Source organism: Heyndrickxia sp. NPDC080065, assembly GCF_050281185.1.
GTDB lineage: Bacteria > Bacillota > Bacilli > Bacillales > Bacillaceae_C > Heyndrickxia.
Window position 1 is genome coordinate 1 of record NZ_JBNNWS010000018.1, and the last position, 57,671, is coordinate 57,671.

General features: G+C 34.4%; 58 protein-coding genes and 3 pseudogenes. 18 read left to right on the plus strand and 43 right to left on the minus strand.

Annotation, left to right across the window (positions count from 1 at the left end):
• Positions 1 to 316: 316 nt before the first annotated feature.
• Together ACQKP0_RS19875 and ACQKP0_RS19880 are read right to left on the minus strand one after the other, a co-directional pair.
• On the minus strand, positions 317 to 733 hold the full coding sequence (locus ACQKP0_RS19875) for an NUDIX hydrolase (protein ID WP_427407580.1): 417 nt from the start codon (positions 731 to 733) through the stop codon (positions 317 to 319).
• 198 nt (positions 734 to 931) lie between these two features.
• On the minus strand, positions 932 to 1,816 hold the full coding sequence (locus tag ACQKP0_RS19880) for a TIGR01777 family oxidoreductase (protein ID WP_427407581.1): 885 nt from the start codon (positions 1,814 to 1,816) through the stop codon (positions 932 to 934).
• Between the two features lie 585 nt (positions 1,817 to 2,401).
• Here ACQKP0_RS19880 and ACQKP0_RS19885 point away from each other — a divergent pair.
• The gene (locus ACQKP0_RS19885) at positions 2,402 to 2,533 is read left to right on the plus strand and encodes a tyrosine-type recombinase/integrase (RefSeq protein ID WP_427407582.1); all 132 of its coding nucleotides are present in this window, start codon (positions 2,402 to 2,404) and stop codon (positions 2,531 to 2,533) included.
• Positions 2,534 to 2,835: 302 nt separating this feature from the next.
• Here the strand turns inward: ACQKP0_RS19885 and ACQKP0_RS19890 are convergent, their stop codons facing one another.
• From ACQKP0_RS19890 to ACQKP0_RS19900, 3 genes are all read right to left on the minus strand, one after another.
• Entirely contained in the window at positions 2,836 to 3,429 is a 594-nt protein-coding gene (locus tag ACQKP0_RS19890; RefSeq protein WP_427407583.1) for a YdeI/OmpD-associated family protein, read from the minus strand.
• 274 nt (positions 3,430 to 3,703) lie between these two features.
• Positions 3,704 to 4,117: a GNAT family N-acetyltransferase gene (locus ACQKP0_RS19895; RefSeq protein ID WP_427407584.1), complete on the minus strand. Its 414-nt coding sequence runs from the start codon at positions 4,115 to 4,117 to the stop codon at positions 3,704 to 3,706.
• A gap of 32 nt (positions 4,118 to 4,149) precedes the next feature.
• Positions 4,150 to 5,187 (minus strand): serine hydrolase domain-containing protein, encoded by a 1,038-nt coding sequence (locus tag ACQKP0_RS19900; protein ID WP_427407585.1) that lies wholly within the window; start codon positions 5,185 to 5,187, stop codon positions 4,150 to 4,152.
• Between the two features lie 179 nt (positions 5,188 to 5,366).
• Here ACQKP0_RS19900 and ACQKP0_RS19905 point away from each other — a divergent pair, with 179 nt between their 5' ends.
• Positions 5,367 to 5,543 (plus strand): hypothetical protein, encoded by a 177-nt coding sequence (locus tag ACQKP0_RS19905; protein ID WP_427407687.1) that lies wholly within the window; start codon positions 5,367 to 5,369, stop codon positions 5,541 to 5,543.
• A pseudogene (locus ACQKP0_RS19910) lies at positions 5,488 to 5,724 on the plus strand (tyrosine-type recombinase/integrase); the annotation flags it as partial. The gene ACQKP0_RS19905 and the pseudogene ACQKP0_RS19910, both read left to right, overlap by 56 nt.
• A gap of 91 nt (positions 5,725 to 5,815) precedes the next feature.
• Here the strand turns inward: ACQKP0_RS19910 and ACQKP0_RS19915 are convergent.
• From ACQKP0_RS19915 to ACQKP0_RS19925, 3 genes are all read right to left on the minus strand, one after another.
• The gene (locus ACQKP0_RS19915; RefSeq protein ID WP_427407586.1) at positions 5,816 to 6,085 is read right to left on the minus strand and encodes a hypothetical protein; all 270 of its coding nucleotides are present in this window, start codon (positions 6,083 to 6,085) and stop codon (positions 5,816 to 5,818) included.
• 409 nt (positions 6,086 to 6,494) lie between these two features.
• The gene (locus ACQKP0_RS19920; protein ID WP_427407587.1) at positions 6,495 to 7,202 is read right to left on the minus strand and encodes a copper homeostasis protein CutC; all 708 of its coding nucleotides are present in this window, start codon (positions 7,200 to 7,202) and stop codon (positions 6,495 to 6,497) included.
• On the minus strand, positions 7,199 to 8,227 hold the full coding sequence (locus ACQKP0_RS19925; protein WP_427407588.1) for an asparaginase: 1,029 nt from the start codon (positions 8,225 to 8,227) through the stop codon (positions 7,199 to 7,201). The genes ACQKP0_RS19920 and ACQKP0_RS19925 overlap by 4 nt, the downstream gene beginning before the upstream one ends.
• A gap of 589 nt (positions 8,228 to 8,816) precedes the next feature.
• Here ACQKP0_RS19925 and ACQKP0_RS19930 point away from each other — a divergent pair.
• Complete coding sequence (locus ACQKP0_RS19930) at positions 8,817 to 9,827, plus strand: TAXI family TRAP transporter solute-binding subunit (RefSeq protein ID WP_427407589.1); 1,011 nt, start codon at positions 8,817 to 8,819, stop codon at positions 9,825 to 9,827.
• 81 nt (positions 9,828 to 9,908) lie between these two features.
• Positions 9,909 to 11,858, plus strand: a complete 1,950-nt coding sequence (locus ACQKP0_RS19935; RefSeq protein WP_427407681.1) for a TRAP transporter permease — start codon at positions 9,909 to 9,911, stop codon at positions 11,856 to 11,858.
• 175 nt (positions 11,859 to 12,033) lie between these two features.
• On the opposite strand, the gene ACQKP0_RS19940 is transcribed toward ACQKP0_RS19935, so the two are convergent.
• The 3 genes from ACQKP0_RS19940 to ybaK all read right to left on the minus strand — a co-directional run bounded on the left by ACQKP0_RS19940 (position 12,034) and on the right by ybaK (position 15,577).
• The gene (locus ACQKP0_RS19940) at positions 12,034 to 12,891 is read right to left on the minus strand and encodes a MurR/RpiR family transcriptional regulator (protein ID WP_427407590.1); all 858 of its coding nucleotides are present in this window, start codon (positions 12,889 to 12,891) and stop codon (positions 12,034 to 12,036) included.
• Between the two features lie 196 nt (positions 12,892 to 13,087).
• Positions 13,088 to 14,461 carry an aspartate aminotransferase family protein gene (locus ACQKP0_RS19945; RefSeq protein ID WP_427407591.1) on the minus strand — a complete coding sequence of 458 codons (1,374 nt, stop codon included), beginning with the start codon at positions 14,459 to 14,461 and terminating at the stop codon, positions 13,088 to 13,090.
• Between the two features lie 639 nt (positions 14,462 to 15,100).
• A complete protein-coding gene (ybaK, locus tag ACQKP0_RS19950; protein WP_427407592.1) occupies positions 15,101 to 15,577 on the minus strand; it encodes a Cys-tRNA(Pro) deacylase in 477 nt (158 codons plus the stop codon).
• A 224-nt stretch (positions 15,578 to 15,801) separates the two neighbouring features.
• On the opposite strand from ybaK, the gene ACQKP0_RS19955 reads away from it, so the two are divergent.
• On the plus strand, positions 15,802 to 16,365 hold the full coding sequence (locus ACQKP0_RS19955; RefSeq protein ID WP_427407593.1) for a hypothetical protein: 564 nt from the start codon (positions 15,802 to 15,804) through the stop codon (positions 16,363 to 16,365).
• Between the two features lie 81 nt (positions 16,366 to 16,446).
• On the opposite strand, the gene ACQKP0_RS19960 is transcribed toward ACQKP0_RS19955, so the two are convergent.
• On the minus strand, positions 16,447 to 18,042 hold the full coding sequence (locus ACQKP0_RS19960) for an acetolactate synthase large subunit (RefSeq protein ID WP_427407594.1): 1,596 nt from the start codon (positions 18,040 to 18,042) through the stop codon (positions 16,447 to 16,449).
• Between the two features lie 166 nt (positions 18,043 to 18,208).
• Positions 18,209 to 19,738, minus strand: a complete 1,530-nt coding sequence (locus tag ACQKP0_RS19965) for a hypothetical protein (protein ID WP_427407595.1) — start codon at positions 19,736 to 19,738, stop codon at positions 18,209 to 18,211.
• A gap of 400 nt (positions 19,739 to 20,138) precedes the next feature.
• On the opposite strand from ACQKP0_RS19965, the gene ACQKP0_RS19970 reads away from it, so the two are divergent.
• Positions 20,139 to 20,561, plus strand: coding sequence for a hypothetical protein (locus tag ACQKP0_RS19970; protein WP_427407596.1), 423 nt, complete (start codon positions 20,139 to 20,141; stop codon positions 20,559 to 20,561).
• Positions 20,562 to 20,797: 236 nt separating this feature from the next.
• Here the strand turns inward: ACQKP0_RS19970 and ACQKP0_RS19975 are convergent, their stop codons facing one another.
• From ACQKP0_RS19975 to ACQKP0_RS20000, 6 genes are all read right to left on the minus strand, one after another.
• Complete coding sequence (locus ACQKP0_RS19975) at positions 20,798 to 21,274, minus strand: hypothetical protein (RefSeq protein ID WP_427407597.1); 477 nt, start codon at positions 21,272 to 21,274, stop codon at positions 20,798 to 20,800.
• A gap of 202 nt (positions 21,275 to 21,476) precedes the next feature.
• Positions 21,477 to 21,983 (minus strand): DinB family protein, encoded by a 507-nt coding sequence (locus ACQKP0_RS19980; RefSeq protein WP_427407598.1) that lies wholly within the window; start codon positions 21,981 to 21,983, stop codon positions 21,477 to 21,479.
• Positions 21,984 to 22,007: 24 nt separating this feature from the next.
• A complete protein-coding gene (locus ACQKP0_RS19985) occupies positions 22,008 to 22,532 on the minus strand; it encodes a DinB family protein (RefSeq protein WP_427407599.1) in 525 nt (174 codons plus the stop codon).
• Between the two features lie 95 nt (positions 22,533 to 22,627).
• The gene (locus ACQKP0_RS19990) at positions 22,628 to 23,551 is read right to left on the minus strand and encodes an aminoglycoside phosphotransferase family protein (RefSeq protein ID WP_427407600.1); all 924 of its coding nucleotides are present in this window, start codon (positions 23,549 to 23,551) and stop codon (positions 22,628 to 22,630) included.
• Positions 23,552 to 23,580: 29 nt separating this feature from the next.
• A complete protein-coding gene (locus ACQKP0_RS19995; protein ID WP_427407601.1) occupies positions 23,581 to 24,000 on the minus strand; it encodes a GNAT family N-acetyltransferase in 420 nt (139 codons plus the stop codon).
• Between the two features lie 116 nt (positions 24,001 to 24,116).
• Entirely contained in the window at positions 24,117 to 24,533 is a 417-nt protein-coding gene (locus tag ACQKP0_RS20000) for a VOC family protein (RefSeq protein WP_427407602.1), read from the minus strand.
• Between the two features lie 207 nt (positions 24,534 to 24,740).
• Here ACQKP0_RS20000 and ACQKP0_RS20005 point away from each other — a divergent pair, with 207 nt between their 5' ends.
• Positions 24,741 to 25,298: a sigma-70 family RNA polymerase sigma factor gene (locus ACQKP0_RS20005; protein ID WP_427407603.1), complete on the plus strand. Its 558-nt coding sequence runs from the start codon at positions 24,741 to 24,743 to the stop codon at positions 25,296 to 25,298.
• Positions 25,268 to 26,671, plus strand: coding sequence for a DUF4179 domain-containing protein (locus tag ACQKP0_RS20010; protein ID WP_427407604.1), 1,404 nt, complete (start codon positions 25,268 to 25,270; stop codon positions 26,669 to 26,671). The genes ACQKP0_RS20005 and ACQKP0_RS20010 overlap by 31 nt, the downstream gene beginning before the upstream one ends.
• Positions 26,672 to 26,862: 191 nt before the next feature.
• On the opposite strand, the gene ACQKP0_RS20015 is transcribed toward ACQKP0_RS20010, so the two are convergent.
• A complete protein-coding gene (locus ACQKP0_RS20015; RefSeq protein WP_427407605.1) occupies positions 26,863 to 27,186 on the minus strand; it encodes a MazG nucleotide pyrophosphohydrolase domain-containing protein in 324 nt (107 codons plus the stop codon).
• Positions 27,187 to 27,424: 238 nt separating this feature from the next.
• On the minus strand, positions 27,425 to 28,282 hold the full coding sequence (locus ACQKP0_RS20020; RefSeq protein WP_427407682.1) for an MBL fold metallo-hydrolase: 858 nt from the start codon (positions 28,280 to 28,282) through the stop codon (positions 27,425 to 27,427).
• Between the two features lie 320 nt (positions 28,283 to 28,602).
• Between ACQKP0_RS20020 and ACQKP0_RS20025 the strand changes: the two genes are divergently transcribed.
• Complete coding sequence (locus tag ACQKP0_RS20025) at positions 28,603 to 29,118, plus strand: hypothetical protein (protein ID WP_427407606.1); 516 nt, start codon at positions 28,603 to 28,605, stop codon at positions 29,116 to 29,118.
• 245 nt (positions 29,119 to 29,363) lie between these two features.
• Here ACQKP0_RS20025 and ACQKP0_RS20030 read toward each other — a convergent pair whose 3' ends face one another.
• The 16 genes from ACQKP0_RS20030 to ACQKP0_RS20105 form a co-directional block, all read right to left on the minus strand.
• Positions 29,364 to 29,789: a GNAT family N-acetyltransferase gene (locus ACQKP0_RS20030; RefSeq protein WP_427407607.1), complete on the minus strand. Its 426-nt coding sequence runs from the start codon at positions 29,787 to 29,789 to the stop codon at positions 29,364 to 29,366.
• 43 nt (positions 29,790 to 29,832) lie between these two features.
• A complete protein-coding gene (locus ACQKP0_RS20035) occupies positions 29,833 to 30,747 on the minus strand; it encodes a D-alanine--D-alanine ligase (protein WP_427407608.1) in 915 nt (304 codons plus the stop codon).
• Positions 30,748 to 30,751: 4 nt separating this feature from the next.
• Positions 30,752 to 32,200, minus strand: a complete 1,449-nt coding sequence (locus ACQKP0_RS20040) for a PLP-dependent aminotransferase family protein (RefSeq protein ID WP_427407609.1) — start codon at positions 32,198 to 32,200, stop codon at positions 30,752 to 30,754.
• A gap of 736 nt (positions 32,201 to 32,936) precedes the next feature.
• Positions 32,937 to 33,347, minus strand: coding sequence for a hypothetical protein (locus ACQKP0_RS20045; protein WP_427407610.1), 411 nt, complete (start codon positions 33,345 to 33,347; stop codon positions 32,937 to 32,939).
• On the minus strand, positions 33,344 to 33,562 hold the full coding sequence (locus tag ACQKP0_RS20050; RefSeq protein ID WP_427407611.1) for a helix-turn-helix transcriptional regulator: 219 nt from the start codon (positions 33,560 to 33,562) through the stop codon (positions 33,344 to 33,346). Before ACQKP0_RS20050 ends, ACQKP0_RS20045 begins: the two co-directional genes overlap by 4 nt.
• 379 nt (positions 33,563 to 33,941) lie before the next feature.
• Positions 33,942 to 34,508 carry an NADPH-dependent FMN reductase gene (locus tag ACQKP0_RS20055; RefSeq protein WP_427407612.1) on the minus strand — a complete coding sequence of 189 codons (567 nt, stop codon included), beginning with the start codon at positions 34,506 to 34,508 and terminating at the stop codon, positions 33,942 to 33,944.
• A 12-nt stretch (positions 34,509 to 34,520) separates the two neighbouring features.
• Positions 34,521 to 35,579 (minus strand): LLM class flavin-dependent oxidoreductase, encoded by a 1,059-nt coding sequence (locus ACQKP0_RS20060; protein ID WP_427407613.1) that lies wholly within the window; start codon positions 35,577 to 35,579, stop codon positions 34,521 to 34,523.
• Positions 35,580 to 35,595: 16 nt separating this feature from the next.
• Entirely contained in the window at positions 35,596 to 36,537 is a 942-nt protein-coding gene (locus tag ACQKP0_RS20065) for a ring-cleaving dioxygenase (protein WP_427407614.1), read from the minus strand.
• Positions 36,538 to 36,589: 52 nt separating this feature from the next.
• Positions 36,590 to 37,033: a MarR family winged helix-turn-helix transcriptional regulator gene (locus ACQKP0_RS20070; protein WP_427407615.1), complete on the minus strand. Its 444-nt coding sequence runs from the start codon at positions 37,031 to 37,033 to the stop codon at positions 36,590 to 36,592.
• A gap of 288 nt (positions 37,034 to 37,321) precedes the next feature.
• Positions 37,322 to 38,182, minus strand: a complete 861-nt coding sequence (locus tag ACQKP0_RS20075) for a M15 family metallopeptidase (RefSeq protein WP_427407616.1) — start codon at positions 38,180 to 38,182, stop codon at positions 37,322 to 37,324.
• 82 nt (positions 38,183 to 38,264) lie between these two features.
• Positions 38,265 to 39,371: an ATP-binding protein gene (locus tag ACQKP0_RS20080; protein WP_427407617.1), complete on the minus strand. Its 1,107-nt coding sequence runs from the start codon at positions 39,369 to 39,371 to the stop codon at positions 38,265 to 38,267.
• The gene (locus ACQKP0_RS20085; protein ID WP_427407618.1) at positions 39,364 to 40,062 is read right to left on the minus strand and encodes a response regulator transcription factor; all 699 of its coding nucleotides are present in this window, start codon (positions 40,060 to 40,062) and stop codon (positions 39,364 to 39,366) included. Before ACQKP0_RS20085 ends, ACQKP0_RS20080 begins: the two co-directional genes overlap by 8 nt.
• A gap of 908 nt (positions 40,063 to 40,970) precedes the next feature.
• The gene (locus tag ACQKP0_RS20090) at positions 40,971 to 41,492 is read right to left on the minus strand and encodes a GNAT family N-acetyltransferase (RefSeq protein WP_427407619.1); all 522 of its coding nucleotides are present in this window, start codon (positions 41,490 to 41,492) and stop codon (positions 40,971 to 40,973) included.
• A 1,124-nt stretch (positions 41,493 to 42,616) separates the two neighbouring features.
• Positions 42,617 to 43,189, minus strand: coding sequence for a GNAT family N-acetyltransferase (locus tag ACQKP0_RS20095; protein WP_427407620.1), 573 nt, complete (start codon positions 43,187 to 43,189; stop codon positions 42,617 to 42,619).
• Between the two features lie 157 nt (positions 43,190 to 43,346).
• On the minus strand, positions 43,347 to 44,012 hold the full coding sequence (locus ACQKP0_RS20100) for an HAD family hydrolase (RefSeq protein WP_427407621.1): 666 nt from the start codon (positions 44,010 to 44,012) through the stop codon (positions 43,347 to 43,349).
• Between the two features lie 562 nt (positions 44,013 to 44,574).
• Positions 44,575 to 44,712: a hypothetical protein gene (locus tag ACQKP0_RS20105; protein WP_427407622.1), complete on the minus strand. Its 138-nt coding sequence runs from the start codon at positions 44,710 to 44,712 to the stop codon at positions 44,575 to 44,577.
• Between the two features lie 334 nt (positions 44,713 to 45,046).
• Between ACQKP0_RS20105 and ACQKP0_RS20110 the strand changes: the two genes are divergently transcribed.
• The gene (locus ACQKP0_RS20110; RefSeq protein WP_427407623.1) at positions 45,047 to 46,282 is read left to right on the plus strand and encodes a multidrug effflux MFS transporter; all 1,236 of its coding nucleotides are present in this window, start codon (positions 45,047 to 45,049) and stop codon (positions 46,280 to 46,282) included.
• 325 nt (positions 46,283 to 46,607) lie between these two features.
• A complete protein-coding gene (locus ACQKP0_RS20115; protein ID WP_427407624.1) occupies positions 46,608 to 47,003 on the plus strand; it encodes a (deoxy)nucleoside triphosphate pyrophosphohydrolase in 396 nt (131 codons plus the stop codon).
• A gap of 459 nt (positions 47,004 to 47,462) precedes the next feature.
• On the opposite strand, the gene ACQKP0_RS20120 is transcribed toward ACQKP0_RS20115, so the two are convergent.
• From ACQKP0_RS20120 to ACQKP0_RS20135, 4 genes and pseudogenes are all read right to left on the minus strand, one after another.
• Positions 47,463 to 50,615: a DUF3427 domain-containing protein gene (locus tag ACQKP0_RS20120; RefSeq protein WP_427407625.1), complete on the minus strand. Its 3,153-nt coding sequence runs from the start codon at positions 50,613 to 50,615 to the stop codon at positions 47,463 to 47,465.
• 148 nt (positions 50,616 to 50,763) lie between these two features.
• Positions 50,764 to 50,976, minus strand: coding sequence for a hypothetical protein (locus tag ACQKP0_RS20125; protein ID WP_427407626.1), 213 nt, complete (start codon positions 50,974 to 50,976; stop codon positions 50,764 to 50,766).
• 112 nt (positions 50,977 to 51,088) lie between these two features.
• The gene (locus tag ACQKP0_RS20130; RefSeq protein ID WP_427407627.1) at positions 51,089 to 51,319 is read right to left on the minus strand and encodes a DnaD domain protein; all 231 of its coding nucleotides are present in this window, start codon (positions 51,317 to 51,319) and stop codon (positions 51,089 to 51,091) included.
• 338 nt (positions 51,320 to 51,657) lie between these two features.
• Positions 51,658 to 51,983, minus strand: a pseudogene (locus ACQKP0_RS20135) (DNA replication protein DnaD); the annotation flags it as partial.
• Between the two features lie 189 nt (positions 51,984 to 52,172).
• Here ACQKP0_RS20135 and ACQKP0_RS20140 point away from each other — a divergent pair.
• On the plus strand, positions 52,173 to 52,409 hold the full coding sequence (locus ACQKP0_RS20140; RefSeq protein WP_427407628.1) for a hypothetical protein: 237 nt from the start codon (positions 52,173 to 52,175) through the stop codon (positions 52,407 to 52,409).
• Between the two features lie 423 nt (positions 52,410 to 52,832).
• Here ACQKP0_RS20140 and ACQKP0_RS20145 read toward each other — a convergent pair.
• A pseudogene (locus ACQKP0_RS20145) lies at positions 52,833 to 53,009 on the minus strand (PspC domain-containing protein); the annotation flags it as partial.
• 255 nt (positions 53,010 to 53,264) lie between these two features.
• Between ACQKP0_RS20145 and ACQKP0_RS20150 the strand changes: the two are divergent.
• The 5 genes from ACQKP0_RS20150 (at position 53,265) to ACQKP0_RS20170 (ending at position 56,404) form a co-directional block, all read left to right on the plus strand.
• Complete coding sequence (locus tag ACQKP0_RS20150) at positions 53,265 to 53,978, plus strand: 2OG-Fe(II) oxygenase (protein ID WP_427407629.1); 714 nt, start codon at positions 53,265 to 53,267, stop codon at positions 53,976 to 53,978.
• Between the two features lie 81 nt (positions 53,979 to 54,059).
• Positions 54,060 to 54,659, plus strand: coding sequence for a bifunctional transcriptional activator/DNA repair enzyme AdaA (locus ACQKP0_RS20155; protein ID WP_427407630.1), 600 nt, complete (start codon positions 54,060 to 54,062; stop codon positions 54,657 to 54,659).
• Positions 54,660 to 54,675: 16 nt separating this feature from the next.
• A complete protein-coding gene (gene adaB / locus ACQKP0_RS20160; protein WP_427407631.1) occupies positions 54,676 to 55,209 on the plus strand; it encodes a methylated-DNA--[protein]-cysteine S-methyltransferase in 534 nt (177 codons plus the stop codon).
• Between the two features lie 38 nt (positions 55,210 to 55,247).
• Positions 55,248 to 56,066 carry a radical SAM protein gene (locus tag ACQKP0_RS20165; RefSeq protein WP_427407632.1) on the plus strand — a complete coding sequence of 273 codons (819 nt, stop codon included), beginning with the start codon at positions 55,248 to 55,250 and terminating at the stop codon, positions 56,064 to 56,066.
• Between the two features lie 20 nt (positions 56,067 to 56,086).
• Positions 56,087 to 56,404: an Ada metal-binding domain-containing protein gene (locus tag ACQKP0_RS20170; protein ID WP_427407633.1), complete on the plus strand. Its 318-nt coding sequence runs from the start codon at positions 56,087 to 56,089 to the stop codon at positions 56,402 to 56,404.
• Positions 56,405 to 56,546: 142 nt separating this feature from the next.
• Here ACQKP0_RS20170 and ACQKP0_RS20175 read toward each other — a convergent pair whose 3' ends face one another.
• Positions 56,547 to 57,230 carry a DNA alkylation repair protein gene (locus ACQKP0_RS20175; protein ID WP_427407634.1) on the minus strand — a complete coding sequence of 228 codons (684 nt, stop codon included), beginning with the start codon at positions 57,228 to 57,230 and terminating at the stop codon, positions 56,547 to 56,549.
• Between the last annotated feature and the right edge of the window lie 441 nt (positions 57,231 to 57,671).

The window sequence follows — 57,671 nt, forward strand, 5'->3', positions numbered from 1 at the left end:
TTCTTAATTGAATTATTCCATTTTTATATTTCGGAAATCTAAAAACCAAAGAATTGTTTACAATTAACACGTCATTATTCTGTCCAATTTCATTATGATAAAAGTCTTCAATGGAAAGGTCAGAATAAACCAATTGAATGTTTTCAATAAAGTTATTATTCATTTAGTAATATCCCCTTTTGGTCTCTTTCTATTGTTTTTTTCCAAAACTCTTGTTGAACTAACCCACCCTTGGTTTAGCTCAATAGAAACTTCAACAAAAAAGAGCATAAATCCCTTTTGTGTTAAATCCCCCTATAGAGTTCAATAAGAGGATTTATACAATCACTTCTTTTATTAAATCAGTTAATCCATTAGGATAAAATACTTTTTGCCCTGTAATCAATTCTTCTATTGGCACCCATTTAGCGTACGTTACCTTATCCCCTTCAGAAACAGTAAAAAATTCTTTTTCATATAAATTTTCATTCTTAAAGTTCACAGCATAAATTTGTGTTATTTCGTGTCCCACATTTTCATCTATCTTAAAAATATTTTCTAAACAAGAAATATAGCGATTTATAACAATCTCAACACCCAATTCTTCTTTAAATTCCCTTGCTAAAGTCTCGTCTGATTTCTCTCCAAATTCAATCGTACCTCCGATTGGACGATAGTAATATCCAATTCCTTTTGAGTGTTTCCCTTCCTGTTCTTCTAGAAGAATAAATTTATCCTTAAAAATTAATCCCAAAGTATTTGCTCATGGATACATCAAATCCCCTCCTACAGTCAAATTATTATTACAATTTCTACTAAAACAGTTTTAAACCCTTCTTTAGCTAACCTGATTTATTATTTGAATAGCAAAAAGGCTTTACTCTTTATTGAAGTAAAGCCCCCTTTACTTTAAGTGTAACCTTTCACAATCTTTCTTCATAGAACATTACATTTACTTTAAAATGTCTTGTAAGGTCTTATCAAGTGTTTTATAGGTAAACGTGTAACCTTCACGTTCTAATCGGTCTGGAAGAACCCACCGACTTTTTAATACCAATTCTGTTTCTGTTTTAATTAGTAGTGATCCAATCTCCAACATACATTTGGGCGAAGGTAAACCGAATGGAACATCCATCGTTTTTCTTAGTACTTTCATTAATTCACGATTACTAACAGGTTGTGGTGAAGAGCAATTAAAAACTCCACTTAGCTCTTCTTTATCTTTCAAAAATAGAACGATTTTAAACAAATCTTCGATATGTATCCAACTAAACTTTTGGTTTCCCTTTCCCTGAATACCTCCAAGTCCAAACTTCACTAAATTTCGATAAGGTATTATTACTCCGCCGTTCTTACCTAATACAATAGCTATGCGTAAGGCGATTTGCCTTGTTTTTGGTAAGTCAAAGGAAAAGAAGGTTTTCTCCCAGTTTGTTGCAACATTAACCGAGAATCCTGAACCAATCTCTCCTTTTTCTTCTGTCATCGGACGATCTTCAGCGTGTCGATAAATGGTTGCCGTGCTGGAATTCATCCAAATCTCTGGTGGATTATTACATGCCTGTATAGACTCTCCAAGTAATGTAGTTGTCCATATCCTTGAATTAATAATTTCATTCTTATTTGCTTCATTGTATCGACAATTTACAGATTTCCCCGCAAGATTGATAAGAAGTTCAGTATCTTCTAATGCCTCTATAATGCCCAATTTATCTTCCCAAGAAATATGTTGCTTTTGCCGTGATATGATATTTACCTCATATCCTAATTCCTTAAATTTATTCTTAAAATATTCACCGATAAAGCCTGTTCCTCCTGCTAAAACTACTTTCTTCATATAAAAACTCCAATCTATTTTTAAAATCGGTTTCTTATTTCAGGTGGTAGCAGCATACTAACCTCCTTAATCTTTATTCATTACAGTCTTTATTTCTAGATAGTTTAGAATAGTTCCTTCTTCAACCTGCACAATAGTTGAATAGTCTCCTCCGTTTCAATTTTGAGAATTCAGTCAATAATTCCTTAAAAAAAGAAATTTTAAGGGAGAGATGTATTTTGTTATTATCGCAAGCATGGAAAGCGTATGAATCGGATAGGCGAATAGAAGGATTCTCGTCACAAACATTAAAAGCATATCAGCTTCAAGTTAACTAACTTATGGATCATTTTGGAGATGTAGAAATCGATTCACTACAACTGAACAATTGAAAGATTACTTTTCTAAATCTAGCAAAACATTAAAACCTTCGTCATTAGCTCATCGTATTCGTTCAATGAAATCACTTCTTCTTTGGTCCCATGAAGAAGGACATACTAGTAAAATTCCAGCAGCTAAGATTAAAGAACCAAAGGTAGGAAAACGAATCCTAAATTTTTAACAGAAAGGGAGATTGAACATCTTCGGAAAGCCTGTTATACAACTATGGAAAAGGCATTATTTGAGTTCATGTTTTCTACAGGATGCAGGTTTGGAGAGATAGTAACACTTAATAAGAATAACATCAATTGGTCTAATCATTCTGTAATCGTAAGGGGGAAAAAGAGACAAGCATAGAGAAGTTTATTTTAATTTTATTTTGGAAATCAGAGCTTATTGAAATAAGCCCCATGTAGGTTAAGAAAAGCGTACCTTTCAGCAAAAAGCTAAAGGGTACACTTTTGTGTGCAGTATTATTCTTTTCTTAGCTGGTAATGGGGAAGCCTGTTGTACGGTAGTTGGCTTATACTCTAAAGATCACTTTTTTTCCATTTTAAATTATTTGATTAAGTGTTACCTGTTATCCAAAAGGAGTTCAAATGAACGCAGAGTGATGTTATATCTTAAAGTTTAATTAATATATTTTTCTATCGAATATACTAATCATTTAATCCTTTTCCATTGAGAATTTGCTGCATATATTTTTCAACCCTTGACTCTCGAGTTTTAGATTGTTTGGCCCCCGAAAAATAAAGAATGTATGCTCTTTGTCTTCCCGGTGTCAATGCCTCAAAAGCGGTTTTCAAGGCAGGGATCTCATCTAATTTATTTTGAAATTCTACAGGAATTATGTATTCTTCATTCTTTTTAAAATTCAATTCCAAACCGGCTTTTTCAACTTTAATGGCTTCATAAATATAGGCTTTCAAGATGTCTTCCATTTCAACTATTTCTTGAACATTGGTGAACCGAATCTGGCGCGCCGCCTGGACATTCTCCGTTTGTTGAATTAGAATCCCGTGGGCATCCTTTAACAAGGCACCTTTGTGAAACAGAAGTGCACAATATTCTTTAAATCCATGTATTAAAACTATGTTTTTTTTCTCAAACGTGTAGCAAGGATGCATCCACTTAAATTCTTCGGTCAGCTCACAGTCAAGAACGATATCTCTCAACTTCTCATATTCTTCCTTCCACTTTTTAGATTTACTTAAAAATTCATCAACCTTAGGATTCATTCTACTCTCTGTCATCAAGGTACACCCCACTTCAATTTTTCGATCAGCTGACAGTCAAAAATGATCATTCTCAATTTCTCCAATTTTTTATAGTAGGACATTAATTGGTGTCATGTCAAGCAAACCTAATTTGGAAAGTTAATATGATGCTTATGTCGCTATTCTGCCCCGATAAGGACCCATCAATTAATACGTAAATCCTTTTTGGATTAACTCGCTTCATTGTTGTAGAAAATAAACTTTTCTGAACGCATTATAGGTAATCCCTCATAGGGACCATTTCCAATGTTTAGTCATTAAAAACCCACATATTAAATTCTGGATTATGCTCTTGTAGATGCCAACCCGACTTGTAAAAGTATTCATTGAATTCTGATTCCATCGGACATAATGCATGGATTGGTAAGTCATTTATAGTTTTTAACATCTTTTTTAACACCCCCTGACCACGATAAATCTCACTTATAGCAAACTGGTAAAGCGAAATGGTATTGGTTGTTTTTTTTCTATAAAATCGAAAAGCTCCTACTACTTGACCATTGAATATCGCCACTATCATTTGTTTTCTTTTTATAGCACCTTTAATTCCGAGAGGACATAAAAACTCTTCAGAATAAACTGCACTGTTATTATGTTCTAAATTGTTTTTGAAGAAAGACACGACTTGAGGTGTATGGGTTAAATCGGCAAATGATATCTGCATCTTTTTCATCCCCATAATTAAATTATCGTTTCTTAGTACATAAGAGATTTATATATTTCTCCTATAATTCCTTCCATTTGATGAACACCTAATTCTGTATTCGTCATTATGACAGCGCCTTTCTCTAAATACGGTAACGCCACCATCATACATTGAAACCCTATTCCCCAACCAAGTGATGTAGTTTCATACTCCATTTCTGAACCATTTAAAAATACACCTAGCCCAGTCCAATCCTTTCCTCTTTGTGGGGTTATCATTTCTTTTGCTAAACTTGCAGAAATCCCAATCTTACTTTCTCCTTTTAATGCATTCATCAATTCAATGACCAATTGGGCTAAATTTGAAGAGGTTGTCCAAAGTCCACAAGCTGCTGGATAAGGATATATAGGGTATTTTCCATCTACTATTTCACCATTTTTGTTATGACCACAAGAAAAGTCTTCTTTTCTTATTTCTGATATTTTCGTAACTATTGTACTATTTTCCATTTTTAATGGTTCAAATATTAGTTCACTCACAACTTGTTTAAAAGGTTTTTTAGTTACATCTTCTATTAGTACTTGAATGATACAAAAACCTGCATCAGAATAGTGGAATTCACTCTCAGGTTCATACTTTACTTCAATAGGAACGCTACAATAAGGTGAGCATCCCTCTAATATTTCAACCATTGAAGGAATCCCCTTAATCGAATGAAGTTCAGAGAAACTACCTTCAGGGTCTATAATTCCAGATTGATGACTAAGCAAGTTTCGTAATGTAACCCTTTTATTTTTAGTTAATTCATTGTCGGGTACTTTCCATGATACAAGCCTCTTGTTGACATCCTCTTCTAAATCAAGAAGACCTAGCTCCGTTAATTTCATAACTAGCATTCCTGTTAGAAACTTACTAATTGAACAAGCATTAAAAATAGAATTTCTGTTTACATTTTTATTGCTTACTGCCTCTAGTAATCCATAGTTTTCTGTAATACTGATTTGATCATTATCAATTAAAGTAAGACTTAAACCCGTTACATTATAATGATCCATACGCTCTTTAATGTTAATACTTTTAAGTTTCACATTATTCCTCCTTACTTGTAACTTTAGGAGAATTATACCACAAACGTATGTTCCTTTGTGAATTTTCGGATTATAAATTTACGATTAATTAACCTGCCTCCAAAAGCGTAGTTACAAGGTTTTCCATCCGGTATAGTATTCAATAATTCCTTAAATTAATTAAATAGGAGGGAATTGATTTGCTGTTATCTAAAGCATGGGAATCTTACGAAGCGGACAAAAGTATTATTGGAAAAGTTTTTTCTTTAGATGAAAATTGTATTAACTGGTCAAATAGATCAGCTATTGTACATGGGTCACAGAATGAGCATTGCCAAGATGAGATATATTATGAAGTAAATTTCGAAACGAGCTGACATCTATAAGGAAATCCATCCACATCAACAGAGACACAGCTATGCCAACTACTTATTAAATAATTTGGCCCCAATTGAAGTGATACAGAGTTTGATGGGACATGAGAAGAGTGAAACAACTCGAATATATGCTGAGTTGAGTGGCTGGATAATGAAGGGATTATATCAGAAGTATTTCTAACAGACAAAATAGGAGCAGCGTCTAAGTTAATACCCTTGTACCTTCAACTCTTGAACCCTTTATCTTAATTGGAACTTTCTTTATTTTATCCTTAATTTTTAAATGTTTTATAATACTCGTATGACAAAATGATTAGCCCTAATATCGTAAACAATACTCCTAAGACGAATGGAAAACCTAGAAATAAAGACTGTACAACTTCATCCCCATATTGCATTTCCCCAAAAATCACAAACCACAATTTAGACTTACCCGACCATTCTGTAATACTAGTTGCATAAATAGCACTTGCTATTATTATTGATAAAGTAACTAATAATCCTCCTAGCAAAATAAAGCCACCAATTATTGTTCTTTTCATTTATTTTCCTCCTTAATTCCCTTATTTTTCTATTAGCTATATAATTCTATATTCTATTTGATAACTCCTTTTATTAAAAAATATGAATCGTTCGACAAATAGAGATGATATTGAAGTTGAAAAAAGGGATACAAAAAATTTGAAGATGGTCTTAACCAATTATTTGAACCAGAGAAGTACAAGAAGATATTCTTGCCTTTAATTATGGTCTTTTGAAAAAAAAGACGGTATTCAACTATATATTACAGATTCAACAGAGTGGGGATTTGACGATGAGGATTGGGCGTTATAACCATTAATTAAAGTTGGCTTTGCTTTAACTAACGATTGCAACAATTAATTAACTTTTTTCTTAAAAAAATAAAACACGCATTCACAATTACTTGTTTCTGCGCATTTTATACAAAAATTAATAAGGATATCTTATATTTTTAGTTGATACAAAATCCCTGATTTCTTTTATCTTCAAGGGGTCGATTGATTGAGAAAAACTAGATTGAAAGCGTACAGCTGATCCAAAATGAATTTCCTTTACTTTCACTTTATCTAAAAACATAACGATATTACTTGGAGTAAGTCCAGAACCAGCCAAAATAGAAAGACTACTATCCTCAGTATGTCTTACTAATTCCTGAAATTGTTCTACAGCATCAATGGCTTTATCTTTTCCGCCAGATGTAAGTATCCTTGAAACTTCCGGATGCTTTTGAATCATTTTTAATGCTTCTATTTGATCATTGACCTCGTCAAATGCACGATGAAAAGTAACATCCAATCCTTTTGCAGCATCAATTAGGAAGCTTAAAGCATCTTCATTAATTTGTCTATTCTGTGTGAGAGTACCTAGTACAACACCGGAAGCACCTAAATCCTTACATACCTTAATATCCCTAGCCATGATATTAATTTCCTCATCTGTGTAACAAAAACCTCGGGCGTGTGGACGAATCATTACATTTACTGGAATAGTTACTGAGCTACAAACACTTTCGATTAATCCATAACTTGGAGTAAGACCACCTTCCAATGCGCCGGTTATCAATTCGATACGGTTCGCACCAGCCTCCTCTGCAATTTTTGCATCACTTAATGAATCGGCAATTATTTCGATTATCATATTTTTTTAACTCCTTTTTTATTGAAATAAAGTGAAAATTTTTCGTTTATCGCCCCTACTTCAATACCTGCATCATTTTTAACGATGGCTGGCTTCAAAGCTCTTAATCGTTTAATTGTCTCTTTATTTTTATAATCTATTTGTTCGAGAATGGAGGCAACAATGTTCGGCCAAACTTCTTCTGATCCATTGATGACCTTTAACGCGAAGGCTATTCTCTCATTTTTTAAACCAAAGCAATACACACCTTGTGCTCCACCTTTAGCAACTATGTTATCATCCTGTAAAAGAACAGAGCAAATAAAGTGTTCTGAAGCGATCATTTGATTTTGTCGATTCATTGTTTTTGTTAATTTTTTTACTGCATTCCGCAGACTGGGTTCTTCTATAAGATCAGGACAAGCTAATTTCAAATATGTATATGCCATATGTTTTAAAGGAATCGCAAATACTGGAACACCACATCCATCTATGCCGACCTTAATTTTAGAAATAGGAACTTCTGATAATGTTGATAGAATTTGAATAATTTGTTGTTGGAGCGGATGTTCCACCTTCCAGTATCCCTCAACAGGATACCCTAATTCACGGCAAACAGTAATAAAGCCCATATGTTTCCCTGAACAATTATGATAAAGCTTTCTTTTAGCGATATCTGCTCTTATCATTACTTCTCTTGGGTTAACATTTAAAGGATAGGAAGGTGGACAAAAAAGGTCAGTTTCTTTTACGGGTAATTTCTCTAACATCGATTCAAGTGCCGAAATATGGTAGGATTCCCCGCGGTGTGAAGCAGCAAATAAAGCAGCCTCTTGTTCTGTAAGTCCGAATTTTTCAATAATATTAGTTAAAAAAATTGGTAGAGCTTGGATCGGCTTTGAAGCTGAACGGAAAAAGACGATATGCTCAGAATTACCTACATGATAAATCGTATTCATGTCTTCATCTACACCGCAAATCATCCCACTATGAACGTTCTCAACCAATCCTGACCTAGTTTCTTCTATTAATATATCAAAATCCATTTGATTTCTTCCCTCTCTTCTACACTTTTAATGTGGTAACTAATCTTCCCACAAACATTTCATAAGGATACAACACTGTAAAGATTTCATCAATATCATGTAATTTTTTCATCCAAATAGTCCTCCGTTTATTTTATTATAATTCAATTTAATCTTATTTAGGGACTATTTCGAAGGAAACTCTTCTACACTTTTATTCACGAGTCTTGCAGATATAAAGCTTAATAAATAAAGAAGTTATCTATTAACAGCTATATTAGGTATTAAATAATTTTATAAAGAAGTGATACCCGCATGCTGAGTGTAGTCAATGTCCTCTACCTAAATGAAGATTTAATCTCCAAGTAGTCATTTAGAAAAGATAATCAAAAAAGTCTAATCTTGTAGGTAAAGGGATTATACAAAGTGTAATAGCCACTCTCGAAATAAATTAGAATCTAAAAAATAATTATAGTTTTTAGAAAATATAGAAAAATATATAGATATTGTAAATTAAACCCCGTATAATAATAGTGACTAGTCCCTGTACGACATATTTTTTATAAAAAACTGATTAACAATAGGGATAAAATATCAAAGGGGGTATTATATGAGAAAGAAACGAACAGTTGGTTTAATGACATTCTTATTGTCGTTGATGGTTGTCATTGCAGGTTGCAGTGGGAGTGGTGGGAAGAAAAACATTGCCATAGGTCCACCAGCAAGTGAAACTCAAACTATTTCACATTTAATTTTAGATGCTTATGGTATTGGGAAAGATGATTACAAAGCGTTTCAAGAAGGTTTTGGTGACGCTGCAGATGGAGTTCAGGATGGAAATATAGATATATCCATCGGTATTTTGGGTTTACCAACTGGTAGTATTGAGAGTTTACAAGCTGCATCTGGGGATGTTAAAATGCTGAGTTTATCAGATAAAGCAATTAAACATATTGAAGAAAATAGCGGATATAGGCGATATACGATACCGAAAAATTCATATAAATTTTTGAAGAATGATGTGGAAACGGTTACAGCTTATGCCATATTAGTAGCGAATACCGATACCATTGATGAAGAACTTGGATATGAAATAACAAAAGCGATGTTTGATTATGCAAGCGAAAACACGCATGCTCAAGCCGTACATACGACCCTTGAAAATGCTTTGAAGGGCTCCGAAGGGCTCCCTATTCATCCAGGTGCAAAGCGTTACTTTGAAGAAAAAGGCTTGAAGATGGATAATCCAGTAGCTACGGTAAAAGCAGATTCTACAAAGCGCAAAAAAGAGTTTATTTTAGGGACAGGAAGCCAAGGAGGAACCTACTATCCTCTTGGTGGTGAAATGGCGAATATTTGGAATAAACATCTGAATGGTGTAAACATCACAAATACCGAAACTGGAGCGTCGGTAGAAAATCTTGCCACAATCGGTAAAGGACACATGGATCTTGGGATGACAGTACACGTTCCAGCCTTAAATGCTTGGGAGGGAAAAGCCGATTTTAAAGATGGCAAAGTTGAAAATATGGCGTTTATTGGTCATATTTATCCTGAAGTCGTTCAAATTATTACTCGTGAAAAAACAGGGATTAAAAGTTTAGACGATTTAATGAAGTAGATGTAATGAGGAAGGTGCCGTACACAGGTACGAGCCCCTTCCTCCCATTTTATTTTAATAGGTGGTGTTTAAGTGAAAAATATGGAACAAGTAGATACTCGAGCACTTTTAGAAAAATATGATAAAGAACATCAGTATCGACTGAAGCTAGGCAAGTGGGTATGGTTAGTCACCTTTTTAGGAGTAGCATTAACATTATTTCATTTATATACAGGATATTTCGGAACGATGCAAACCCAAATACAAGGCGCAGTCCACTTAGGTACTGCACTTGGAATGATATTTTTACTATTTCCAGCTAAAAAAGGATTACAAAAAAAGCAAAAAACGGTTCCATGGTATGATGTGTTATTTGCTTTTACCTCCCTTTATGTTACATATCATAAAATTTTCTTTTTTGATTCATTATTACAAAGTAGAGTTATAGGTTATAGTACAGTCGATATGATTATATCAATTTTAGGAATCCTCCTTGTATTAGAAGCAACAAGAAGGACAGTCGGATTACCGATCATTATCGTTGCTAGTGTAGCTATCTTATATGCGATATTCGGAAAATTCATTCCAACCGATATTCTTTCACACCCAGGGTTCTCCTTAGAACGTACAGCAACCAATCTATGGTACCGAGAAAGTGGTGTGTTTGGTACACCTGTTCAAATTTCCGCAAAGTTTATTTTTCTTTTCCTTTTCTTCGGTGTGATACTTGTCCAAACAGGGATCGGACAATTCTTTAACGATATAGCCTTCGCCATAACAGGCAGATTCACGGGTGGTACTGCCAAAGCAGCTGTAGCGGCAAGTGCTTTGCAAGGGATGATATCAGGAAGCTCTGTTGGAAATACAGTTGCATCGGGCTCTTTCACGATACCAATGATGAAAAAAGCAGGCTTTAAACCGGAATTTGCAGCCGCAACAGAGGCATCTGCTTCTACTGGCGGACAAATTATGCCACCGTTAATGGGAGCTGCAGCTTTTATCATGATGGAATATTTAGGCGTTCCCTATTCTTCCATTATGCTTGCGGCGGCAATACCAGCTGTTCTTTATTTTTCGGGGATATTTATGGGAACCCATTTTGAAGCGAAAAAGCTAAAGATTTTCGGACTACCAAAATCTGAACTACCTAGTTTTAGAAAATTAATGGCTCGGAACGGATTTATGCTTATTCCACCTATTATTATTATCACGACACTTTTAGTTGGATTTACTCCACAGCGAGCTGCATTACTAGGTGTCGTTTCTGCCTATTTAGTTAGCCTCGTTAGAAAAGAAACGAGAATGAACTTCAAACAAACGATTAATGTTTTAGAGCAAGGTGCTCGTGTTGCATTACCAGTTATTGCGGCTGTTGCGACGGCAGGTATTATTGCCGGAGTTGTTAGTATGACTGGATTAGGTTCAAAATTTGCTGCAGGTATTATAGCATTAGCTGGAGGACATCTCATATTCGCCTTATTTTTCACTATGATTGCTTGCCTTATTCTTGGCATGGGTCTTCCTACCACTGCAAACTATGTAGTAACTGCATCTGTCGCTGCGCCAGCTCTTATCAATGAGTTTGGGCTTGCACCAATTGCCGTTCATATGTTTGTGTTCTATTTTGGTATTGTCGCGGATATTACACCTCCTGTTTGTTTAGCTGCGTATGCTGGCGCAGGGATTGCAAGGGCCAATCCGTTTAAAACAGGAATGATTGCGGTAAAATTAGCCATCGCAGCTTTCATCATTCCATATATATTTGTGTACAATCCCATTCTAGTATTAGTAGATGTATCCCTATTTAAATTAATACTTGCGATTGTAACAGCAATGTTGGGAATGATGGCAGTAAGTAGTGCGATGATTGGCTTTTTCATGAAAAAAGCATATTGGTGGGAGAGAGTTGTTTTGTTTGTTGCTGGGATCATGCTAATTGCACCACAGCTTATTAGTAGTTTAATAGGAATTTGTGTTATAGGGATTATCTGGTTTATTCAAAAACGTAGGAAAGATAATGTGGGGAATGATTCTATTCAGGTAAGTGTGTGAAGTTTTTATTTAGATGAAGTAAGAAATAGTGAGAATGGGTACTAGCCCTTCCCACTATTCATTTTTTGGAACCTGATTTTTATCAAAGTCAACGAGATAAGGAATGACTTTGCAACTTAACAGCCAATATAAAAAACGCCTTACTTGTCCTTTATGGAAAGTAAGGCGAATTAATTTATTCTTTTTTCTTTTGAAAAATATCAAAATGACTCCAAATATCCTCTAAAATTTCCAATCGATCAGTTATATCTTCTTGCTTTTCTTTACCCACAAACATTATTAATGCATTTATTAGGCTTAATGGTGCTACGAAAGAATCGATAAAACTTGGCATTTGGCTTGATGCTGTAAGTGAAATATCAGCATGTGCGATGAGTGGAGATAAAAAATTATCCGTGATTGCGATTGTTGTTGCACTTTTTTCCTTGGCAAAAGCAAACATATTAACGGTACTTTTCGTATATCTCGAAAAACTAATACCTATTACGACATCCTCTTTACTTAAATTGTATAGTTTTTCTGATGATGTCTCTACCGATTGCAAAAGTTCCGTGTTATTCAAAATAATTTGAAGATAATATTGTAAAAATACCCCTAAAGAAGTAGCACTACGGTTTGCTATTATATATACCTTTTTTGCCTTTAACAGGCAATTAACCGCTCTATAAAAAGCATCTAGATCCAGTGTCTCCATTGTGGATTTTATGTTTGATAGATCATCTTGAAAAATCTCGTATACTCCTAATCCTTCATTACTGTATACTTTTTTAGATATTTTTAACCGCTCAGTTGTTGTTAGCTGCTGTTGAACAGAATCTTGCATATATTGCTGAAGCTCAGGATAACCGGAATATCCAAGCGAGGTTGCAAAACGTACTACTGTAGCATCGCTAACACCTGCCATTTTCGCTAATTTTCCGACTGTTAAAAATGGAACGGTTGTAGGGTTTTCTAATATATATGTAGCTATTTTCAAGTGAGACTTGCTCATTCCCTCTAGTTTTCCGGCGATATTTTGATAGACGTTTATCATTAAAATAAAAGCTCCTTTTTGTATTAAAGCAATTTTTAAGTATGTCCCATTCATTTTTTTACATATTCATTATTTTTACATTAATTTTTACTATCCCTATCTGTCAAGTGTATTAGCGAATATTATGTAAAATTAAGAAAAGACTGACCAAAGTTAAAAACACTTTGAATCAGCCTCTTTTTTTAAAATTACCAATTTATTTTAATACCCTTCTAATCGCTTCATCATGCGCTTCTACTGTACGTGCTATATCTTCTTTTGTATGAACCACCGACATTGAATAACGATTCAGTGGCTTTGAATAAATCCCTAACTTCAATAATTCATAGTCAATTTCTTTTCTTAATTTTGTATTTGTCTTATTCATATCACGATAATTTTTAATCGTACCTTCAGCTAAAATAATATTAAAAATACTGCCCATTCCGATTGTTTGCATTTCTAAACCATAATTTTTATAAACATTCTCTAATTGTTTACGTAAAGTATTTGTTTTGGAAAACAACTTTTCCATCGTTCCCTCTTGTTCTAAAACATTAATTGTCGCTAAACCTGCAGCAAGTATCGTTGGATGCCCATTATATGTTCCGCTATGGAACAACACATCCTCTTTATTTGCATTTTCTGCACCTGCAGTTAAAATGTCGCGTCCACTATTAGGTGCACTGATCATCATTATTTCTCGCTTTCCACCAATTGCTCCAATTGGAAATCCGCCTCCAAGTACTTTTCCTAGTGCTGTTAAATCGGGTTTAATACCATAATTTGTTTGAGCTCCTCCTATTGATACCCTAAATCCTGTTTTTACTTCATCAAAAATGAGGACAATATCCAGCTCTTTTGTTATTCTTCGAAGTCCTGCCATAAACTCTTGCTCTGCTGGAATGAAGCCGCCTTGTATAGGTTCAAGAATAACTCCTGCAATTTCATGTGCATGTTTACGTAATATTTGCTCGGTTGCTTCAAGATCATTAAACGGAAGAATGATCGTATTCTCAACATAATAATCCGGAATTCCTCTTGATTCTGGAACTGAATTAGGCGATTGTGCAGTTCCAGATTGATCCATTTCAGGATTTACACTTAAAAGAACTTGATCGTATCCGCCATGATAATGTCCTTCAAATTTAGCTAGTTTTGGTTTTCCTGTATAAGCCATAGCTGTACGAATTGCGAGAAGGGTCGCTTCTAACCCTGAATTTGTATAACGTACCATTTCAACACTTGGATATAAATCAATCAGTTTTTCTGCCATTGTAACTTCTAATTGATGTGGAGTACCGAAGATCGTCGTACCTGCCTCTAGTAATTGGTGGTTTACTGCATCCAGTATCTTTTGATGTCCGTGTCCAAGAATAAGTGCTCCATAACAAAGTAAATAATCAATATATTCATTTCCATCTACATCAAATAACTTACTTCCTTTTCCTTTTTCCATCACTAATGGGTGTGGAGCAAAATATTTAATATTTGCTGTAACTCCCCCTGGAATCACTTCGCATGCTTTTTCAAATAGTTTCGCCGATGTCTTTGTTTTTTCAAAAAGGATGGAATTACTTTCTACTGTCATTTTCAATAGCTCCTTTTTCACAGTATGAGAAATTTATTTTTCTAATGAAAAATTTCAAAATAATGATTTCATTACCGAATTACATGGCATACATTTGAATTTTATGCAGAATTAACAGATGCATTTTATCTATTGAAAAATGTAAAGTTTTTATTCTTTATAAATCCTCCTTATAAAATTTAAATATATATTTCTTTGTTACAAATTTTATGAAATAAATATTTCATTGTCAATTGTTATTTGTTTATTTACTTACACTAATTTTTAAATTCAGAATATATTTGTGGTTGTTTTACAAGTTTTCAAAAGAAACAATGTACATAGAAATTCTGGAAGTTATGCCATCGAGGCAGTTAGTATTTTTTGGAAATGTTGATTGAAAATATTATGATACCGTGGTTTCCTGCGATTGCTTTTCACGGCTTACCGATAGTGAGGAAAAAAAGTGTGAGTTTTAGCATAAATGAATCCATTACCTTACTAGAGAAAACGCATTGGTATTCCTACTCGATTAATTTCTAGGAGTGAATGAGGATGTTAAAAAAAACCATCAGCAGGAAATTTTTTTCCCTACTGATGGTTATTTATATTAATGTATTAAAAAGATGTGGTCACTCTGATTGTTTACTAGGCTATAAGTTAATTTATGACCTCGTCAAAATTTGCTCCTGTTACATTTTTCAATTCTTCTACACTTATTTCTATCTGGATTCCAATTTTTCCACCGCTGCCGACAATTCGTTCAAAACCGGATGCACTATGGTCAATAAATGTAGGATATTTCTTTTTCATACCGATTGGGGAGCATCCGCCGCGAATATATCCTGTCCACTTTTGAATATCTTTAACAGGCAGCATTCCAACTTTCTTCTCACCAGCAGCTTTAGCTGCCTTTTTCAGATTTAATTCAGCTTCTACAGGAATCACATATACATAAATTCTCTCTTTCTCCCCATAGGCAACTAATGTTTTATAAACCATGCTGGGATTCTTACCTATCTTCTTAGCCACAGAAACCCCGTCTATTTTGTTATCTTGGATTTCATACGTTATGATATGATACGCTACTTTATTTTGATCGAGAATTCGCATGGCATTTGTTTTTGCTTTTGACATTTCTATTCTCCTTTTAAAAACCGTAAAGTAGTATGTCTTTCTAGATTAAAAAATAATGTTTATAAGGTCAAATTATTTAGCTACCATTTTCATCTATATCATTTTTGAAACCATTTGTTATATCATTTGATTCCGTTTTTCCAGTTCTCCCTCCTGCAACTGATTAATATATTGTAAAAAGATCGAACCGCCTTTGACCCATTAATATAAACTGAGGTGAAACCATGTATTTTCTAAATTCAATTCCAGATGTTGTCCATTCTATTCAAAAAGCTTTTCATAAAATGTCTAACACTAAACGGCTTGTGATAGGAGCTATTTTCGCTAGCTTGTCTGCCATCTTCTCAGCAGCCGGAGGTTTTTTACCAGGAATCGGATATCTCATTAGTCCTTTAGCTACTGCACCAATTCTTTTTTGTTCTATGCTTTCGGCGCCTATTGGATTTTTTTCATTTTTGGTTACGAATCTATTACTTCTTATTCTTCAACCAAGCGAACTTATGATTTTCCCATTTACAACAGGATTGTTAGGGTTTGGAACTGGGATTGCCTTTCATTTTTTCAAAAAGAGACTAAGCATAATACTAAGTGGTGGGATAGTTTTAACTGCAGGAATATTCATTTTACTGTACTTACTCAAATTTCCGATACTAGGTCCCGCAGTTTCGAAAACGTTTTCTTCTACCACTGCAGGCCTCATATTGTTATTTTCTTTCTTTTATAGTTGGATATGGGTGGAAGTGGGTTTAGTGTTAGTAAAAAGATTAAAAACGATTATAACATCGTAACTTTCCAGACCACTCCAATAGAAGTCTTTATTTCTAAATATTCGTAGAAGGATCGTCCTCATTCCAAACGATTGAAAAGTGTCAGTTTTGTACAGGAACGTCAATTAATACAATCTCACTTGAAGTTTCTAGAGCCTCTTTTATCGTTTTTTCAATTTCTATAAGGTTATCTGCTCTTCTTCCCTTAATGCCAAAGCTTTCCGCCAATTGGACAAAATCAGGATTTTGGAATGAGATACCGTGGCTTTTTCCAAACATTTTGTTCATCATCTCTTGCTCTAGTTTTAGAACAGAATCATTTAGAACAATGATTATTAGTGATAGTCCAAGACGTTTAGCCGTCTCTATTTCAGAAAAATTCATTACTCCTCCCCCATCCCCTGTAATACAAATTACAGGATCAATTGGACATGCTAGCTTAGCACCAATTGAACCTGGCAAAGCAATACCCATCGAGGCGAGTCCATTTGATATGATCAACCTCCCGGGCTTTTTTGGCTGAAAGGTGCGGGCTATTGATACTTTATGAGATCCTACATCTGAAATCACAATGGTGTTCTCTGTAGATATGCTTTCAATGATATAGAGAATATTCTCAATGGTTAAAGGTAATGAGTCTAGTTCTATCTGTTTCTCATGTATTTGATATGCTTGCATTATCTGTTCCCGGTGATGTCCTAAAGGCTCCCAAGTTTTTGACGAAATAACAAGTTGATTAAACTCTCGGAGAATTTCCTTTATATTTCCAACCAATTCTACCTCTACAGGGTAATATTCATTTATTTCTGCAGGTAATGTATCGATATGTAATATAGGTAATTTCTTTTTATTCCATTCTTTTGGCAGTTTTTCTACAAAATCAAATCCGATAACAATAAGCAAATCCGCTTCTTTAATGCTAGATAGCGCTTCATCTTGTTCATTAAATCCAAATGTAAAATAATTTTGAGGATGATTTTTCGGTAATATCCCTTTTGCCATAAAACTATGGATGACTGGCACTTGTAGGGAGTTAATAAAGGTTTGTAATTCTTCAACTGCTTTTTGCCTAATCACCCCATTACCAACAATAACAAAGGGTTTCTTAAATTGTTGAATAAGGTTTTTGGCTGATTGAAAAGCTTCGATTACAGGAATACTTGGTGGTATAGATTTAATAGCTAATGGCTTATTTGAGATCATTTGTGATGCTAAGTTTTCCGGTATTTCAAGGATTACAGCACCTTGCTTATCCATTAATGCCTTTTTAAAAGCTTTTCGAATCATGACTGGTATCGTTTGAGAATCTTTTATTTGTGCAGCCCACTTTGTTGCTGGTTCAAATATATTCACAATATCCAAGTATTGATGGGATTCATTATGCTGCCTTTCAAATGGAGCCTGTCCAGTTAATGCCACTAATGGTGAATGATCTAAATGTGCACTCGATATTCCGGTCAACAAATTCGTAGCCCCAGGACCTAACGTGGCTAAACAAACTCCGGCCTTATTGCTTAATCTGGCATATACATCTGCCATAAAAGCAGCCCCCTGTTCATGTCGAACATTCACAAACTGTATTTGTTTAGATTTGGATAAGGAATCAACAAGGTCAAGTGTTTCTTTACCAGGTATTCCGAAAACAAATTCAACACCTTCGTTTTCTAAACATTGAACGATTACATCCGTAGCTTTCATAGCTCCTCCTTTGAATTCTTCTCTTCATAATAATTTCCTCAAAAAACCCTTTTCTATTTATTTTGCCCAATTCTTTAGCAATATAGAGGTACTATTAGAAAAACTCGGATTTATAACATCAATGTCATTTCAGTAAAATAACGCCGGATTTTAGAAATAATCTATCTTAAAGATCGCAATGTTCATTATCGATTGTAAAACTAATATAGCCCTTTCGTTTCCAATGCTCGATGGCAAATGCTTCCGCATCATAAGGAACTTCCCCAGCAAGCAAGTTTCGATTGAGTGAAAGAAGTCTCCTTTCTGCATTACGAAATAGCCTGCAAGCAATCTTTAACCTTTCTTCATCCCAAACAGAGAAAGCACTGTGCTCGTACCCATTTTCAGCCTGGTAAAGGATATTGACGACATCATTTCCATCCATACATTTTTCTACGGAAAAATGGTAGATTTCCATTTCATCTCCTATTTCCCTTGCGACGACAAAACAAGGTGATTTTTCTTCTCCATTACGTACCACTCCAGGTTGACGAAATGCGGTAAACATATTTCCGCTCCAGAATCCGCCTTTCTCTTCTCCATAGAAATCATCATATGGTTCAGCGACAGGCAAAGAAAGTAGGTCTCTAATTTGTTCCGGACTAATGGACCGGCGATAATATTCAAACCGGGATACATTCGTTAGCAAAGTGCGCCATCCATTTTTCAGAAGATGATGAAACTGCTCGGGAGAACGGACATCAAGCGTATACCATTCCGTATCCTTCCCTTCAATATAACGCCATCTGTAATTTAGGATCATGCTAGGTTTTTCTGTTCTACGGACAAGTTTTTTTAATAAATTGTCTTCCTGTTTATTCTCTATTAACTCCACGATCATAGCGCATTGATCTTGTTGAAAATAAACCGCCCGATATTCCGATGGTCGTGCCGCACGGATAACGCGAAAAAACTCGTCTTCCAGCCAAAATTCGTATTTCAAGCTTTTGTTTTCACCTGCTTCGTATGGCATCAAGTTCGAATCCGCCAACCGCAACAGGTTCCCAATGCTGATATCAGCGTTTTCAAACAAAAAAGGAATGTCGACTTCTTCCACCCTTTTGACTTTGTCAGGGATGATGACCGAATGTCTAATTTCAAAATAATCGAGCATCCTCCCCCTATTAAAATACAGTTTCTCATCTAACTTTAAAAGGCATTCTTGCACAAATACCTCTTGGAGTAATTCGTCATCCAAGTCATCCCAATTTCCAAATTCGTCCCAATTGCTGATTCGCAAGATGAATTGCTGCTCCCCCTTGATCGACACATAATATTCGTCAGTATCCATGAAGAGGAGAGCGGAAGCATTTCCTGCTACGGTTAAATCTCCGTGATTATAATCCCCCCAAATTAATTCCGTTACATGCAAATTGCCGGTTACATATATCTCCTGACCACCGACCACCATATTTCGAGTTTGTAGATTGCCTTTTACGATAAGCCCAGTCGCACCGTCAGTTTCATCGTTATAAATATAATTTTCGACTATGAGATTGCCATCCACCAATACGAGAAAAACATTTTCTTCTTTGAAAGGCTTATCCAGATTCAATTTTTCGAGCTGAGTATTTCCTTCGAATAAGACGACCAATTCTGTTTCGAATTCTCCGTCATTTCGTTCATTACGGGCATATGCCCAGCTGTCCGTTGGCAACAAATGCTTTACATGAGAAAAAGGCAAAATTTTATAGTTCATGGTTCGGCTCCTCCCACTACAGATTAAATTTTTTCATTTTTTTAAACTATTAAACTATGTCAAAAGTATATCAACAAAGTGAAATGGTTGAAAATAACAAAACTTACTCTTAGACTCATAGAATTATCTTTGTTTAACGACATGTCAAAAGTCATCTTAATGAAAGCTTATCGAAGATTAAAAGCAAACAAGCTATACTTAATAAGTTTAAATGGCTACCCTACTAAGAATCTATATTAAATGAAAAAATAGAAATATAAGAAGGAATATTTTACAAAATAATCTAAATAGAATTATATATATAAATTGTTCATGTGAATATTCATTTCCTTATCATTAATGTGAAAGGAGTTTTAGCTTGAAAATCAAATTATTAGTTTTAATCTGTTTTTTAGTATTAACGGGATGTGGAATCAATAGAGATTCAAGCGGTCAACAAAAAGATTTACTAGATGAGAATCAAATTGTTCAGGATTTTAATGAGCAAGGAATTCAATTAGAAGCTATTTCCATTAAAGATTCTATCTTCATCCAGAGGTTAAAGTTAAAAAAGCCTAAAGTCTACGAGTTTGAAAAAGACAAATATTATTTTTATTTTTTTAATAATGCTAACAAAGTTAAAGAGGCAAAAAAGGAGTTTATGAAAAAAACGGAGTCTATGAATATTGTCAGTCATAATTTCTACCAGATAAAAAATGTGCTGGTTATTCATCAGTATCCTGGAGAAATGCGTTCGGAAGGAGATCCGGTAATAGAGAAGATAATTTCAAAATATAAATAGGAATTACTCTTAGTGCAAGTTTTTTGGATGGATAATTAAAAAAGGGGATAACTCTATTTATCTTAAATGTTTTATTATCCCCTTTATTCAATTATTTTACCAGAATATTTTTAGATCAATTACAAGAGTCTTATATCTTAGTTTTAGCAAACATAAAAATTATACCAGTTTTCATTCTGATTTTATTTTCGACTTGTAGAAAAGCTGGACTTCAAACCAAGATAAACATCGTTCAATTACTCTACTTCAAGAGCAAAAGCATAGAAAGCAGACCCATTGGATACATTTGCTTTCTTTTTATCCATCCACCAAACACCATAAGAATAATAAAAAACTCCTTTTTGTGTAGGAGCAGTAAAACGATTATTTTCTACCTTAATTTCAGTTTCGTTATTGTTGTTAATCTGGATAACATGGAATTTATTTGGTTTTGGTTCATAGTTCATAATGAATGTAATCTCTTCACCTCTTTTTACTTTTATAGGCTGCTTGTCTTTTAAAAGTTCTACTGGTCCAGCTGTATCCACACAGACGCCTTTGTTTCCAAAATGCCAACAATACGTACCTAATTTAGTCTCGTATGTCTTGGCCCCTATTTTGATGAAGGCTTTTGGCGGCTTTTCCTTATCTATTTCGTCATTTACTTCTTTATTTGAACATCCTATAAGAGTCAATATAAGCAATACTACCAACGTAAATAATCGTTTGTTCATTTGTAATGCCTCCTTTTAATAAGTAGACGTCCGTCATATAAAATAGTTACTAATGCAATAAGAAAAAAAGTCTGCAACAAAAAAATAATCCCCACTATCATTATAAAAAGTAGGGAAATTTCTTTAGTACATATTTTTCATACTCAAATGATACTATATATTAATTTTTATTAGATCCGATAAAGTTTATTCAAATAGTCTCCTACAACCCTAGTTTTTCTTCTAATTCAGACTTCTGGCGTAAGTGATGACGGAAATGCATACCGATCAAATCGTACCATTCCCTCGCGTTTAGCCAGCCAAAGCCCATATGTTTAATCTTGAAATTCAGATTTATAGCATCAACTTTTGATTCCCATAATCTCAACTTCTGCATTATCTCATCTAGCTTAATCGTAAGGTCAGCATTACTTTCCGAATTACTTGGCGGTGTATTTAATTCGTCAGGTAATTTGATTTTAATTGGAGGAAAGCCACCATTTTTATATAATTGCTTACCAAACTCCGTTTTCCCGAGCTTTTGCTCTTCTTTTTCTGCTGCACAAGCTTCCATGTTTTCAAGATATTCATGAGCAACGACGATCAAGTGGTCGTACATTTGACCGATCGACCAAACTCCTTCAGCTGTTATATATCTTAGCTGCTCCATAGAATAGTTTTGCAAATCACTTTTGTATGTTGCAATCACATTCAGATCACTCAATTTCATCACTCCTTTTACGCTGACTTATCATTATTTTTTCAATATCCCTAAATATTCTATCCAAGGCCCGACATCCGTTCTGTATCTTTCAGCCATTACTCTTACGATTTGAGCAATGTGCGTAAGATCATGAACAACCCAGGTTGAAATCAATTCTCTTAATCTCACTACCCCAAATGCAGGATGTGCACCTGTAATTTCTAGATGCGATTCGGATTCGATTAGAGTTTTAAGTTTGCTTATATTTAGTTCTCTAATATGTTTAAATTCAAGCAATTTTTGTTCAAATGATGTTTCTGATTTTGTGTTTAAGTGCGAAAAACGATCAAATGCAGGAAATGGCTTGTTTTCACCTTCCTGAATAATAAATTCTAACCTCGGTATCCAATTGTTTTTCTCCGCTTCAATAAGATGCTCTATCACTTCGGTAACATTCCAGGTTCCTTCACCCTCATTACATTGCAGCCATTTATCAGACAAACCAGATAAAAAATATTCCAATGTTTGAGGTGTACGCTCAAGAACTTCAATCGCTTCATTCATATTAAAATTCATATAGCTGCTCCTCTCTTTGATTCATCAATTTATATATATTAACTAGTGTTTATCTAAATATCTGTTGAAGATAAAAAACCGCCTAAATTTTATATCTAGTCGCTAAATAAAGAACCATAGTATAAATGATGCAATTGTTTAAAAACATTTATCGAATTGAAAAAAGCCTCATAATAACTTCCGTTTTCCTCTATAGACCAACATGTTGCTAGGACTGCATGGGCAAACCCCCATGCTAGAATTCTTTTTTTATTTAATTGGAGTTGTTCAACAAATATATCAATCCGTGTATCTAGCACTGACATTAGATTCTGATTTGGCAATTTATTTAATAAAAACTGAATGAGATCATATTCTCTGTCTCCAATTAACCCTTTTGGATCAATTGCTACCCAGTCCTTACCCGCAAATAAGATATTGTAATGATGGAAATCACCGTGAAGGAAAAATGTTTTCTCCATCGTAGCTGTCATGTATTTAAATGTTTCCGCGGCTTCTTGAATGATTTCTTTAGCAATTGGACCTAAACCTTCGGGGTATTTCTTAGAAATATTGATTAAATCTATTTCCCTTTCTTTTAGATTCGGTATTTTAGAAGAATGAGATGCAGGTGACCACAATTTTTTCGCTACTTGTGAGGCGATATGTGTTGCTTCCTCATCATTTTCAAGTGAAGCAAGTGTTTGTCCGGGAATTAATCTCTCAAGAATAAGAATTCCCTTAACAGGATCAACATCCAATAATTTAACCATTCCATTGCCATTAAAAAGCTTTAGGGCCTCTGCCTCAGCGTGAAATTCATCACTTGGAACAGCAAGCTTTATAACTATTTCGGATCCGTCATTTAAAATTGCGGACGCAACAAAATTATATGATAATTCAAACGGAGGCATAATTTTCATTTGCCACCGTTTCTCACAATCATCTATTAATCTATCAAAATCATTTAACCATTTCTCGCCTTTAACCATATGTACGTCTTTAATTGTTTTTACGAATTGTGTTGGTAAACTAATCATCGTCTGTTCCCCTTGTATAAATGGATATTTTAATCCAAATACTCATTACTCAGATCCGGATTTAAATACCTCGCCATTCCTGTATTAACTTTCTTTAATCCAAGTTTTCGATAAAATTCTTCATTTCCTGTTGTTGAGATTAAATGTACACATGAAACATTTTTAAGTTTATCAAGTAAATATTCCATAATTTTTTTAGCGATCCCTTGTTTTTGGAAATCTCGGTGGACCACGACATCGTAGATTGCCGCATTAAAAACACCATCTGATATCGCTCTTCCAAAACCAATGATTCGACCATTTACTTTAACCAATGCGATAACATTACTTGCTTCAAATACTTGCCTTATTATCTCGTTTGTGTGCTTTGTCCAGCCAACCGAACGATAGATTTCATTCATTTCATCAAGATTTGCATATGAAAAATCATTTTGTATTTCAATGTTCATACTCATACTCCTAAAAAATTTTTTGTAAAAGATAAGTCTATTATTTCATAAGAAAAGAGGGCTATATTAAGCCCTTTCCGTTGTTTAGAGTTCAAGAAGATGGGCTTTCTAAAACTCTATGAAATATTGAACTTTTCTTTAAAGAGAGGACTTAACTCACTCCACACATCAAATTTATTTCCGTTAATATCCCAAAAAACAAAATTTCTTCCTGAATGACCTCTATTTTCAATCTCACCAACTTTTACATTTCGTTCGATAAAATCATTATGTAATGCTTTTAAAGCTTCTAATCCGTTCACCTCGAAAGTAATGGAAAAACGTTCATTACCAGCCACGTCATAAAAATTAGATGTTTCCTTCTCATTTGCCTTTACTAGGAAAAAACTTTGATTGGCAAAGTTGATAATTGCCTTATCTTCGTCTTTATAACTTAGATCTGCCCCCAAATTTCTTAAATACCATTCAGCTGATTGTTCGACATTATTAACAGGTATGTATGTAGTACCAACCCTTAACAGTTTCACGCTCATTTTTCGATCTCCTTTCATCTTCACTCTTTAACTAATTCTGTATTTTGAAATTTTCTCCTTCTTCGTTTTTGTATTTTTACTGATTATTACTGATCTGAATTTTTAAAATGTTAAAATATAATTTATTTAACAAACTTTTAGAAAATATATTTTTTTGAAACCAAAAGAACCATCACACTCTCTAATATGTGAAAGGAGGAGGCAGAGATGGATGAATTAAAACTTATTAAAAAAGCAAAAAAAGGCGATGATTTAGCTTTTGAAGGCCTTATAGGCTTACATCAGGATAAACTTTACCGTACAGCTTACTTGTATGTACAAAACAAAGAGGATGCGTTAGATGTTGTTCAAGAAACCGTTTATAAAGCTTATAAATCGTTAGCTCAATTAAAAGAACCTAGTTATTTTAAGACATGGCTGATACGTATCCTTATACATAATGCGTATGAGCTTCTGCGATCGAAGAAAAAAGTGATAAACATCAATGACGAAAGTAAACTCATTAGCTTAGAGTCAACAAACAAAACCATTCAAACAGAGCAACAGATAGATCTACAAGCAGCCATTCAACAGTTAGATGTCAATTATCAAAAGGTGATTCTTTTATATTATTATCACGATCTATCCATACATCAAATTGCCTGGCAAATGGAGGTACCTGAAGGAACTGTAAAAACTTATTTGCACAGAGCTAGAAAAGCGCTAAAAAAAATACTGGAAGGAAGTGATTTTTCATGGATAAACAGTGGTTTAATGACGAGATGAATAAAATAGATGTTCCGCATCATGATGTTCGTACTGCAATAAAACAGGGCATTACCAAAGCACAAAAAGAAAGAAAGCAAGGTAAAAAGATGATGAAACGTCTTAAGGTACCTTTAATTGCCTCTTCCTTATTAATTGGAGTGTTGGGTTCAGGATTTGTTAATCCACAAATGGGTCGAGTATTAGCGGACGTACCATTTATAGGAACTTTTTATTCGAATTTTTATTTTGTCGATCCGGTTGGACAAAAACTCTCTGAAAGAAAACTTGTAACAGCGCTAAATCAAAAAGCAAATAACAATAATATTGATGTAACTGTTAATAGTGCATATTATGATGGCGGTAGAATTAGTGTAACTTTTAAAGTTGATAATTTAAAAGTAGATTCAGATGAGTTTTATTTTGATTTTAAAATTGGAGACGATAGTCAAAAATGGCAAACTGCAGCCTCAAATATAGGAAAAGTAACTTCTGAAGGTCTTATTGGACATATTCAAATAGATTATCCTGAAAAAGAACTTCCTAAAAAAATGACCTTACCCTTAAATATTACATCTATTCAGGATATAAAAGGAAAATGGGAATTTAATGTTCCAATTCGTCAGTTACCAAACAAAAAAATATATGTCACTGAATCCGTTGCCACAAAAGATAAAAAACATGGAATGCAGCTTGAATCGATCACCTTAGGAAAAGAATCTTCAGTATTCGACTACAAGGCTATTCATACTTTAGAGGGTAAATATGATTGGACCCGGATTGAAAAAATTACTGATGATAAAGGTCAAGAAATAACTAAACTAATGTCAGGAGAAGAATTCGGTAGAAATCAAGCGGGAAATAAAATAGTATCAGAAGAACGTTCCATTTTCGGAAAAATACCTAATGATGCTAAGTTTATTACGATATACTCGAATGTTATGGAAATTGAAAATAGTGGTATCCATCCATTAAATTCACCTACCCCGTTTGTCATGAAAAGTAAACGAAGTGGTGTAGAGCTTACGGTGAAAAAAATTCAACATAAAGAAAAAGAAAAAAAATTAATTGTCCAATTCAAACTAAACAATGTCAGCAAAGAAAAAAGTGCGGATGAGTTAGCACGTAATTTTATTGGATTATTTTACTTGGTAGATTCCTCAATGATAGATCAAGATATAAAACCACTTGGTCACATCGTTAAAGGAAATGACGCCTATGTCTTAGATGAGAAGAATTTACTCTTCGAATCCACATTTAATTTGGATGGTGAATGGTTTTTGCCTGAAACTGCTATAGAAAACTTCACCTTAGAAGGCTATTCATTGGAGGTACCATTTACTACTTCAGTTCCTGTCAAACAATTACCACCAATAAAAGTGAAATTAAAGTAGAACTAGCTTGATTAGATTCTTTCCTTATAGCTAAGTAAAATGCCACACGACATGAATAAAGGTTAGATAATTAAAAGCCTTTATCATGTCGTGTATTTAGGTTCTAGTAACACTGTCTTATCTATAGTTTCTATTAAAAAGTGAATCTAATGATTTTATATTAGGACTAATAAATATATTTATGTAAACTATCATTTTACGTTCGAATACCGTTCAGAAAGTTTCTTTTTATGTGAAATAAATACTTCTTCTAATGGGATATTGTACTTGTTTGCAATGACAATTAAGTTACCTAACACATCTCCTAATTCTTCAGTTAATTCCTGTTTATTCTCCTCATATGAACCACTTACTTCGTCGGGTCTATCCCTTCCAATTTCAAGAGCTCTTATTGCTCGTGCCACTTCTCCTGTTTCTTCTGCTAAAAAACCAATACGGATAAAAATATCTAAATCAGACCAGCCTCTACTTTCATAATAATCTTTTACCCATTGTTGAAATTCTGCTACATTCATTTAAATCCGCCTTTCAATTATTAGTCATATCTCTATTTATCTTAAATCTTAACATTAATAATTTCAATTTGTACTTAACTCACTCATTTTTTCATTAAGTTAATATGATATGAAAACTTATTATCTAGAAATTAATAAAAGGTAATCACCAGGATTTTTTATTTCTTTCGGTCAATGAACCATCCACTTTGCATGTATTTTAACTATTTCAATTAAGTTAAATAAAATAGTTTTTCAATCAAATATTCCAAGTCTCCCCTAGCCTTAATACAACTAATGAAGACGGATCTAAGTTTTTCTTTTCCCATTCTATAAATAAACGATCAAGTGCTTCTTTTGGAGTATCATCTGCTAACCGAAATGCACCGTAATGCATTGGAATAAAAAAATTGGCGTCTACATCTAAAAAAACTTGTACGGCTTCTTCAGGGTTTATATGTTGGGATGACATAAACCATTCCGGTTCATATGCCCCAATAGGAATTAACGCATAATCAATAGTAAATTTTTCTCCAATTTCTTTAAATCCAGTAAAATACCCGCTGTCACCGGCAAAGTAAATGGTTTTTCGATTGGCTTCAAGCATCCAGCCGCCCCAATGTGAGGTGTTGGTATCTGTTATTGTTCTCTTTGTCCAATGTTGGGATGGAACAAACGTAAATTTAACTTCATTTATTATCGTACTCTCCCACCATTTGAATTCCTTCACTGGAAGAAATCCTTTTCTCGTAAAAAGATTTTTTAAGCCAATAGGAACTAAATAAGTAGGATTGCCTTTTAGTTTCTTTAATGAAGCGATATCTAAGTGGTCATAGTGACTATGTGAAATTAATACGACATCAATTTCAGGCATTTGTTCAGGTGTAAGACCAGGTTTTGATAATCTTACATCTAACCCCATCCTATTAGCCCATACAATATCAGTGACAATATTTAAGCCATTTATTTGGATGAGAAATGATGAATGCCCAATCCACGTAAACGTTCCATCTTCTCTATTGGATTGAAGGTATTCAATTTTTTTATCTATATGCTGCGGAACGATGTATGATAAATCTTTCTTGTTGCTCCGACGCTCCCTACGCCATCGGATCATATCTTTTAATGAATTTAAATTCTTATATCCATTCAAGTTCGTATATCTTTCTCTAGACACTTTGGAATCCTCCTAATGTTTTCTTTAGTAAATATTGAAACATTCCAAATATATAACTCGTTTCTGTAATCTCTCCGAATTATTTGATTAATTATAGATAATAAAAAAACAAAAATATATCTTCTATTCTACCATTAATAGTTCAACTTTCACTTCATTTAAGCTTCAAGGAAAATACTCTCTCTTATTTTAAAATTTTGCTTATTTGCAAATACGGTGATAAAATTTTAAATAACATTTTGATCGGGAGGATGAGGAATGTGGGGAAAATAACACTTGCTGAAGCGGTAAAACTAAAGAGTATATTAACTAAAAACATTCACGAACTAGAAGATGAAATTCGACGCTTAGCTTTTACTACGATAGAAAGAGGTCAAGTTCCTGAAAAAAGTCCTAGAAATGTTCAAGCTGTTGATGAGGAATTGGAAATGATCAGGAAGGATGCTCGGTTACTTGATAAATTAATGTACAGAGCCAATATTGATCATACGATTACTTTTAAAAATGAAAAATTGACAATTGTTGAAGCTATCGAGCTAGCAACTCAACTCCGTGCAAAAGCACGTCTTTATAAAGAATTTGGTGCAGCCAAAAAAGAAGAAATTCAATACGGCTATTCTGACAATACAACGGTTTATCAAGTTGCTCTTTTTGAACCGGAAGAATATCGCCTTAAAGCCGTACAAATTGAAAAAGAGGCTCATAAACTATCAAACTTAATTAACGCGAAAAACTATTCCATTGAACTTGATTTTGATGATGAAAAATATTTTTAACCTGGAAATGGTGAGACTCCCTTTCCAGGCATAGAGTGGAGAACAAGCTAGTTTATATGGTGAGCAAACCAATGACCCGTTCCCATTAACAACTTGACCAATCAATCATTACCAACCACTGCAAATGCAGCTGAAATTCTTTTATAGTGATTCTTATCTCCCTCTATGATAAAAGCTCCTTTCTCTTTGATGAAAGGAGCTTTTACGTAACATAACAACACAATATTTAAAGGCTCTTATACAAATTAGTGTAATTTTTTTATAAAGTACTTAGGTATTTCTGTATATCCCTGTCGTGAATAAAACCTGTGTGCATCTATCCTTCTAGAGTGGCAATGAACTTCGATTCGATCACAGTTTCTTTTTTTTGCTAATTCCGTACAATACTCTTCAATCTCACGTCCTATCCCCCTGCTTCTGATTGTACGATCCACAGCAAAATAGCTTATTCTTGCGAAATCTCCATTTAGTGCTAATTGAGGTGTAAAATGTAATGAAATAAAGCCTATGAGTTTTCTTTTATCCTCGTAAACTAATAATTCCTCATCAGGATGATTTATAAGTAACTCTATTTTTTCTTTAATAAAAGTCTCGGTATTTGGATATTCCAATTGGTTTAACAACATGGATATTGCTTGCCAATCTTCGACCTTCATTTTTCTAAGCCCCATTAGGTTCCACTCCCCATATAACTCAGCTTATTCACTATAACTATTAAAATCCTTCCATTCTCCTAACCTGTAGGGAGGTTTCAATAATCATATCCAATAGCTTGTTATAGGTGATTCCCGCGGCATGTGCGCTTTTTGGCAGTAAGCTATTTTTTGTCATCCCCGGTAATGTATTTACTTCCATGACATATGGGATTCCATCTTTGACCATCATGTCAACTCTAGCATAAACACTACATTTTAATGCTTTATAACAGGCCATTGCAGCCTCGGCGACACGTTCATGTGTTGCAGAAGGAAGTTCGACAACCTCTTCAATCGTTGCGACATCGTCATATTTCGCATTATAGTCAAAAAACTCAGCAGTATGTCTGATCGAAATGATCGGTAAAAGTTTTCCATCAAAAATAGAACAAGTAATTTCTTCGCCCTTTATATACTTTTCAATAATTATTTCAGTATCCCATTCGAATACTTCTGCAACCGAGGATAATAATGAATCCTTATCGTATACTATTTTTACTCCTACACTGGATCCGCCCGAATTCGGTTTTACCACTAACGGATATCCCATTTTGTCTAATTCATCCAACTGAAGCTCTTCCATATCCGAAAAATGAATCCAATCCGGTGTTTGAATACCTTCAAAACGAATGATTTTTTTTGATATATTTTTATCCATACAAATACTGCTTGATAACATAGAGCTTCCTGTATAAGGTACATCGAGTGATTCCAATGTACCTTGAATCGTGCCGTCCTCCCCGTATTTACCGTGAAGCGCTAACAGGGCAATATCAAGATTTCTTGCCTTTTCAACAAGCTCTATTTTGTCATTTAGTATAATAGGCACAACTTCATACTTACTTTTATCTAAATGTGCAATCATTTCTTCCCCTGTCATGAGGGACACTTGCTTTTCGGAGGACACTCCTCCCATAATAACGCCAACTTTCAATTTTTTACCCTCCCATTTCATTTTTTAACTTATCACCAATTATCCTAACTCCTTGAACAATATCTTCTTCTTTTAATCGGGAAAATCCTAATCGAAACGTATTGCTTCCTCCTCCGTCCGTGTAAAAAACATCCCCGGGCGAAAAAACGACTCCCTTTTGATAGCATTTTTTTAAAAGTGTACGCGCATTTATTCCGTTTTCTAACTCGATAAAAAGATGAAGTCCACCATCCCCGGTCATTCTTTTAAAAGGAATGTATTGATTACAAGCATGGAGGGCTAATTCATATTTTTTCTTATAAACGGACTTGGCTTTTTTTAAATATTTTTCGAAATAACCATCATGTAAATATTGATAAAGCATTGCCTGATCCAGTGTGGATGTATGAATAGTTCGTGCCCTTTTCATACTTTCCAGGGAGTATATTAAGTCCTTGTCTGCTAAAATCCAACCAACACGCAAGCCTGGAAATAGAATTTTTGAAAAGCTGCTGATATAGATAACATTGTTACCACGGCCTGCGAAAGCCAGTAATGGGGCTAAATGGGAACCTGAATAACGTAATTCCTCATTAAAACCATCCTCTATTATTGGAATTTGATATTTTGAAAAAAGCTTCATGATTTCGATCCTTTTTTCCGAGGAGGTGACGATCCCGGTTGGATTATGATAGGACGGGATTAGATAGGCAAAATCAAAATCCGTTTCAGATAAGCTTTTTTCAACTTGGCAAACATCAATACCATCACCCTTCATCTCTATACCGTGGATTTCATATCCATGTAATCGAAAAAGCTTTAATGCTGAATGATGGGTAGGATTTTCGCAAATAATTCTCCCGGATTTTTTCGCTATGGATGACAATAAAATATCCAGACCCTCGGTGAAGCCATTAGTGATAAGAATATCCTTGTTGGAAATATCTACTCCTTTGGTTTCCGTATAGTGAAGAAGATACTCGATTAGGGGTTTATAACCTTTTGCATATCCATAGTTCAGAACGATATCTCCTTCAATAGACATCCTGGTTAGAAAAGCCCTTTTAAAATTTTCAACATCAAACAGCTTTTCATCTGGGGCAATGCTATTGAATGAAATCATGCCTTTTTTCCAACGAACTCCGTGCTTCATTAGATCTAAATCATCAGCTAGTAATGTAACCTCATTGACTTTTTCTTTCCAGTTTAGTTTGATGGATGGAGTTTTGGATGTCTCGACTTTCCCTACAAAATTTCCTTTTCCCTTTATTGCATAAATTAGTCCTTCTTGTTCTAAATCCGCGTATGCAGTGAGAACTGTATTTCTGCTGACTGATAATAACTTACTAAGCTCTCGGGTGGATGGAAGCTTCTGGTGCTCCAGCAGATGTCCGTTCATAATCATTTTTTTCAAATAATCCTTAAGTTGAATATATACCGGACGATCATCCGCAATCTTAAAATCATTAAACACTTCCTTCATCCCCTTGCTGTTATTTTTGCATAACTACATTTATTTCAAAAGGTCCACAACATATGTATTTTCTTTAACTAGTGGTATGGTATTGCATATTTTTCATACTACTTTTGTATGAAGAAGGTAATCAAATTTATATTTATTTGTCTCTCTATTCCAATAATAAATAGTAGTTGATTCCTTTACGTAGGAATTTATTGCTTGTTAATATGCACGAGACTTTCTCTAATTATTCTATTATATTATTAAATATATTTTCTGTAGAATAATAGTAATAAATTTCCTAGATAAAAGATTCATTTCCTTTTGCAGAATATATTAAACAGTCATTTAAAACTCAATTCTCCTCACAAAAATTAATATATAAAAAAAGGATTCTCTAACGGAATCCTTTTCATTAACCATGGTATAGTAAGTTCAACATATAGGATTATTTTTTAGCAAAATAATCCTATATGAATACTGGAGTTTATTACCTTTGTTCAATAATATGAAAACTTTCAGTTGGATTTGTATGTAAGAAGATATTGTAAAATGCAATAATAATTTCTCAATATCTTTGGTTGTAAATGACGTTTTAATTTCTTCAAACTATACTCTTTTTCAACTCACTCCGAGTAACCTTCATATTTTATTTTTCCTATATAATGGTCCTCGAAAAATGATCATATGAATTGACTAATTCTACAATATGAACGGATAAAAAGGGACATAACATGGGAAAATGTCTTTTTCATAATCGCTTTGCTACAAACGCTCCCAATCCAATGATCATATACAATGCCAGCAAACAGATTATTAACATACCTGTTTCAATGAATTGAACACCCATTGAGTATAGAATGATTAAAGCAGTCCCACTACCAAAAAGGACGACATAAAGGACGATCATCAGATAACGCTGCATAATTTTGACAGTTCGTTCATCAATTTCTGGAACCTTTCCATTTCTTTTTTTCCTACGATGAGAAAAAAACAAAGAGATGATAAGAGCTAGAACTGTTCCCACTATTATTGGAATAGCCAAATCGTATTGGTAGTCCCCTGTTACTTTACCATTAATATATATACCTAAAAATCCTCCTACCCATGTACAGAAAATGATAAAAGCCCAAACAAATTTTGATAAATGACGACTTTTCATCGTTTTTCCCCCTTTGTTTTCTCTAAATAAAACAATTCCTCAATCGGTACGTCGAAATATTCAATTAATTTAAGAGCCAATTCTAGACTAGGATTGTATCTATTCTTCTCAATTGCATTAACAGTTTGCCTAGTAATTTGTAAATCTTCAGCCATTTTAATTTGCGTTATCCCTTTTTTTAGCCGAATCTCTCGAATATGATTGATTACTTTCATTAATTATCCTCCCAAGAAGAAAGTAAAGATATCTTTACATAGGATTATAAAAAAAACATAAGGAAATGTAAAGATATATTTACATTTCCTTATGCTAATTCTTTTTAGCCTTCACATTTTGCCGAAATAAATGGCGAGATTCTAGAGTTCATATTTTGGCAGTCTACATGAAATCTTTTGTAATTTTTTTATTATCAAGTTAGAAAATTTAGCCCCATACAAGTTAAACATATACGTGTTTTCTTCTATAAAATTACGTTCTTCACTTTCGTATCATCGCTATTATATTACTAAAATCATGGGTGCCTGAAATAAAAATATTTTCTGATCAACTTTTTTGAAATTATTTTCACCATCCTCCTCTATTACAACATTCTAACTAAAAATCATATTCCGCATCTTTCGCTTGACGAATCCTTGCATATGCATCGACAAGCAGCACGGTATCTTCCACTAAACGCTCCATACGGAAGAGAACATCATCATTTACAATTTCTTTTCGATGGAAATCCTTTTCTTCTATAAATACATAAGTTTGTACGCTATGCGCCTTCATATAAGCAAGAATCGGCTTTAACTGTTGTTCTACTATCAAATAATGCTTAGCTGTTCCAGCTGTTACAAGCATACTCACCACTTTATCTCGGAAAGCATTAACCGGTAATAAGTCAAAAATATTTTTTAATGTTGCTGGAATAGATGCTTGAAATACTGGTGTACCAATTATGATGGCATCAGCTGCCATGATTGTTTCCGTTACATACTTTGTATCACCATCATATTCCCAATAATTACGTCCATCACTAAAGACCATTTCATATTCTGCAAGGTCAAGCAAAGTAATATCTGCATCTGGATATTTTTCACGTATCATTTTGAATATATATTCCATCGCTGTTCTTGTTTTAGTCCCTACGTTAGAGCCTGAGATTCCTACAATTTTCATGTGATCCTCTCCTTACTTTCTGGTTGTATGTTTCTTTATTACTGGCATTATTTCTGTTGCAATCAGTTCAATATTTTTTGCAATTTTATCGAACGGCACGCCACCAAAGTCGATTTGTGCCATGAACCTCTGTTGACCGTAAAGTTCGTATTGGTAGAGCATTTTTTCAATAATTTGCTGTGGACTACCTATCATTAACGCATCACGATAGTCAATTGCTTGTGCGAATTGCTGCTTTGGATAGCCGCCTCCTCTTAAAGCCAACATGCCAGAATTCGCATGTGGATAATATTCACGAAGAGCGTCCTGTGAATTTTCCGCAGTGTAAAACAAGCTTGTTGTGGCAATAGGCAGTGTTGTTGGGTCAAAACCATTTCTCTCTGCAGCCTCTCGATATGCATCTACTGATACTTTAAAATTAATCGCTGGACCACCAAGTGTTGTCAGCATCATCGGTACACCTGCATAGCCTGCTTTAATGGCACTTGCTGGCGGACCGCCTACAGCTCTCCAAATTGGCAAATGGCCTTTTGGGGGCTGTGGAAGAATATACGCATTATTAAGCGGGGAACGGAATTGACCTTCCCATGTCACCTTATCTTCGTCATTTAATTTCAACAGAAGTTCCATTTTTTCTTCAAATAATTCCTCATAATCACGCACATCAAATCCGAGCAAGCTATAAGCCCCAACCCGTGAGCCACGCCCAGCAACAATTTCAGCCCGTCCTTTTGAGATTAAATCTAGTGTCGCAAAATCTTCATACACTCGCACAGGATCTGAAGTACTTAAAACTGTTGCCGAGCTGGCAATTTTAATATTTTTTGTGGCTTGTGCAATAGCACCTAATATAACCGTATGCGCTTGCGTTGTGAAATGTATTTGATGACTTTCACCAACAGCAAATACATCAAGTCCCGCCTCATCTGCTAGCTTACTTGCTTCGATTAATTCATGAATTCGTTGTTCAGCGCTAATACGACTACCTGTGAGTGGGTTTGGTAAATGATCACCAATCGAATATAAACCGAATTCTAGTCCTTTATTTGTATCGATGCGATATTTTTCCATCTTCATGCTCTCCTTTTTAATCAAGAGGTTTTAATTTTGCTTCTATTTCTTCACGTTTATCTTCTAAAAATGGTGGTAGATCTAAATCTTTTCCTAATGCTTCTACTGTTGAATCGGCTATGAATCCTGGCCCATCTGTCGCCATTTCAAATAAAATGCCATTTGAATCACGGAAATATAAGCTTTGAAAGTAAAAGCGATCGACAATGCCTGATGATTGGTATCCGCGCTCTTTCACTACTTCGTCCCAATAGCGCAACTCATCTTCGTTTTTCACACGAATAGCCAAATGATGGATACTACCTCGACCTGGTTTTTCACTTGGTCCTACAAGCTGCTTCACGACAATTTCGCCAAATGCTTGCCCTTCAATGGATTGATAAATGCCCTCATTTTCTGTTCGAATCACTTCTACATATCCCAAAATATCCTTTAATGTTTTAGCTGTTCGTTCCAAATACCTCACTGTTATTTCAACAGTTCCCATACCGAGAATACGATGTTCTTGCTCCACGCTGGAATCCTTCCAAGCAGTCCAGTGCTCAGGTATTTCTTCGCCATTATTATTCAGCAAAATAAGGCGTAACCCTTCTTGATCCTCAAATGGAAGTGCTGCCCTGCCTGCATATGTTGTGATTTCACCATGCTTAACATCAAATTGCTCAAAGCGTTTCTTCCAATACTCTAAACTTTCAATTGATGGTACAAGCAAGCCAATTTGAGTAATAGCATTTGTTCCACGAGTTGTTCTTCCAGCAATCGGCATTTCAAAAAAGGTAAGCTCAGTACCGGCACTTCCCGTTAAATCTCCATAAAATAAGTGATACATCGATGGATCGTCTTGATTAACAGTCTTTTTAACTCTCCTCAAACCTAACATGTTTTGATAGAAATCATTATTCATTTGAGCGTTTTTTGTAATCATTGAAATATGATGATGTCCAGAAATTTTATACATAGATGATCCTCCTTATTTTTAACTTGATTAGTCAAGTGATTGTGTAAAAAAATTACTTGGGCGGTAATTCTTTTTTTTGGCTATTTTTATGGACACGTGTTATTAGCGTATACAATGTTTTCGTTTCTTCCTCGCTTAATACATCATCAAAAAATGATGATTGAAACGCAAGTTGAGCTGGCATAGCTTCCTCTAAAATCGCTTCACCCTTCTCAGTTAGGCTAATCGTTTTCGTTTTCCAATCTTGCTTACGTACAATATATCCATCTTTCTCAAGTCGTGCTAGCATTCGGGAGATTCCACCTTGCGTAACCGTTACTTTTTCAGCTAACTCAATTTGAGTAAGTGGTTGATATACATGTATTTGTACGAGCACATCAAATTGAGCAGTTGTTAAATCAAAACGCTTTAAAAAATCATTCGACAGTTGGTTACTGCGGTTCGTAAAACGCATCAAACGTAACCATATTAAAGACCCCATCGTATTATTACGCATTTCTTTTTCCTCCCTATCACTAACCTTGCTATCACTTTACTACTCAATTGAGGAGAAATCAAGTATTAAATCTCGAATTCGAGATTTTTTGTTTCGATAAAAATACAAAGATAATCGCTTTTTAGATTAATTGTTTCGTACACTATCATTTTATTTCTAAGTTTTGCTTATAATTATAGATATCGTATTCAATATTTTGCTTTTCTCTAATATCCCATTCTTTTCTATACATGGCTCTTTCAGCTGTATTACACAGAAGCTATCCAATATTTAGAATAGCTTCTTTACTTATTCAAAAACAGTCACAATAACTCCACCTATATTGTCCCCTGAAATTTCGTAATGCTTATTCACTGGAACATTTACGTTAATATTCTCTGAAACTTTATAATAAGAAATCGTATATTTTTTACCTTCAATATACGTTGCAATTTCTTTTTTCTCTTTTAAGAAATCCAAATATTCCTCTAAAGTAAAATTATTTTTTTGCATAACAGCACTATGAGGTAAACCGACATAACGTATATGCCATGGCTCATATTGAATCCCTGTAATATTACTTTTATTTTTCGGATAGCGTAAAACAAATCCGTATTTCCATACATTTTCCTCAATCCATTTTCCTTCAGGAGCTTTCTCCATTTTCATTTGAGTAGACCCAACATCAAGTGATAAGCCTAAATTATGTTCACTATATCCTGCTGGAAGTGCGTAATCAGAGCCCATTTCCTCATATAGCTTCCTTTGTTCTTTAAAATCCCGATAGCCGCTACTCAGCAAAAAATGCTGTACTCCTTCTTTTTCTGCTGCATCTACAATCTTCAAAAAATTTTTCACAATATCTTTTGATAAGCGAAGGTTTCTATCATATATCACATACCCTCTTATTAATTCAGTATTTTGAAATACATTTATAATATCAGAACTTATACTATCTTTCTTAACAGAGTAATCTTTATTAACTAGTAATAAATTCCCTTTATAAATTTGTTCCTTTGTAATCTCCCTCTTTTCAGTATTCGCAACATTTACTTTATCACCTTTTTCTACGATTTTAACATCTATCCCCTTTTGAAATAACAGTGCAATATAAATCCCAACACATACTGTACACAATATAAAAAGAGAAATAAATACCCACTTCTTCATTCCTAGTTCCTCCTTGACCTAACATACGTATAGGATAGAAAAAACTATTAAAATAAAAAGTGGGGTAAACTTAAAATTTTTATTAAATTTCAGAGCTATCTTCTTTTGGCAATCTCACTTCAAATATTGTTCTTATTACATTACTTTCAGCGGAGATCGTCCCATTATGCTGCTCCACAATATTTTTTGCAATAAATAAACCAAGACCTGTACCGTCTTGTTGCTCCGTTCTAGCTTTATCACCTGTATAAAACATATCAAAAAGATATGGCAAATCTTCTTCTGGAATGCTATCTCCGTAATTAATAATTTGTACGACAACTTCTCCATTATCAATATATCCATTCATATCAACAAATTGCCCATCATATCCGTAGCGAATAGCATTCGTTAAAAGGTTTTCAAATACTCTAGCTAACAATTTTCCATCACCATTAATAAGCAAATGCGAATTAACATTCAATCTAGCTTCTAAATTTTGCTTCTCTAATAACGGATATAATTCCTCATCTAACTGTATAAGTAATTCACTTATATCAATTGTTTTTTTATCTAACTTTATTATGCCATAATTCATTCGCGTAATTTCAAATAACTCATCAATTAAACTTTCAAGTCGTTGAGATTTCGTAAATGCAATCGTAGAAAAATGTTTAATCTGTTCATTCGTCAAATTTTCATCTTTGAGAATTAAATCTAGATAACCTAAAATAGATGTTAATGGCGTTCTTAAATCATGAGCTAAGTTAACAACTAGCTGATCTTTACTACTTTCTGCAAAATCTCCTCTTTCAACCGCTTCTTTTAACTTTTCGCTCGCTAAGTTAATTTCACGCGCAATATTTCCGAATTCATCATTTGATGAAATAAGAACTTTATTTGTAAAATCACCATTAGCGAGATAATGAATGCCGTTAGAAATTTCATTAAAATACTTTAAGTATGGTTTTGTTAAAAAGAAAAAGAATAAAATAGATAATGGGATAAAGAAAATCAAAAAGAAATTAATATCTCCAAACTCTCTTATTATTGACCTAAATTGGGCTAGAGGATCTTCAAAGCGCACCATCGTTTTATAATAGAACTGTAATCCTTTATAAATCATATATGTTACGCCAGCTGCTAATACCATACTTAACGTAAACAAGACGAGCATTTTAAAACGAAAGCTTCTCATCAATTTAGCCATTGAAAGTATAGCCTACCCCCCATACCGTTTTTATTAACTTATTCTTTCTTTTATCCTCCCCAAGTTTTTTTCGTAAAGTACGAATATGTACCATAACTGTATTTCCACCTTCGTAATAATCATCTGCCCATACTTGCTGAAAAATATTTTCAACACTATATACTTTCTTCGGATGACTCGCTAATAAATATAAAATATCAAACTCTTTTGGGGTTAATTCAATTTGCTCTCGGTATACATTTACCGTTCGTCGCTCAGGATCAATAATAACTCCGCCTACTTCTAAAACGGATTTATTCTTCTCTACTTTCGGCTGATTTAACGTAAGAAATCGGCGTAGTTGTGCATTTACGCGCGCAACTAATTCAATCGGTGTGAAAGGCTTAGTCATATAATCATCCGCGCCTAGTACAAGACCTGTCACCTTATCAAAATCAGATGTTTTCGCACTTAAGAAAATGATAGGCATATGATGTTTCATACGAATTTGTCGCGTTACTTCATAACCGTCCATTTTGGGCATCATAATATCTAAAACAACTAGATCGATTGGCTGTGATTGAATGATACGAACTGCTTCTTCTCCATCAGTAGCCTTCACAACATGATAACCTTCGTTTTCTAAATGTATCCCAATTAATTCAGCAATTTCCACCTCATCATCAGCTATTAAAATTGAAATACGCTTCATTTTATTCCCCCTCCTGTTTAAGAAAGCTTGCTTTTTCTAAGCTATTTTCGTATTCTTTGACTCTTCTATAAAATGTATTACTCATCATTCCTACTCTTCGCATTGCTTCTACTGCAGTTATTTTATGTTGCTTCCATTCTTGATACGTACATATAAGTTTATCATCAATCTCATTTTTTTACGGCAATAATAAAATTGTTTAATTTTTATCAAAAAATAAGAGCCTTACTTCATTTGAATTGTAATAAGTCTTTTTAAAGTTGTTTAATTCTTACCGAGCAAACGCCCCCAATAGTTACTAAGTAGGAAACTCTATAACGGATATAAGTTAATCAAAATCATAAAATGCTGAGGCCACATAAAGACCTAAATTTTCAACTAGTAGATACCAATTACACTTCATCTATAATTATATTATTATCTGACCATTCTTCTAACAATCTTATTGAATATACTATGATTCTGCTAGAACAGAGCAAATAGACAAAAATGAACTATTTTTTAAATCACCATTGTTCCTTACGGACAATAAATTTCCAAAAATATTAATCTTAATGTAACATCCAAAATAAGAAGCAAATGAAATAGTGAACCCCTGAATTTGGCTGAAATTGGTCAAATTCAGGGGCTTTGGTTTTTGGAAATAGTAAAAAACTAGTTCAAATTCAAGGAGCTTACTTGTACAATGACAATAAAGTTGTTTAATTTTTGATGAAAAATACTTCACCAAACGAAAAATTAACAATAAAGTCGTTTTGAAATCTAAGTTTTATTCCATATTAGCGCCCGATTGCGGTATAAATATTATATTTTTGCTAGAACAGAGCTAACAAAATCGGTGTTTCTTCTGGATATTTGTGTTTATTATGGGTCAAGACATGATAGCTTACATTTCTTTCTGAGAGATCCTATTCTACTAAGGATTCTGTTATTTTCCCATCTAGATTTTTAATCGCCAACATTGAGTTATCCTGAATGATACCTGTATCTACAAAACCAAATGAAGCGTATAATGTTTTAGCTTTGACATTACTTGTATGATAAAAGAGGGTTACATATTCTGCTTCCCCATATGGCATATTTTCAATATCCATCAACATTTTTTCAAAAGCAAGTTTGCCATATCCTTTTCCTTGGAAACTTTTATCAATCATATTATGCCAAATAAAATAACTCTTCTTGCCATAGAAAACTTCATTTTCAAATGATTCATGATCCATCGTATCGTAAATATACATCAAAAACCCAACCATAGTATCATCAGCATAAATGGCTAGTGGAGTCGCTGGTATACCATCTGTGTTCAACATATGAGCATCTGCAAAGCTTCTGAGGTTAGTAGTTTCTATAAAGTCTTTCTGGTTTTCTCCAACTTCAAGTGCTATTACTTCATCTATGTTATCCCCGGTTATCTTTCGTAATTCAATCATTTTTTTCTCCTCTCCTAAGTCAAGCCACTTCCACACCTAGTCTAAAACATTATAAACACAATTTCCATAATTGTAAAAATAGGGTATATAAATATTCACCCATGCTAACTCTTTTTCGCCTGTGATTTCTAACCCTTGTTCCGCAAAATGGCCCGATTGATGAAGATCGTTATTGAAGTAGTCGAGTAAAAGGGAGTCTTTCTACCTTGCGATAAATTGTACTCCTCCCCCCACACAGAACCGTGCTTGCGCTATTAACGCACACGGCTCCTCCTAGTTATCATTTACAAAATATAGCTAATCTCTTTTCTTAAATCGTAAATATTAACCTTAACTCTTGCGTAAGGTAAAGGATATTTATTAAGAAAGAGTCTGAATTTATCCCAAGTAAATGATTTCCTTTGACTTCTTCTGTTGAGCCATTTAAACAGTAGGTATCCGATTTTGTCTCTGAATTTGTTTACACTTTGGGTATTATCTGTGATGCAATAATAATTGTAATAACCTTCATTGGTACTACGCTGCTATCCGACTCCCTACAACGGCATTTGGTTTCTTTGCTTATTATCACTTGTACACCATACTCTTCTAAAAAAAGAAAAGACCGTTAGGGTCTCCTGAGTTGCCGTATCATATCAATGTATAACGTGCCAAGGTCTCTGACTCCAGAGAGGTTTTATCCTTCTTGCCCTTAACGAATGATAAAATGTAGCTTTCTGCTGCGCTTAAGGCATCAGCCCTCTCGGTTTACTAACATTATGGAGCTCAATCCCTTCAACCATTTGGCTTTTGGCCCGCTACCTAACTGTCTACGCTTAAAGATTAAAGTTACCTTTAACCCTCCAAGACTCGCTACTAGCGAATGGCTAGTTCTTACTCGACGGGAATCCCACCCGCTATATGATACGACCTATGCTCGGCCGCACAAGCGCACGTTTGTTGAATACTGTAAAGTCATCCGTTATGGATGATTAATATAAACGGAAATATTGTACGCTAAGGCTGAAAACGTGATACAAAAGGGATGGTCCAATAACGTTCGTTTTAGGAAAATAAACTAATGCAAAAAACTTTCTATTCTTTAAAACATATAAGCCCGTCCAAGAGAGGATGGGTTAAAAAATTTAATTATTCGTGTATTCCTCTTTAAGTATGCTGTATATTTCTAAATCAACAACTCCTTTGTCTGACCATAAAGAAGCTTGTCTTAACAATCCTTCTTTCATAAATCCGTTTTTCAAGAGGACTTTCTTTGAAATCTCGTTTGCAGGCATCACCTCTGCTTGAATTCTGTTAATATTAACTTCTTCAAATAAAAATTTTACTAACGTATGAACGGATTCGGTTGCAATGCCCTTACCCCAATAATCTTCTGCCAAATAATAACCAATAGTTACCATGTTCACTTTTTGGTTAAAGTCCATAGATTCCAAAATTCCAACCAATTTATTACTTTGATTCTTCTGAAAGATACCCCACTTGACTCTTCTTTTTTTATCGTAATCCTTATCAAAATGACCAATCATCTTACTTACCGTTTGTAAGTTATGTCTGGGAATCATTCCGCAATATTTGAATACTTTGTCATTGTCGTAGATCGAATATAATTCTTGTAAGTGTACCTCTTCGATTTTTTTTAATATCAGATTCGTAGATTCCAATACTGGAAAACCCCCGAAAACTTTTTCAATATTCATGTTACTTCCTCCCTTAGGTTAGCCCTCAATTGGTATGTAAATCTTCATTTTCATTTCATTCGGAATTGCTGAATTTAAGACATCCGTTATTCCTTAATTGTACTGAAAACATTCCTAAACAATCTGGCCCTATAGCTGAATGATAAAATGTCGTCAATTATTCAACTTTACTTCCTATTAAAATATCTTTTATCTCGTCAACACTATGGACAATATGTGTAGGATTAGAATCACTTATTTCTTTTAATGAACCATATCCATATGTTACTCCAATAGAGTCGATCCCTGCATTATTTGCACCAATAATATCGTGTTTTCTGTCACCAATCATTATAAAATCATCTAGCTTTTGCTCATTGTACTTATCAATTATGTATTGAATAATTTCTGTTTTAGATGTTCTTGTTCCGTCAAGATTACTCCCGACAACAAGTTCGAAATACTGGTCAATTTTAAAATACTTTAATATTTGTTCAGAAAACACAGTAGGCTTTGAAGTTGCAACAACTAAAATATAATCTTGTTCTTTTAATGATTTTAATAGTAAAGGAATATCAGAATATAACTCATTTTCAAACATACCTTTATTCTTAAACCTTTCCCTATAATAATCAATTGCCCTTTGTGTATTTTCCTCATCAAAATCATAATATTCAGCAAATGAAACTTGAAGTGGTGGACCGATAAAACATTCAAGTTTATCGATATTAGGCTCGTCAATGTCCATTTTTTGTAGCGCATATTGAACAGATTTAGTTATACCCATTTTGGGGTCTGAAAGAGTTCCATCTAAATCAAATAAAATTATTTTATATTTGTCCATATTAAGATTCCTTTCTGCATCAAATGCCCTCCTTATTTTACCATAGAAAATTCAAAATAATTTTAAATTTTTATTAACTACCAGTTTTTCTCTATTAAATGGCCCGGCTGCGGAATAAAAGACATTCAACAAAAAAAATCAAATAGAAGTGGGAAATCGAGAGAACTTAAACTTCCTCATAAGTTTTTCCAAATTGGGTTTACAATTGTTCCTTAATAACTTTATTTTCATTCTTTAAATCCTTGATGATGAGTATTCTAATTGGTCCAGAACAAAGTGCCTGATCCCCACCATACTTAAGTGTTAACTTGGTGGGGGTCAGGGGCACTTAAATTTATAAAATGTGTTATTTGAGGGGCTGGCAAGCCTATATTTTTATGCAGTTAAGTTCTGTACAAACTTCTTGCAAAGCTCTGTTCTTTTATTTTTACAATAACATCCAATATTTTAGTATTTTAATATTAATAGAAATACACCAACCCCACTCTTTCCAAAAAAATAAAACCATCTTTCTATGTATAATTACCCGAAAGATAGGCTTTTTAATTAGAGGTTATTTCTGCTATTGGTTTTTTATAGGAGTAACTATAGCAAATAAACTTTCTGTTGGATCAGATACATTTAATTCAATGATCTTATATCCATTTTCCCCCTCTTTGCACTCGTTTTTTCTTGATGTTTTTAACTGAATGTCTTCCATTTTCTTCTTACCTCTTCCATATAAAATTTCTCACAGTAGACAGTATATGTTTGTTTTTAAAATATGTTCTTAAATTTTTTTATTTTTTTTGTTTGTAAAAAAGTGCCCAATACTTATGTATAATTTCAAATTATGCTGCTTCAGCTCATTTTAATATTTACCGATAAATGAAATCCGGTTATAATGAAAATTATGCAATTTCGGATACCGAAATGAATTAAAAATGGAATTTCCGGTTAGTTTGTAACAATATAAGCTTAATGTCCTATGGGGTGTTGTTGCTGAATTAACTGAAGGAACATAAATACTATTTTAATTGAAAGGCGAGGAAAAATTGAATACACCTAGTGGAAAACAACGAATACAACTTGCTTTACTTTTAGGGTCACTTGGACTTTTAGGACCTTTTACAATAGACACATACTTACCGTCCTTTCCTACTATTGTAAAAGATTTTCATACTACGGCTTCGCTCGTACAAATTAGTTTAACTGCGTGTTTATTAGGACTGGGATTAGGACAATTGTTTATTGGTCCATTGAGTGATGTAAAAGGTCGTAGAAAACCGTTGCTATTTTTTCTTTGTTTATACTTATTAGCTTCTTTAACCTGCTCGTTTGCACCCAATATTTATTTCCTTATTGTCGCTCGTTTTGTCCAGGGCTTTTCTGCAGCAGGTGGTCTTGTGGTCTCTAGAGCTGTCGTAAGAGACTTGTTTAGTGGAAAGGAACTGACAAAGTTTTTTACGTTAATGGTGTTAGTGGGAAACCTCGGTCCAATCGTTGCACCGGTTGCTGGAGGAGTCATCCTATCTTTTACTAGGTGGAATGGGGTTTTTATTGCTTTGGCTTGTATTGGCGCCGTATTAATCTTCACGGTTTCATTGAAACTAAAAGAAACGTTGCCAGTGGAAAAACGTGTACCAAGTAACTTGCCACAGCTTCTGAGCAATTTTGGCTCCTTATTCAAAGATCGAGAATTCATGGGATACGCATTTACTCAAGGATTTACTACTGCTGGAATTTTCGCCTATGTATCAGGTATTCCTTTTGTCTATCAGAATATATACCATGTCACGCCTCAACAGTTCAGTTTATTATTTGGCGTGAATGGTTTAGGATTAATAATTGGAAGTCAGTCGGTTGGGCGCTTGACAGACAGGATATCGGAGCGAACATTTTTAAAGATAGGATTAGGAATCTCTAACTTAGCGGCTGTATGTTTACTTATCGCTCTTCTTCTAAAAGCACCGCTTGTCGCCGTTGCCATCCCGGTCTTCTTTTTTGTGTTATCGATCAGTATTATTGGTACGACCTCTTTTACATTAGCTATTGAGTCTCAAGGACATATTGCAGGCAGTGCCTCCGCATTATTAGGCTTATTGCCATTTTTACTTGGATCCTTAACAGCCCCACTTGTCGGAATAGCTGGATCATATACAGGCATTCCAATGGGCGTCACCATCTTTTGTGCTAGTTTTCTGGCTTTCTTATCCTATTTTATTTTGGTTCGGAAAGGTTCGCTTAGGATACAGGGTTCGAATTCTGCGGAACAGGTTTCTAAGATATAGTTTAGGTTTACGGATGTTTCTTTTATCAAACGAACAAATTCATTTATATCGCATTTTAAACATGACCCAAGTGAAGAGATAATCACTTGGGTCTTATTGTCCTACCCATTGTAGTTATCTATGAATTTTTTCAGAGATAGATCTTTGGTATGTTCCATCAATTTGCAGTTGATCTAATTTCTATACCTTACTTTGTATTTACAAATGTAATATAAGTATAATATTGCATAAGAGAAATCTCCTGATTTAAATTGTTTTTACCGTTACGAAGCCCAAGTCTAAAGAAAATCAGATGGTTAATCATGACTTATTCATTGGAGGAAATATGAAAAAAACTGTCAAAGTTGTTGCAGCAATAATTGAAAACGACAAAAATGAGATTCTTTGCGCACTTCGCTCACCAAAAATGGCAAATCCTAATAGGTGGGAATTTCCAGGTGGTAAAGTTGAGAAAGATGAAGATATTTTTTCTGCTTTGGTTAGAGAAGTTGATGAAGAATTGACCTGTAAAATTGAAACTTATGAAATACATAATGACATCATTCACGAATATGAATCTTTTTTTATTAACTTGATTGCTATTAAATGCAAGATTGTAGAAGGAACTTCAAAACCAAAGGAACACTCTTCACTAATTTGGCTAAAAAGAGAAAATCTTGATTCTTTGAAATGGGCTCCAGCAGATATCCCAGCGGTTGAACTATTAATAAAAGAAATTTAGTTTGTCAATATTACCTCTAAATCGTATCTTTAATAATTCACGGAAGGCTTTCGTTGTTTTTATGATTAATAACTAAATGAGTCGTTTCCTTTCATTTTAAGAACGCGTATATTATAATAAAAATAAGAATACACTAAAAAAGAACGCCAATGCTCGAACATCGGCGTTCTAGTAGCTACTCCGCAAGAAGTGCGGTGGCAAAAATGCAAAGGAGTAACCCTTCACCCAATTGCCGAATCAGGGAGGGTTACTTCTCTTTTATCATCATAACAATCAAAGTAGCAAAACTGATCATCAAAATCAGTGCCTCAAAGATTGTCATCAGCAGCACCTCCTTTCCTTACTGTGACATGATCACAAGGCAAGAAACGAGAAACAGGTGCCAACGCCCTCCCTACTTATGTAGCTATACATATAATACCATAAATTTCACCAGAAACATATGTTCGTCATATTCTTTCACAGTATATTTTTATTTGCCCTTGGCAATAAATACGAAGGCATTTCCTCTCTCAACTTCCATATAAAACTCATCGGCTTATTCCCAGAATGTTTCACGTAATCAGCTGTTCCAAGAAACACAAATGGCGAGGTATAGCCATTCTCCTTCTTATATTCTCTTACAAATAATGCGATTTGTTGTTCTCTTTGGCGATGTTGAATATATCGTTTAGCTGTTTCACTAGTTTCAGATACTCTACTCTGCGTTTGCCAATGAAATAACCGTTCATTTATCGCATAATCATCATATAAGGTTGATGGAGAAAAATCTTTGTCTGATTTATTCAACGTAATAAAGAATATATCGACATTTTTATCCTCAAAATGCTTTACTCCTTCACGAAAAGAAGGTGATTTTTCCTCGTTATAATAATCAAATGCAGCCATTATTTGCGAGGTTGTATACTTACAATGTACTTGTAATGGACATGAAAATGAAAAATCATTTTCGATTTCCATCGTTTCAATAGACTGATATAAATATTCAAAAATCGCAATAATTTCTACTTTAAACTCAGGAACAGAAATAATATTTTGAATCCCTTCTTCAATAGAAGCTAGCCCCTCTTTTTCCGGATATGACTTATAAAAAGTATAAAATAACATGGATAGCATTAATGTTTCTTTATCATCGCTAATCTTCTTTTCTTTCAGATAGGTAAGTATAAAACGAATGAATGTTGGAGAATTTAGGTGAAATAACGATGGAAGCCGGCTAGTAATAAATTTTTCATTGTTACATTCAAATTCCTTACTAACCCCTGCCTCTACCATCATTCTACTGAAACTTCGATTACCGTTTTTTCCATAAAAATCATATAATGATAGATGGTAATGATGAAGAAAATTCGATAAGGTTAAAGCTTTACCAGTATCCTCCGTAAAATACTTCATCTTCGCTATAAGATTAACTTTTGAATTCGCACTGCTTTTAATATTGCGCAAGATATAATTCTTAGCAAGCTTTTCCAGTTGGATAAAACACCCTTTTGGTAAATTGAAAAAACTGTTTTCGACATAATACTGTACGGAGTGTTTTGTTTTCTCTATTAATGCTTTAAATTTCTCCTCAAAATTATAATTTTTATGTGCTTGTCCAACAAAATCCAGTACGGTTAAACATTCCTTCCCTTCGTGTAGTCGTAGACCTCGCCCAAGCTGCTGCAGAAAGACAGTTAAACTCTCCGATGGTCTAAGGAAAAGAATCGTATTTACTTCCGGTATGTCAATTCCTTCATTGTAAAGATCCACAACAAAAATGAATTTAATCTCACCCATCACAAGCTGATCCTGAACATCCTCTCTCAGCTTTGAATTCACATTTCCATATAATGCAACTGATGGTATACCAGATTCATTAAAAAATTCAGCCATATACTTGGCATGTTCGATTGAAACACAGAACCCAAGTCCTTTTACTTGATCAATATCTGTCACATATTTATGGACACTCTTGACAATATTATTGCTTCTTAATGTGTTAGAAGTATAGACATTTTCTAGTTCTCTAATTTCATATCCCCTTCTACTCCACTTTAGCTTGGATAAGTCAACTACATCACTAATGCAAAAATATTGAAACGGACTCAATAATTTTTGATTAATGGCTTCTGTTAATCTCATTTCAGCAGCAATCGTTTCATCAAAATAAGATAAAATATTTTTACCGTCCATGCGTTCAGGGGTTGCGGTAAGGCCCAACAATATTTGAGGTTGATAGTGATCCAATAACTTTTGATACGAATCCGCTGCTGCATGGTGAAACTCATCAATAATGATAAAATCATAAAAATCACTTGTTGTATGTTCATACAATCTTTTGCTATTAAAGCTTTGAATACTAACAAATAAATGCTCCAAAGAATTCGGTTCATGATTCCCTACTAACAAATCACCAAAATTGAAGTCTTTTAAAATAGCACGAAAAGTATCTAAGCTTTGCTTTAAAATTTCTTCGCGATGGGCAACAAATAATAGCCGTGATTGATGTCGATAATCTCGTTTATATCGACGATAATCAAATGCTGCAATAACCGTTTTACCGACACCAGTTGCTGCAACCAATAAGTTTTTCGTTCTACCGTAAATATCCCGCTCCACTTGTAATTTCTCTAAAATTTCTTTTTGATAAAAATAAGGCTGGATATCAAAGGTAAAGTGGATAATGTTTTCATTTTGAAGCTTTGATTTTGATAAAGCTGTTTTTAACATTTGATGGTCTTCTTTATTAGAAGGATCATAGGTTTTAAACTCACGATCGTTCCAATAGCTTTCAAAAGTAGCTTCAAACTTTTTGATAATATCGAACGAATCTTTCTCTGTTACTTTCAAATTCCATTCCAAGCCGGATGTTAAAGCTGGATTGGACAGATTAGAGGATCCTATGTAAGCAGTGCTAAAACCGGTCTCTCTTTTAAAGAGATATGCTTTGGCATGAAGGCGAGTTCTTTCAACGTCATAGGATATCTTCACCTCGGTATTTGGGAGATTACTAAGTTCTTGAATAGCTTTAAAATCGGTTGCCTCCATATAAGAAGTCGTAATTACCCTTAATTTTCCACCCTTATCTGTAAAGGAAATTAGCTCCTCAATAATACATCTTAAGCCGCTCCACTTAATAAAAGAAATAAGCATTTCAATTGAATCCGAACTTCCAATCTCCTTCTTCAATTCACCAAGCATATTAGGTTCATAATTAGACCCTGTAAATAGAGAACTTTGGGATATAGGCGTAACAGGTCTAATCACAGGCGTTTTTTGAAAACTTGAGGTCGTATTGATTCGTGAGTAAAGGGAAGTCAAAACTTCTGCCTCTTCGGATATTTTTAAAGCATCAAATTCCTGATCGCCAAGAGTTTCACTTAAAATGGTGATAATTTCGTTACAGAGATTAATTTGATTGATCAATGCAACCTTATCATCATTTTCACTATCCCTTACAAACTTCAAAGCTCTCCTTGTAACATGGGAAATATAACTAGAAAGCATTTTCCTAGCTTCCTCTACATCCAACGTTTCCTTTCCAATTTCGAAAGATTCATTATGTAGTTGTTCAAGTTCTGTTTTTAATTTTTGAGTGATGATTTCTTCGTATATGCCTTGTTTGAGCACTTGGGGTCACCTCTTAAACTATGAGAGAATCATTTCATCTAACCATATTTTTTGTATATATTAAAAATAACAGAAAATATTGTAAAAGTTAAATAGATGTAATGAAGGCCGGTTTATCTTTTGGAATACCAAATAGCTAGAGCTATTCTTACCGGATTCCACCAAATGATTCGATGTCTGATAAGGTGGTGAAGGTATGCAAATCAATCCCCTTACCAGCCCGCTTTAATTCCACCATTCTTCTCATTAACTCTTTATGCCGAGTACTTTCAAGCTGATCGGGTTGAATAATGGTATCATGAACTAAATAACCCGCCTTCATTAAGCATCCTAGGTACGTTCTTTCCACAACACTATTCATCCTCACCTGCCGTTAGGTCGAGTTCAAATTCTCTCGGAATTGCTCTTCCAAAAGGAAGCGATTCGATTAACTGTCTATACTGTTTTTGTTTCTCATCATATGAAGCCACTTCTTATACGGTAAGTAAAGATTCATTTTCCCAGTTTTTCAGAATCCCCACGATATCATTCAGCTTTCGCTGGTTATTGGCACAAGCAATATTCATGGCTTTTAAAATCATTTTTTTCGGTTGTAAAAAAGAAGAATCATCTAACCAAGATAAAAGATGCAGTTTCGCATATGTGTTCGTTAAACCAAACCCATTAGTGTCCCAAAAGTGGATAATTTCTTTCACATCCTCCATTTTTGGATGACTCTGTAACGGATACACTATGTCTGGATTATTCTCTATACTTAGATAGAAATCTATTTGTTATTTTTGTTTTTCTTTTTCTTTTTGTTTTTGTTTTTCTTTTTGCCCACGTGTCGTAAAACGAGACGATAACGTATCGTCAAATTCCTTACAAAGGTCTTTTTCATCCTCTTTTTTTATCCACCTGTCTTATAACGAGAAGGAAACAAATCGTTAAATTCTATACAGGGATCTTTTTCATCATACTCTTTTTCTTCCGTATCAATGAGCATCCCTTTTTGTTGATAAAAAGCTTCATATAAACTGCGAATCTCTTGCTTATGTATGGATTCTGCAACATATTGTATAAGCGAGTGATCCTCTACCTCTTTCAATTCGGAAAAAATACAATCCATGACCGGTTTTCCGCCTTTTTGGAGGTTCTCTTTCCCCCAGTTCTTGATCGCAAGTTCCCTTGTTTCAGGATTGTAACGAATCAACTGATGATGATCCTCGAAAAAGCCATTTCTTTCTTCGTAATTCGATAGATTCCAATTTGAGTAGTATTCGGATTCGTAAGCAGATAAAGGTAAAAATACTTATCCTCCGGGGTCATCTCCTCCAATACAATCGGATTCTTCCAAAAAACAGTACGTACCATTCTATATTTTGCCATCTTCATTCACTACCCTTTCTTCACATAAAATTAAATATGAGTGTCTTAATTAACATTTTGCAACATTTTCCCAATATGCGAAAACAGCCTTAACTTATATTTAATTAAAATTGAACATGCTCGGTATTTGTCTTATTTTCATAAACTATATATGTGGGTATACACGAGCATTATAAAGGGGGAGATATGATGTCATTTGGTGCTTATCCTTTCAGAGGTTATGGAAGGGGTTATAGGGGCTATGGTCCTCGTATGGGGGGATTTGGTTATTATGGTCCTGGTAGGTTTGGTCTTCTTGGAGGTGGTCTTGGCGCTGGTCTTGGCTTAGCTTTCGGTGGGTTAGGAGCAGTCGGTGGGTTGGCAGGAGCCGCATTTGGTTTACGTGCTGCTGGATTAGGGTTAGGAGCTCGCAGACCATTCTTCTAATAAATAACGAACAGTGCCAGGCATAAAAGGTTCCGTTTTTGAAGTGCATATTATATAAATGGCAATGAAAAATGGCTTGCAAACTAACATCAGTTTGACAAGCCATTTTTACGTTATTTACGTCCCAATTGATATTGATACTGTCTTTAACTAAAGCGCCGATAGCGAGTATTCGGGAGAAAATCTTATTAAACTGAGGGAGTTTAAGTGTATTTTTTTATTATCTCTTCTACACTTTAACATAAATATCCAATTTACTTATTGAGTATTAATCTAGAAATAAGCCTCTAAAAGTGAAATAAGCGCTGATCCTTGCTGCAGTATAGTGCTGACCAAAAGAAAAAGAACTATTAGCAAATTACTTCCCTTTAGCCACCCATGAAGCTGAATACAGATATTTGTAACAACTGATAAAATTATAAGTTATAGAGACCGAGGGCTGTCTGGAAGAGTGTTGGCAAAAATTATATATATAAGCAAATTAGCAGGCAAAAAAATAAATATTAGTCTTACTATAAAAGACGATATACCGAAAAACTCTGCTATCCCTCCACACACTCCAGATAATGACCGATCTGTTGATGATTTTCTTAACTTTTTCTATTCAATGTAAGTTCCCCCTACATATACATTACCATAAAAAAACATATTCATTATATTGATTTCATACTCTGTTATTTTTTCATTTTCCTTCCCTTTTCACAATTCGAAACAAAACGTATACTAATGGATTTTAGTTTATCAAATAATCATCTTGATTCATTTCGTTATCTTGCTATTACATTCTAATAGTCTTATTTTTTCTAATTTATTTAGTTATAGTGTTAGATATCATGAATGTTAGGAGAGATGAAAATGGTCCAAGATATACCAACGAGAATAAAAAGCCTAAATTGGGAATCCATTCAAAACGAATTAGATGAAAACGGATTTGCAAAACTTCCACCTATTTTAACAAAAGATGAATGTGAATCTTTCATGGAGCTTTATAACGAAGAAGAGTCATACAGAACCACCATCAATATGACGAGATACCGCTTTGGGAATGGAGAATATAAATATTTTTCATACCCATTACCTGAAGTCATACAAAGTTTAAGAGAATCATTTTATCCAGAGCTGGCAAAAACCGCAAATAGATGGTTGGATTACTTGAAGAAACCCGCACAATTTCCAGATAACCTTCAAGATTTCTTAAAGATATGTGAAGAATACGAGCAAACAAGACCAACACCTTTAATTCTAAAATATGAAAAGGGTGGGTTTAATTGCTTGCACCAGGATTTATATGGAGACGTATTTTTCCCGTTTCAAGTAGTATTTGTATTAAATCAAAGAGATGAAGATTATACGGGCGGTGAATCCCTATTAGTGGAACAGATCCCACGTGCTCAGAGCAGGGCGCATGTCATTACGTTGGAACAAGGTGGCGCACTTATTTTTCCTACTAACCATAGACCTTCTCTTGGAAAAAAAGGATATTACAAGAATACAGTTCGTCACGGCGTAAGTACGGTTACCTCTGGAGAAAGATATGGTATGGGGATTATTTTTCATGATTCTAAATAAATTTCACTATCTTGCTATTTTATATCTGTCATCATATGTACTAAATTTACAGGGTGTATAATATAAGGAGAGGTGAGGTAAATGTTGAGCAGTGTCAATAGTGGATTTCGAAAGAATCATGATGATGAGTTGATGACAAATGAAAAATGGCAAGCAATTATTAGCAATGATGCTTCGTACAATGATAAATTTTTCTATGCTGTAAAGACCACTGGGATATTTTGCAAAACGTCATGCAAATCTCGCGTTCCTAAAAAGGAAAATGTACGTATCTTTAAAAATGCCGAACAAGCTCTCCAAGCAAATTTCCGCCCCTGTAAACGTTGCAAGCCTACTAATGAGAAATTGCCTGATAGTGAGTGGGTTGCTCTTATCACTGAGTATATTGATAAAAATTTCATTGAAAAACTAACACTAGAAACATTAGCAGATATAGCTCATGGAAGTCCCTATCATTTGCATCGAACGTTTAAAAAGATTACAGGCATTACGCCAGTCGAGTATATACAACAGGTTAGATTAAACGCAGCTAAAGAGTACCTGATTCAAACAAATAAAGCGATTGCGGATATCTCCCTATGTGTAGGAATGCCTAACACGCCCTATTTTATTACTCTATTTAGAAAGAAAACTGGACATACACCAGCACAATATCGTGAATACAAAAGGTCAATGAAATAAACGGAGGAAATTAAAAATGAGATCAGAGAATAAACCAACACTTTATTGGTCTTTGTTAAAGTATAAAGATTGGAATTTCTATATCGCTTCGACATCTAAGGGGCTTGTGTTTGTTGGTTCACAGAACAAACCATTAGAGGAATTGTCTGAATGGGCTATGAAACGCTTTCCGGGAATTCCTCTTGTTGAAGATGGTGAAAAGCTCGAACCTTATACGGTTGAAATCACCCAGTATCTTGAAGGGAAACGGCAAACCTTTACCATCCCTTTTGATTACAATGGGACACCATTCCAGATGGCAGTCTGGAATGCACTTTGCGAGATTCCGTACGGAGAGACAAAGTCCTATTCAGACATAGCAAACGTAATAAACAAACCAGCAGCAGTTCGTGCTGTAGGTACAGCCATCGGAGCTAATCCAGTTTTAATCACTGTTCCATGTCATCGTGTAGTAGGAAAAAATGGAGCGTTAACGGGCTATCGTGGTGGGTTAAAAATGAAGACAAAGCTTTTGGATTTGGAAAGACAGGGTTCATCGAGCAATAAGTAAAATTCCTGTACAATGATTGGAAGCGAGGAGGTTTCCCTATGAAAAGTGAGTTATTCTATAAAAACCCAAAAACCATTCTTAATAAAGGTACAGGATTTCTTTCGGGATATACTCATTCACTAAATCCTTATACAGGCTGTTCATTCGGGTGTTCCTATTGTTATGTACGCCAAATGCCCGTATCTCTTTTTCGAGAAGGCGAATGGGGAAATTGGATTGATGTGAAGAACGGAGCAGCAGCTTTACTCGGTAAAGAACTCCGTAGAGCGAAGGCAAAAGGGAAAGTTACGATTTTTATGTCATCCAGCACTGACCCCTATCAACCCGTCGAACATAAAGAAAAAGTGACGCGATCGTTATTAGAGGTTATGGTAGATGCCCCTCCAGACTTCTTATTAGTGCAGACGAGAAGCCCACTTGTCAGTCGAGATATCGATTTGCTACAGCACTTAAAAGACAGAGTCCGGGTAAGTATAACTATTGAGACGGACTCAGAAACGATACGTAAACATTTTACACCAGAGGCCCCTCCTATTCAGGCACGCTTTAAGGCATTGCAAAAATTAGCAGAGGCAGGAATTCCAACTCAAGTAGCCATAGCCCCTGTATTACCGAGTGGGGAATATTTTCCTGATAAATTGAAACCACTGGTCAATCGGATATGTATTGATGACTACTTTATGGGCGATGGCAGTGGAGGAAAACGTACAAAAAAACTTGGAATTGAAAAAAAATACACGGAACTTAATTTAGAAGAATGGTATGGACCCGAAGCCTATAAGAAAGTGTATGAGAGGTTTTTAGGTATCTTTCCAAAAAAGCAGATTTATGTTAGTCAATCGGGATTCGAGCCGTAAAGATAACAGGAAGTGATTGTATGCGTAAAGATCATAAGGATAGGACTGAAAATGGCAAAAAGACATTCACCCTGATGGGCTCCGATATGCGTCCATATCAAAGTGATACACCAGGAATTTACGGGGGATATAGACGGGGTAAATTATACGGACGATTAGATTGCTCCTCAGCACTTCGAGCCATAGCAGAAGGTGCATATATAAAACACCGTGTATTTTTTGACGATGAACAGACGGCGATCTCGGCGGGTTTCAGGCCGTGTGCCGTTTGCTTACCTGAAAAATATGCAAAGTGGAAGAAAGAGCAAAAGGAAAGGAGGCATAATGAAAATGTATAAAACACAGGCCAATTCAGGCACGCCGTTGTTAAGCCAGTTTATCACATATTCATAAGAATTCGAATGGATATAGGGGCTCTATGAAAACGAGTCCCTATATTTGATGTAATTTGAAGATATATTTATAAGCCAACTTACTTTTTTATCGCCGTTTCATACTACGTATAAGATTTTTGTTTTCTTTATCCACACGATAAGATTCCGTAATTTTTTGCAAGGCTTTATTATATGTAAAATCATCGAGCGTGTTGTTTCTCAAATATTCTATTGTAATATCAGGAATTTTTACATAGCAGATAGATACAGCCCACGCAACCGCCATTTTGGCATAAAACCCTTCATGCTTTACACGATCTAGTAGTTTTAGCACCCTATCGATGTATTCAGTCTCTATATAAAAGTCTAGGAGCATGACTACTCCAAAACGTATGTCATATTCTTTCTCAGATGACAGATATGGCTGTAAAAACTCCCACACACGCTCCTTATTATCTTTTGTAAATTTAAGCCCTGTACAAAAGCTATCACACACGGACCAATTATCAATTTTCGGCACAAAAGCAGCAACATAAGCTAAGCTATCTTCAATATCTGTCTTAACATAACCAATGACCATACCTTGTAGCATGATTTCCTCAAAATATCCATCTTCTGCGGTTTCAAGGTAAGTGCGCCAATCCCCCTTTGTAATTTTTTTTGCTAGTTTACGAAGCTCTGGCAGCCGGACACCTAAAACATTATTAATATTAGGTATAAGAGCTGCTGAAAACTTTTGATAATCTGAATCAATCAGTTCAAAGATTTGTTTTCTAATTGTATTTTCCATTTTGCTCCCCTACTTTTCTTATATCTAACAGTTTCACTATAACTGATTATTTTTTGGGAAAGCAAAAAAATGAATATAAAAGCAAGATATCGAAGTGATTTTATTACTAGAGTAATAATACTAAGTAATTGACTATCGGAAGTCCTCCTTGCAATGTATTATTTCTTTGTTAAAATTCCTTAACGTTGTAAATCCGCATTTACAACGCTAAGCCTATTTTCAAGACGATTCCCCCGTTTTTAACAACGTTAAGAAAGTTTTAGTGGTCTTAAAGAATCTAAGGATACCACTTTCTCCGAATTAAAGTGGTATTCTCCTAGTAAATTAATATGTTCCCACCTTAAAGGTGACATATGGTGCAATAAGTCTTCATTAAAATTAGAATTCGTAATGGAGATTATTTATATTTTGTGCTGAGCGCAACTTTGAATTGGCAGAAAG

Coding starts and splice junctions, on each gene's coding strand:
- ACQKP0_RS19880 (WP_427407581.1), bottom strand. CDS start 1,816: ATGAAGAAAGTAGTTTTAGCAGGAGGAACAGGCTTTATCGGTGAATAT.
- ACQKP0_RS19885 (WP_427407582.1), top strand. CDS start 2,402: ATGGAAAAGGCATTATTTGAGTTCATGTTTTCTACAGGATGCAGGTTT.
- ACQKP0_RS19890 (WP_427407583.1), bottom strand. CDS start 3,429: ATGACAGAGAGTAGAATGAATCCTAAGGTTGATGAATTTTTAAGTAAA.
- ACQKP0_RS19895 (WP_427407584.1), bottom strand. CDS start 4,117: ATGCAGATATCATTTGCCGATTTAACCCATACACCTCAAGTCGTGTCT.
- ACQKP0_RS19915 (WP_427407586.1), bottom strand. CDS start 6,085: ATGAAAAGAACAATAATTGGTGGCTTTATTTTGCTAGGAGGATTATTA.
- ACQKP0_RS19920 (WP_427407587.1), bottom strand. CDS start 7,202: ATGATAATCGAAATAATTGCCGATTCATTAAGTGATGCAAAAATTGCA.
- ACQKP0_RS19925 (WP_427407588.1), bottom strand. CDS start 8,227: ATGGATTTTGATATATTAATAGAAGAAACTAGGTCAGGATTGGTTGAG.
- ACQKP0_RS19930 (WP_427407589.1), top strand. CDS start 8,817: ATGAGAAAGAAACGAACAGTTGGTTTAATGACATTCTTATTGTCGTTG.
- ACQKP0_RS19935 (WP_427407681.1), top strand. CDS start 9,909: ATGGAACAAGTAGATACTCGAGCACTTTTAGAAAAATATGATAAAGAA.
- ACQKP0_RS19940 (WP_427407590.1), bottom strand. CDS start 12,891: ATGATAAACGTCTATCAAAATATCGCCGGAAAACTAGAGGGAATGAGC.
- ACQKP0_RS19945 (WP_427407591.1), bottom strand. CDS start 14,461: ATGACAGTAGAAAGTAATTCCATCCTTTTTGAAAAAACAAAGACATCG.
- ybaK (WP_427407592.1), bottom strand. CDS start 15,577: ATGTCAAAAGCAAAAACAAATGCCATGCGAATTCTCGATCAAAATAAA.
- ACQKP0_RS19955 (WP_427407593.1), top strand. CDS start 15,802: ATGTATTTTCTAAATTCAATTCCAGATGTTGTCCATTCTATTCAAAAA.
- ACQKP0_RS19960 (WP_427407594.1), bottom strand. CDS start 18,042: ATGAAAGCTACGGATGTAATCGTTCAATGTTTAGAAAACGAAGGTGTT.
- ACQKP0_RS19975 (WP_427407597.1), bottom strand. CDS start 21,274: ATGAACAAACGATTATTTACGTTGGTAGTATTGCTTATATTGACTCTT.
- ACQKP0_RS19980 (WP_427407598.1), bottom strand. CDS start 21,983: ATGAAATTGAGTGATCTGAATGTGATTGCAACATACAAAAGTGATTTG.
- ACQKP0_RS19985 (WP_427407599.1), bottom strand. CDS start 22,532: ATGAATTTTAATATGAATGAAGCGATTGAAGTTCTTGAGCGTACACCT.
- ACQKP0_RS19990 (WP_427407600.1), bottom strand. CDS start 23,551: ATGATTAGTTTACCAACACAATTCGTAAAAACAATTAAAGACGTACAT.
- ACQKP0_RS19995 (WP_427407601.1), bottom strand. CDS start 24,000: ATGAACATTGAAATACAAAATGATTTTTCATATGCAAATCTTGATGAA.
- ACQKP0_RS20000 (WP_427407602.1), bottom strand. CDS start 24,533: ATGAGCGTGAAACTGTTAAGGGTTGGTACTACATACATACCTGTTAAT.
- ACQKP0_RS20005 (WP_427407603.1), top strand. CDS start 24,741: ATGGATGAATTAAAACTTATTAAAAAAGCAAAAAAAGGCGATGATTTA.
- ACQKP0_RS20010 (WP_427407604.1), top strand. CDS start 25,268: ATGGATAAACAGTGGTTTAATGACGAGATGAATAAAATAGATGTTCCG.
- ACQKP0_RS20015 (WP_427407605.1), bottom strand. CDS start 27,186: ATGAATGTAGCAGAATTTCAACAATGGGTAAAAGATTATTATGAAAGT.
- ACQKP0_RS20020 (WP_427407682.1), bottom strand. CDS start 28,282: ATGATCCGATGGCGTAGGGAGCGTCGGAGCAACAAGAAAGATTTATCA.
- ACQKP0_RS20030 (WP_427407607.1), bottom strand. CDS start 29,789: ATGGGGCTTAGAAAAATGAAGGTCGAAGATTGGCAAGCAATATCCATG.
- ACQKP0_RS20045 (WP_427407610.1), bottom strand. CDS start 33,347: ATGAAAAGTCGTCATTTATCAAAATTTGTTTGGGCTTTTATCATTTTC.
- ACQKP0_RS20050 (WP_427407611.1), bottom strand. CDS start 33,562: ATGAAAGTAATCAATCATATTCGAGAGATTCGGCTAAAAAAAGGGATA.
- ACQKP0_RS20055 (WP_427407612.1), bottom strand. CDS start 34,508: ATGAAAATTGTAGGAATCTCAGGCTCTAACGTAGGGACTAAAACAAGA.
- ACQKP0_RS20060 (WP_427407613.1), bottom strand. CDS start 35,579: ATGGAAAAATATCGCATCGATACAAATAAAGGACTAGAATTCGGTTTA.
- ACQKP0_RS20065 (WP_427407614.1), bottom strand. CDS start 36,537: ATGTATAAAATTTCTGGACATCATCATATTTCAATGATTACAAAAAAC.
- ACQKP0_RS20070 (WP_427407615.1), bottom strand. CDS start 37,033: ATGCGTAATAATACGATGGGGTCTTTAATATGGTTACGTTTGATGCGT.
- ACQKP0_RS20075 (WP_427407616.1), bottom strand. CDS start 38,182: ATGAAGAAGTGGGTATTTATTTCTCTTTTTATATTGTGTACAGTATGT.
- ACQKP0_RS20080 (WP_427407617.1), bottom strand. CDS start 39,371: ATGGCTAAATTGATGAGAAGCTTTCGTTTTAAAATGCTCGTCTTGTTT.
- ACQKP0_RS20085 (WP_427407618.1), bottom strand. CDS start 40,062: ATGAAGCGTATTTCAATTTTAATAGCTGATGATGAGGTGGAAATTGCT.
- ACQKP0_RS20090 (WP_427407619.1), bottom strand. CDS start 41,492: ATGATTGAATTACGAAAGATAACCGGGGATAACATAGATGAAGTAATA.
- ACQKP0_RS20095 (WP_427407620.1), bottom strand. CDS start 43,189: ATGAATATTGAAAAAGTTTTCGGGGGTTTTCCAGTATTGGAATCTACG.
- ACQKP0_RS20100 (WP_427407621.1), bottom strand. CDS start 44,012: ATGGACAAATATAAAATAATTTTATTTGATTTAGATGGAACTCTTTCA.
- ACQKP0_RS20105 (WP_427407622.1), bottom strand. CDS start 44,712: ATGGAAGACATTCAGTTAAAAACATCAAGAAAAAACGAGTGCAAAGAG.
- ACQKP0_RS20115 (WP_427407624.1), top strand. CDS start 46,608: ATGAAAAAAACTGTCAAAGTTGTTGCAGCAATAATTGAAAACGACAAA.
- ACQKP0_RS20125 (WP_427407626.1), bottom strand. CDS start 50,976: ATGAATAGTGTTGTGGAAAGAACGTACCTAGGATGCTTAATGAAGGCG.
- ACQKP0_RS20130 (WP_427407627.1), bottom strand. CDS start 51,319: ATGGAGGATGTGAAAGAAATTATCCACTTTTGGGACACTAATGGGTTT.
- ACQKP0_RS20140 (WP_427407628.1), top strand. CDS start 52,173: ATGTCATTTGGTGCTTATCCTTTCAGAGGTTATGGAAGGGGTTATAGG.
- ACQKP0_RS20150 (WP_427407629.1), top strand. CDS start 53,265: ATGGTCCAAGATATACCAACGAGAATAAAAAGCCTAAATTGGGAATCC.
- ACQKP0_RS20155 (WP_427407630.1), top strand. CDS start 54,060: ATGTTGAGCAGTGTCAATAGTGGATTTCGAAAGAATCATGATGATGAG.
- adaB (WP_427407631.1), top strand. CDS start 54,676: ATGAGATCAGAGAATAAACCAACACTTTATTGGTCTTTGTTAAAGTAT.
- ACQKP0_RS20165 (WP_427407632.1), top strand. CDS start 55,248: ATGAAAAGTGAGTTATTCTATAAAAACCCAAAAACCATTCTTAATAAA.
- ACQKP0_RS20170 (WP_427407633.1), top strand. CDS start 56,087: ATGCGTAAAGATCATAAGGATAGGACTGAAAATGGCAAAAAGACATTC.
- ACQKP0_RS20175 (WP_427407634.1), bottom strand. CDS start 57,230: ATGGAAAATACAATTAGAAAACAAATCTTTGAACTGATTGATTCAGAT.